Origin of the sequence: Acinetobacter sp. YH01022, from assembly GCF_013420235.1 — a bacterium.
Taxonomy (GTDB): Bacteria; Pseudomonadota; Gammaproteobacteria; order Pseudomonadales; family Moraxellaceae; genus Acinetobacter.
On sequence record NZ_VOYP01000001.1, the window covers coordinates 1 to 57,671 of the forward strand.

Annotated in this window: 53 protein-coding genes, 1 other RNA gene and 1 pseudogene (1 of these 55 running past the window's edge); 28 read left to right on the top strand and 27 right to left on the bottom strand. The window is 41.5% G+C overall.

The genetic code is table 11. From position 1 onward, the window contains the following. Positions 1–482: pseudogene (locus FTT87_RS00005) on the top strand (IS4-like element ISAbe18 family transposase); the annotation flags it as partial. 573 nt (positions 483–1,055) lie between these two features. Here FTT87_RS00005 and FTT87_RS00010 read toward each other — a convergent pair. The 4 genes from FTT87_RS00010 to FTT87_RS00025 form a co-directional block, all read right to left on the bottom strand. Next, positions 1,056–1,919, bottom strand: a complete 864-nt coding sequence (locus tag FTT87_RS00010; RefSeq protein ID WP_180081289.1) for a DMT family transporter — start codon at positions 1,917–1,919, stop codon at positions 1,056–1,058. 97 nt (positions 1,920–2,016) lie between these two features. Next, positions 2,017–3,054 (bottom strand): class II fructose-bisphosphate aldolase, encoded by a 1,038-nt coding sequence (fba, locus tag FTT87_RS00015; RefSeq protein ID WP_086196371.1) that lies wholly within the window; start codon positions 3,052–3,054, stop codon positions 2,017–2,019. 122 nt (positions 3,055–3,176) lie between these two features. Next, positions 3,177–3,449, bottom strand: coding sequence for a hypothetical protein (locus tag FTT87_RS00020; protein WP_086196372.1), 273 nt, complete (start codon positions 3,447–3,449; stop codon positions 3,177–3,179). Positions 3,450–3,595: 146 nt separating this feature from the next. Beyond that, a complete protein-coding gene (locus FTT87_RS00025) occupies positions 3,596–4,783 on the bottom strand; it encodes a phosphoglycerate kinase (protein WP_180043601.1) in 1,188 nt (395 codons plus the stop codon). Positions 4,784–4,924: 141 nt separating this feature from the next. Here FTT87_RS00025 and FTT87_RS00030 point away from each other — a divergent pair, with 141 nt between their 5' ends. The 3 genes from FTT87_RS00030 to FTT87_RS00040 all read left to right on the top strand — a co-directional run bounded on the left by FTT87_RS00030 (position 4,925) and on the right by FTT87_RS00040 (position 7,317). Continuing rightward, entirely contained in the window at positions 4,925–5,308 is a 384-nt protein-coding gene (locus FTT87_RS00030; protein WP_086196374.1) for a DUF2237 family protein, read from the top strand. Then, positions 5,308–5,901 carry a nucleoside triphosphate pyrophosphatase gene (locus FTT87_RS00035; protein ID WP_180043599.1) on the top strand — a complete coding sequence of 198 codons (594 nt, stop codon included), beginning with the start codon at positions 5,308–5,310 and terminating at the stop codon, positions 5,899–5,901. Before FTT87_RS00030 ends, FTT87_RS00035 begins: the two co-directional genes overlap by 1 nt. 246 nt (positions 5,902–6,147) lie before the next feature. Further along, complete coding sequence (locus tag FTT87_RS00040; RefSeq protein ID WP_180043597.1) at positions 6,148–7,317, top strand: cupin domain-containing protein; 1,170 nt, start codon at positions 6,148–6,150, stop codon at positions 7,315–7,317. A gap of 175 nt (positions 7,318–7,492) precedes the next feature. Here FTT87_RS00040 and FTT87_RS00045 read toward each other — a convergent pair whose 3' ends face one another. The 5 genes from FTT87_RS00045 to FTT87_RS00065 form a co-directional block, all read right to left on the bottom strand. Beyond that, the gene (locus tag FTT87_RS00045) at positions 7,493–9,376 is read right to left on the bottom strand and encodes an ATP-binding protein (RefSeq protein ID WP_180043595.1); all 1,884 of its coding nucleotides are present in this window, start codon (positions 9,374–9,376) and stop codon (positions 7,493–7,495) included. Then, positions 9,373–10,056, bottom strand: a complete 684-nt coding sequence (locus FTT87_RS00050; protein ID WP_180081291.1) for a response regulator transcription factor — start codon at positions 10,054–10,056, stop codon at positions 9,373–9,375. The genes FTT87_RS00045 and FTT87_RS00050 overlap by 4 nt, the downstream gene beginning before the upstream one ends. A 309-nt stretch (positions 10,057–10,365) precedes the next feature. Next, entirely contained in the window at positions 10,366–11,145 is a 780-nt protein-coding gene (locus FTT87_RS00055; protein ID WP_180043593.1) for a glutathione S-transferase N-terminal domain-containing protein, read from the bottom strand. 22 nt (positions 11,146–11,167) lie between these two features. Continuing rightward, on the bottom strand, positions 11,168–11,680 hold the full coding sequence (rraA, locus tag FTT87_RS00060; protein WP_086196380.1) for a ribonuclease E activity regulator RraA: 513 nt from the start codon (positions 11,678–11,680) through the stop codon (positions 11,168–11,170). A gap of 3 nt (positions 11,681–11,683) precedes the next feature. After that, entirely contained in the window at positions 11,684–12,358 is a 675-nt protein-coding gene (locus FTT87_RS00065; RefSeq protein ID WP_180043591.1) for an NAD(P)H-binding protein, read from the bottom strand. Between the two features lie 214 nt (positions 12,359–12,572). Here FTT87_RS00065 and rpsT point away from each other — a divergent pair, with 214 nt between their 5' ends. Next, on the top strand, positions 12,573–12,839 hold the full coding sequence (rpsT, locus tag FTT87_RS00070) for a 30S ribosomal protein S20 (RefSeq protein ID WP_039622003.1): 267 nt from the start codon (positions 12,573–12,575) through the stop codon (positions 12,837–12,839). A 181-nt stretch (positions 12,840–13,020) separates the two neighbouring features. Here the strand turns inward: rpsT and FTT87_RS00075 are convergent, their stop codons facing one another. Both FTT87_RS00075 and FTT87_RS00080 read right to left on the bottom strand, forming a co-directional pair. Next, positions 13,021–13,764, bottom strand: coding sequence for a histidine phosphatase family protein (locus tag FTT87_RS00075; protein WP_086196462.1), 744 nt, complete (start codon positions 13,762–13,764; stop codon positions 13,021–13,023). Between the two features lie 58 nt (positions 13,765–13,822). After that, positions 13,823–14,677 carry a 3'(2'),5'-bisphosphate nucleotidase CysQ gene (locus FTT87_RS00080; protein WP_180043589.1) on the bottom strand — a complete coding sequence of 285 codons (855 nt, stop codon included), beginning with the start codon at positions 14,675–14,677 and terminating at the stop codon, positions 13,823–13,825. A 13-nt stretch (positions 14,678–14,690) separates the two neighbouring features. Between FTT87_RS00080 and FTT87_RS00085 the strand changes: the two genes are divergently transcribed. From FTT87_RS00085 to FTT87_RS00100, 4 genes are all read left to right on the top strand, one after another. Continuing rightward, positions 14,691–15,377: an HAD-IA family hydrolase gene (locus FTT87_RS00085; protein WP_180174140.1), complete on the top strand. Its 687-nt coding sequence runs from the start codon at positions 14,691–14,693 to the stop codon at positions 15,375–15,377. After that, the gene (locus FTT87_RS00090; RefSeq protein ID WP_180043585.1) at positions 15,370–15,807 is read left to right on the top strand and encodes an RNA-binding S4 domain-containing protein; all 438 of its coding nucleotides are present in this window, start codon (positions 15,370–15,372) and stop codon (positions 15,805–15,807) included. The genes FTT87_RS00085 and FTT87_RS00090 overlap by 8 nt, the downstream gene beginning before the upstream one ends. Before the next feature lie 156 nt (positions 15,808–15,963). After that, positions 15,964–17,007, top strand: coding sequence for a recombinase RecA (gene recA / locus FTT87_RS00095; RefSeq protein WP_180043583.1), 1,044 nt, complete (start codon positions 15,964–15,966; stop codon positions 17,005–17,007). Positions 17,008–17,080: 73 nt separating this feature from the next. Then, positions 17,081–17,680, top strand: coding sequence for a regulatory protein RecX (locus FTT87_RS00100; protein ID WP_180043581.1), 600 nt, complete (start codon positions 17,081–17,083; stop codon positions 17,678–17,680). 41 nt (positions 17,681–17,721) lie between these two features. Here FTT87_RS00100 and ffs read toward each other — a convergent pair. Next, positions 17,722–17,818, bottom strand: an RNA gene (gene ffs, locus FTT87_RS00105) — signal recognition particle sRNA small type. Between the two features lie 295 nt (positions 17,819–18,113). Between ffs and FTT87_RS00110 the strand changes: the two genes are divergently transcribed. Next, positions 18,114–18,974: a YbgF trimerization domain-containing protein gene (locus tag FTT87_RS00110; protein ID WP_180081293.1), complete on the top strand. Its 861-nt coding sequence runs from the start codon at positions 18,114–18,116 to the stop codon at positions 18,972–18,974. 52 nt (positions 18,975–19,026) lie between these two features. Here FTT87_RS00110 and lpxA read toward each other — a convergent pair whose 3' ends face one another. From lpxA to rimO, 12 genes are all read right to left on the bottom strand, one after another. Next, the gene (lpxA, locus tag FTT87_RS00115) at positions 19,027–19,815 is read right to left on the bottom strand and encodes an acyl-ACP--UDP-N-acetylglucosamine O-acyltransferase (protein ID WP_086196388.1); all 789 of its coding nucleotides are present in this window, start codon (positions 19,813–19,815) and stop codon (positions 19,027–19,029) included. Further along, positions 19,812–20,297: a 3-hydroxyacyl-ACP dehydratase FabZ gene (gene fabZ, locus FTT87_RS00120; protein WP_171263214.1), complete on the bottom strand. Its 486-nt coding sequence runs from the start codon at positions 20,295–20,297 to the stop codon at positions 19,812–19,814. Before fabZ ends, lpxA begins: the two co-directional genes overlap by 4 nt. Before the next feature lie 5 nt (positions 20,298–20,302). Then, on the bottom strand, positions 20,303–21,370 hold the full coding sequence (lpxD, locus tag FTT87_RS00125; protein ID WP_180081295.1) for a UDP-3-O-(3-hydroxymyristoyl)glucosamine N-acyltransferase: 1,068 nt from the start codon (positions 21,368–21,370) through the stop codon (positions 20,303–20,305). A 3-nt stretch (positions 21,371–21,373) separates the two neighbouring features. Further along, the gene (locus FTT87_RS00130; protein WP_180081297.1) at positions 21,374–21,871 is read right to left on the bottom strand and encodes an OmpH family outer membrane protein; all 498 of its coding nucleotides are present in this window, start codon (positions 21,869–21,871) and stop codon (positions 21,374–21,376) included. Between the two features lie 35 nt (positions 21,872–21,906). Beyond that, positions 21,907–24,366 (bottom strand): outer membrane protein assembly factor BamA, encoded by a 2,460-nt coding sequence (gene bamA, locus FTT87_RS00135; RefSeq protein WP_180081299.1) that lies wholly within the window; start codon positions 24,364–24,366, stop codon positions 21,907–21,909. A 41-nt stretch (positions 24,367–24,407) separates the two neighbouring features. Then, a complete protein-coding gene (gene rseP, locus FTT87_RS00140; protein WP_180043570.1) occupies positions 24,408–25,763 on the bottom strand; it encodes an RIP metalloprotease RseP in 1,356 nt (451 codons plus the stop codon). Between the two features lie 3 nt (positions 25,764–25,766). Continuing rightward, positions 25,767–26,963, bottom strand: coding sequence for a 1-deoxy-D-xylulose-5-phosphate reductoisomerase (ispC, locus tag FTT87_RS00145; RefSeq protein ID WP_180043568.1), 1,197 nt, complete (start codon positions 26,961–26,963; stop codon positions 25,767–25,769). After that, entirely contained in the window at positions 26,964–27,788 is an 825-nt protein-coding gene (locus tag FTT87_RS00150) for a CDP-archaeol synthase (protein ID WP_086196394.1), read from the bottom strand. Positions 27,789–27,791: 3 nt separating this feature from the next. Then, positions 27,792–28,544, bottom strand: coding sequence for a polyprenyl diphosphate synthase (gene uppS, locus FTT87_RS00155; RefSeq protein WP_086196395.1), 753 nt, complete (start codon positions 28,542–28,544; stop codon positions 27,792–27,794). Between the two features lie 6 nt (positions 28,545–28,550). Next, a complete protein-coding gene (gene frr / locus FTT87_RS00160; protein WP_092819386.1) occupies positions 28,551–29,105 on the bottom strand; it encodes a ribosome recycling factor in 555 nt (184 codons plus the stop codon). 78 nt (positions 29,106–29,183) lie between these two features. Further along, on the bottom strand, positions 29,184–29,912 hold the full coding sequence (gene pyrH, locus FTT87_RS00165; protein ID WP_086196397.1) for a UMP kinase: 729 nt from the start codon (positions 29,910–29,912) through the stop codon (positions 29,184–29,186). 58 nt (positions 29,913–29,970) lie between these two features. Next, positions 29,971–31,314, bottom strand: a complete 1,344-nt coding sequence (rimO, locus tag FTT87_RS00170; protein ID WP_180043566.1) for a 30S ribosomal protein S12 methylthiotransferase RimO — start codon at positions 31,312–31,314, stop codon at positions 29,971–29,973. A 360-nt stretch (positions 31,315–31,674) separates the two neighbouring features. On the opposite strand from rimO, the gene glnL reads away from it, so the two are divergent. Beyond that, the gene (gene glnL / locus FTT87_RS00175; protein ID WP_086196399.1) at positions 31,675–32,784 is read left to right on the top strand and encodes a nitrogen regulation protein NR(II); all 1,110 of its coding nucleotides are present in this window, start codon (positions 31,675–31,677) and stop codon (positions 32,782–32,784) included. After that, the gene (glnG, locus tag FTT87_RS00180; RefSeq protein ID WP_086196400.1) at positions 32,771–34,249 is read left to right on the top strand and encodes a nitrogen regulation protein NR(I); all 1,479 of its coding nucleotides are present in this window, start codon (positions 32,771–32,773) and stop codon (positions 34,247–34,249) included. Before glnL ends, glnG begins: the two co-directional genes overlap by 14 nt. Positions 34,250–34,316: 67 nt before the next feature. On the opposite strand, the gene FTT87_RS00185 is transcribed toward glnG, so the two are convergent. The 3 genes from FTT87_RS00185 to mnmG form a co-directional block, all read right to left on the bottom strand. Then, positions 34,317–34,643 (bottom strand): hypothetical protein, encoded by a 327-nt coding sequence (locus FTT87_RS00185; protein ID WP_086196401.1) that lies wholly within the window; start codon positions 34,641–34,643, stop codon positions 34,317–34,319. Between the two features lie 122 nt (positions 34,644–34,765). Then, the gene (gene mhpT / locus FTT87_RS00190; RefSeq protein ID WP_180043618.1) at positions 34,766–35,971 is read right to left on the bottom strand and encodes a 3-(3-hydroxy-phenyl)propionate transporter MhpT; all 1,206 of its coding nucleotides are present in this window, start codon (positions 35,969–35,971) and stop codon (positions 34,766–34,768) included. Positions 35,972–36,289: 318 nt separating this feature from the next. Further along, positions 36,290–38,170: a tRNA uridine-5-carboxymethylaminomethyl(34) synthesis enzyme MnmG gene (gene mnmG / locus FTT87_RS00195; protein WP_180043620.1), complete on the bottom strand. Its 1,881-nt coding sequence runs from the start codon at positions 38,168–38,170 to the stop codon at positions 36,290–36,292. A 254-nt stretch (positions 38,171–38,424) separates the two neighbouring features. Here mnmG and FTT87_RS00200 point away from each other — a divergent pair, with 254 nt between their 5' ends. The 16 genes from FTT87_RS00200 to FTT87_RS00275 form a co-directional block, all read left to right on the top strand. Beyond that, positions 38,425–38,862: a hypothetical protein gene (locus FTT87_RS00200; protein WP_180043622.1), complete on the top strand. Its 438-nt coding sequence runs from the start codon at positions 38,425–38,427 to the stop codon at positions 38,860–38,862. A 137-nt stretch (positions 38,863–38,999) separates the two neighbouring features. After that, entirely contained in the window at positions 39,000–39,875 is an 876-nt protein-coding gene (locus tag FTT87_RS00205) for a bile acid:sodium symporter family protein (protein WP_180043624.1), read from the top strand. A gap of 132 nt (positions 39,876–40,007) precedes the next feature. Continuing rightward, entirely contained in the window at positions 40,008–40,925 is a 918-nt protein-coding gene (gene prmA, locus FTT87_RS00210) for a 50S ribosomal protein L11 methyltransferase (protein ID WP_180043639.1), read from the top strand. Positions 40,926–40,928: 3 nt separating this feature from the next. Next, entirely contained in the window at positions 40,929–41,804 is an 876-nt protein-coding gene (locus FTT87_RS00215) for a DUF3426 domain-containing protein (protein ID WP_180043641.1), read from the top strand. 390 nt (positions 41,805–42,194) lie between these two features. Then, a complete protein-coding gene (fis, locus tag FTT87_RS00220) occupies positions 42,195–42,464 on the top strand; it encodes a DNA-binding transcriptional regulator Fis (protein WP_001086304.1) in 270 nt (89 codons plus the stop codon). Positions 42,465–42,552: 88 nt separating this feature from the next. Further along, positions 42,553–44,127 carry a bifunctional phosphoribosylaminoimidazolecarboxamide formyltransferase/IMP cyclohydrolase gene (purH, locus tag FTT87_RS00225; protein WP_180043643.1) on the top strand — a complete coding sequence of 525 codons (1,575 nt, stop codon included), beginning with the start codon at positions 42,553–42,555 and terminating at the stop codon, positions 44,125–44,127. A gap of 130 nt (positions 44,128–44,257) precedes the next feature. Further along, positions 44,258–45,541 (top strand): phosphoribosylamine--glycine ligase, encoded by a 1,284-nt coding sequence (purD, locus tag FTT87_RS00230; protein ID WP_180043645.1) that lies wholly within the window; start codon positions 44,258–44,260, stop codon positions 45,539–45,541. 85 nt (positions 45,542–45,626) lie between these two features. Next, positions 45,627–46,463: a TIGR02391 family protein gene (locus FTT87_RS00235; RefSeq protein ID WP_180043647.1), complete on the top strand. Its 837-nt coding sequence runs from the start codon at positions 45,627–45,629 to the stop codon at positions 46,461–46,463. Between the two features lie 439 nt (positions 46,464–46,902). Beyond that, on the top strand, positions 46,903–47,775 hold the full coding sequence (locus FTT87_RS00240; RefSeq protein WP_086195120.1) for a MetQ/NlpA family ABC transporter substrate-binding protein: 873 nt from the start codon (positions 46,903–46,905) through the stop codon (positions 47,773–47,775). Between the two features lie 73 nt (positions 47,776–47,848). Further along, the gene (locus FTT87_RS00245) at positions 47,849–48,874 is read left to right on the top strand and encodes a methionine ABC transporter ATP-binding protein (protein ID WP_180043649.1); all 1,026 of its coding nucleotides are present in this window, start codon (positions 47,849–47,851) and stop codon (positions 48,872–48,874) included. Continuing rightward, a complete protein-coding gene (locus FTT87_RS00250) occupies positions 48,871–49,566 on the top strand; it encodes a methionine ABC transporter permease (protein WP_086195118.1) in 696 nt (231 codons plus the stop codon). Before FTT87_RS00245 ends, FTT87_RS00250 begins: the two co-directional genes overlap by 4 nt. 242 nt (positions 49,567–49,808) lie before the next feature. Further along, entirely contained in the window at positions 49,809–53,378 is a 3,570-nt protein-coding gene (gene dnaE, locus FTT87_RS00255) for a DNA polymerase III subunit alpha (RefSeq protein ID WP_086195117.1), read from the top strand. A gap of 33 nt (positions 53,379–53,411) precedes the next feature. Then, positions 53,412–54,269 carry an RNA methyltransferase gene (locus tag FTT87_RS00260; RefSeq protein WP_086195116.1) on the top strand — a complete coding sequence of 286 codons (858 nt, stop codon included), beginning with the start codon at positions 53,412–53,414 and terminating at the stop codon, positions 54,267–54,269. Further along, on the top strand, positions 54,262–55,071 hold the full coding sequence (gene cysE / locus FTT87_RS00265) for a serine O-acetyltransferase (RefSeq protein WP_086195115.1): 810 nt from the start codon (positions 54,262–54,264) through the stop codon (positions 55,069–55,071). Before FTT87_RS00260 ends, cysE begins: the two co-directional genes overlap by 8 nt. 111 nt (positions 55,072–55,182) lie before the next feature. Beyond that, positions 55,183–56,097 (top strand): ABUW_2363 family tetratricopeptide repeat lipoprotein, encoded by a 915-nt coding sequence (locus tag FTT87_RS00270; RefSeq protein ID WP_180043651.1) that lies wholly within the window; start codon positions 55,183–55,185, stop codon positions 56,095–56,097. Between the two features lie 131 nt (positions 56,098–56,228). Next, a protein-coding gene (locus FTT87_RS00275) for an alpha/beta fold hydrolase (RefSeq protein ID WP_180043653.1) crosses the window boundary here: on the top strand, positions 56,229–57,671 show its 5' portion. It continues 567 nt past the right edge of the window; 1,443 of the gene's 2,010 nt are visible here — the first part of the coding sequence; its start codon is at positions 56,229–56,231; its stop codon lies beyond the right edge, outside the window.

Here is a 57,671-nt window from a genome sequence, read left to right on the forward strand (position 1 = left end):
AGCAACATCCAGTGCTTGAATCCAAAGGTATTCTAAAAGATGAAACCATTCAGCTGAATAGCGCACATGCCCTAAAAAGAAAAGCCCCAGTGTTAAGAAGAATTGAATATAGAGATCAGCAAAGTGGAAAGCACTTTAGCTTTCTCAGCAATAACTTTCATTTAGCCGCCTCCACCATTGCGGCGATTTATAAAGATCGTTGGAAAGTTGAGCTGTTCTTTAAGGCGATTAAGCAGAATCTCAAATTAAAAGCGTTTCTAGGCCGCAGCAGGAACGCAATTCAGACACAAATCTGGATTGCGATGATCGCCTATTTATTGGTGAGTTTCGCTCAACATTTAGGGAAAACAGGTTGGACAGTTCAACGTTTACTCAGAATAATTCAAGTGAATTTGTTTGAAAGAAGAACTTTAAAAGCTTTATTTTCACCCGATAAAATACCCATAAAACAAGAGGAAGCTCAAATGAGCTTCCTCTTGTGAAAAATTGTGGGACAGCAATGGCGAATATGCCCCTTTCATGTCATTTCAGGACTTATTTTTGTAACAGGACTCAGGTATATTGGCAAAAAAATAAACGGTAGTCCCTACTATGCTTCCAGCTATCAAAATGCCGATAAAATTTGAATGTCGCTCTTGCCAAACGGTTTACATGCAGAAATATAGCGCAGATGCTATTTTGACGTCTTACCCTAAATGTCCACATTGTCAGCAACCCGGTCAACTTCAGGGCACGATTGAAATGCAGGATCTATTCAAACATCCTATTATTATGGCTAACTACTATTGGAAAGATACATTACAACGCTTTCAACGCTCATAATTGAGCAAATGTCCTTATACTATAAAGCTTGAACACTAAAAATACAGCGCATTTAAATGCGCTGTATTTTTAATTGCAATTCTTGCATTGCCAGCAATATTATCTTCAGCTTTATCAACAAGAAAATCATCACTATTCTGCCCGCCCTGTCTGCCATCAAAATGGCTTATTATTGGGTTTGGCAGAAAAGGAAGATTTTCTGCAACATCCTTTCATTTTTGTATCGAGCTATATCAGACAGACATTGCATAGGCTAAGCAAATAACACTGGCCAAACCTAAAGCAAGACCGCATGCAGTTGCAGGTTTTAATTTTTCTTTAAACAGAATTAAGCCACTTAAAGCTCCCAGCAGCACCACAAGAATGTTCATGCCTGCAAACACAATTGCAGGTGTGTCTTTTAATAATATGTGTGCCTTGACATACAGGGCTATATTGGCAAAATTTAAAACTCCCAGCCCCAATCCAGCCAGAATATTTCGACTACTGCCTGCTGTTTTCGTGGTCATGCCAATATAAGCCAACGACAAGATGAAGGCACAGATAAACATCAAGTTTAGTGCTACAGCAAACTGCACTCCCAAGCCAGTGGTGTACTTGAGCAATACATCAATCAGCGCATAGCCACACCAGACCAATGCCAGATAAAGCAAGCCTTGCTTTGAAAATGGCTGCCCTTGCGCTGCTGCTTGATGTGAAAATAAAATACTGAGTACGGCGGAAATCCCTAATCCGATTCCGATTATTTTTAAGGTATTAAACTGTTCCTGAAAAATAAAGAATGCTGCCAACAGAGACAAAACCACCGATAAACGCTGGGCAATTTCCGTTTTGATAATACCGGCATATTGCAGTGATTTCGCCAAGCACAGGAAAATACTCGGTAGTAATACACCCAGCGCCACAATCAGCCACCACGGCGTATCGATAACTGATATGTGCTGTAAATCGGGCTTAAACCATAAAAAACAGAGTACACTTGCAGAGGCATAGTTCCAGACAATCATCTGCAAGGCATCAAAACCATTAGCCTTGCATAATTTAAACAACATTGAGATGACGACACTACAGCATGCTGCAGCCAATATAAGTTCCATCTTTTGCCTTATTTTCCCTATTTATCATGCTTTAGGAATGAGATACAGAAAAGCCCACAATAGATGTGGGCTTTTGATTATAGATAATCTTTAACGATTATTTATAACGATTCACCATTTTCTCTAAAGAAATTGGACGAATCTTGTCTGCATGACCTGCAGTACCAAATGCTGTATAACGATCTACACAAATTTGTTTCATTGCAACAATAGTTTCTGCAAAGAATTTACGTGGATCGAATTCGCTTGGTTTTTCCGCCATCATGCGGCGCATTGCACCAGTCGATGCCAAACGCAAGTCCGTGTCGATATTGATTTTACGAACACCGTGTTTGATTGCTTCAACCAGTTGTTCAACAGGCACACCATAAGTTTCCTTGATGTCGCCGCCAAATTCATTGATTACAGCCAACCATTCTTGAGGTACAGAACTTGAACCGTGCATGACAAGATGGGTATTTGGTAATGCCGCATGAATTTCTTTAATACGGTCAATTGCCAAGATGTCGCCTGTAGGTGGACGCGTGAATTTGTATGCACCATGTGAAGTACCTACGGCAATCGCCAAGGCATCTACATCGGTATCAGCAACAAACGAACGTGCTTCTTCAACTGAAGTAAGCAGTTGAGAATGGTCAAGCACACCTTCTGCACCTACGCCATCTTCTTCACCCGCCATACCTGTTTCAAGGCTACCCAGGCAACCAATTTCACCTTCAACTGAAACGCCACAGGCATGTGCCATTTGAACAGTACGGCGAGTCACGTCTACGTTGTATTCATATGAAGTTGGTGTTTTACCATCTTCACCCAAAGAACCATCCATCATTACTGATGAGAAGCCCAACTGGATAGAACGCTGACATACGTCAGGGCTGGTACCGTGGTCTTGATGCATTACCACTGGAATGTGTGGCCATTCTTCAATTGCAGCTAAAATCAGGTGACGTAAGAATGGAGCACCTGCATATTTACGAGCACCCGCAGATGCCTGCACAATGACAGGTGAATTTGTTTCGTCTGCGGCCAACATAATTGCACGCATTTGTTCTAAGTTGTTTACATTGAACGCTGGTACGCCGTAGTTGTGTTCTGCAGCGTGATCCAAGAGCTGGCGCATCGAGATTAGAGCCATAATATCCTCCCAGGTGATGCGCCATATTCTACATGCTGAATCATTTCAATTCAGCAACAAAACACACTATTTCAAAAAAAATCCCTGCTTATGCAGGGACTTTTAAATAAAAAACTACAAACTTATTGAGCAGTTGCTGTAGAGGCAGCATCATCTGTAGCGGCAGTCGCTTCATCTGCTGGTGCATTTGCCACTTCAGCAGGTACATCAGTATTTTTTTCATCCAGGACAGGCTTATCCAGTGCATCAATCGCTTTTTGCTGTTCTGGAGTCGTTTGCTCCTCTACTGCTGCTGAAGCGGCAGTTTCAGTTTTAGGTGCTTCATCTTTCTTGGCACAGGCAGTCAAAGCCAAAGGTAAAATCACAAGTGCTGCAAGTGTTAATTTCAGGTTCATCACATTTTCCTACGACAGGAGATTTAATGACCGGAATTTTATTGCAGATATATTGCATTTTTATGACCAAAAAATGAATCACTCAAATGAAAAGGCATGAAAAAAGGCTGACCGAAGTCAACCTTTGATACTTTTAAAAGAATGTATTAAGCGCGTTCTAAAAGCACAGCAACCGCTGGAAGGGTTTTGCCCTCAACAAATTCAAGGAATGCACCACCACCCGTAGAGATATAACCGATCTTGTCTGCAACGTCGTATTTATCAATCGCAGCTAAAGTATCGCCACCACCTGCAATAGAGAAACCATCAGATTCTGCAATTGCTAAAGAGAGTGCTTTCGTACCTTCACCGAACTGATCTACTTCAAATACGCCAACAGGACCATTCCAGAGAATCGTTTTTGATGTTTTCAGGATTTCAGCAAATGCTTTCGCAGTTTCTGGACCCACATCCAAAATCATGTCGTTGTCTGCAACATCTTCCACTTTTTTTACTACAGCTTTAGCCGCAGCCAATGAACCGAGGAAATCATCAAAGTTAATTTCAGCAGCATCTGCAACCACAACGTCAGTTGGAAGCGGTACAGAAACTTTTGCTGCGATCGCTTTTGCAGTATCGATCAAATCATTTTCGCAAAGTGATTTACCCACGTTGTAACCAGCCGCAGCCAGGAAGGTATTGGCAATACCGCCACCTACGATAATTTGATCGCAAATATCTGAAAGTGAAGTGAGTACATCAAGCTTAGTTGATACTTTAGAACCCGCAACAATCGCAACCATTGGTTTTTCAGGGGTTTTAAGTGCACGACCCAAAGCATCCAATTCTGCTGCAAGTAAAGGACCCGCAGCCGCTACTTTTGCAAAACGCGCCACGCCTTCAGTTGACGCTTCTGCACGGTGTGCAGTACCAAATGCATCCATCACAAATACATCGCAAAGCGCAGCATATTTTTGTGCAAGTTCAGGGTTGTTTTTCTTTTCCCCAACATTGAAACGGCAGTTTTCAAGAAGTACCACTTGACCAGCTGCAACTTCAACACCATCTAAATAATCAGTGAAAAGTTTGACTTCCTGGCCCAAAGCTTCAGTTAAGTACGCTGCAACTGGCGCCAAAGATTGTTCAGGTTTTGGCTCACCTTCAACTGGACGACCAAGGTGTGAATAAACCATGACTGCTGCACCTTTTTCCAAAGCCGCTTTAATGGTTGGCAATGCTGCGCGTAAACGTGCATCACTGGTAATTACACCGTTTTTAACAGGAACGTTTAAATCTTCACGAATTAGTACACGCTTACCTGCCAAATCCAGGTCAGTCATACGCTGAAAGTTCATGTATAGCTCACTTTATAGATATAAAAAACGCCCCGATTTTAAATGATTATGTAGAAAAAGGTTAGCATCTTTTGCAGAAAAGCTGTCGAAAGGCAAAGTTTTGATTATTATAGTCAAAAGCCACATCATGATTTAGAGCTTATGTCTATTCACCCAGATCCAAATATCAATCGTTTAAATGTTTTAGGCGAACCCTTGGCAAGCTGTTGCTACTCTCCTATTACCGGTTATTTTCGTAACGGCTTTTGTCATACGGCGACCACAGATCTAGGTCAGCATACGATGTGTGCACAAATGACCGCTGAGTTTCTTAATTTTTCGCAAAAAGTAGGTAATGACCTGATCACACCTCTTCCAGAAGTCGATTTCCCAGGTCTAGAACCGGGTGATTTCTGGTGCATTTGTGTAACCCGTTGGGTTGAAGCATATCAGGCTGGTATTGCTCCGCCTATTAAAATACAAGCTTGCCATCAAGCTGTGCTCTCATATGTTCCGCTTGATGTGCTCATGGAATATGCAGTGTAATGAATACTCCCAACATTATTTTGGCTTCAAGCAGTCAAACCCGTAAAGAGCTGATGAATCGTCTCCGTATCGACTATCAGAGCTTGGTACCAGATATCGATGAATCCCCACGGGGCGAAGACCATGCAGATGAACTGGCGAAACGGCTGGCTTTTGAAAAGGCCAACGTTATTGCCGAACAATATCCCGATGCTATTGTGATTGGTTCCGATCAGGTGGCGTGGCGTGAAGGGGCACCCGATATTTTTATTGGCAAACCGTTAACTGTGGAAAAAGCCATCAAACAGTTACAGGCCAATTCGGACAAAATCGTTTATTTCAGTACCGCCCTCAGCGTACAGCAAAAATCGACGGGATTTGAACAGACTCTGGTTGAACATTATAAAGTGAAATTCCGCAAACTGGGTTTGTCCGAAATTGAACGTTATATTGAAGTCGATCAACCTTTAATGTGTGCAGGCAGTTTTAAGTGTGAAAGTCTCGGCATTAGTCTGTTTGAACAGATGACCGGGCAAGATCAAACCACTTTGATGGGTATGCCGATGATTCAGCTTTGTCATATCCTGCGTCAGTTGAATGTGTTAGTACCCTAGCTCAAATTCTGCTTAAGCCAATCCTTCCATGTTGAATGGTTGGCTTATTTGAGGGTTCCACCCTCCTTGTTCAAGCTTTTCCTGTCCATGATTCATGGCTAGCATTGCGCTATTATCAATTTCAAAACTTCCCACACTACTTCACTCCCATAACGCAGACTAAGGAATCTCCCCCAACTGATTTACAACTTGCTCTCACCTGCAACTCCATAGACAATAAGCATAAATTTATAGGTGCTTTATCTTATGTCCCAGCCTCTAGACGTGCTTGGCGGAATTACCGCCGAACAATTCCTTGCCGAATACTGGCAAAAAAAACCATTACTGGTTCGTAACGCTCTCCCTGAAATTGCAGGCCTTTTAGAACCTCATGATGTTATGGAACTGGCGCTAGATGAAAATGTCACTGCCCGCTTAATCAAGCAAAAAGATAAAGACCCAAATCAATGGTCAGTGAAGTCTTCACCTTTGATTAAAGCAGACTTTCAGAAGATGCCTAAGCTTTGGACTCTACTGGTTCAGGCCGTAGACCATTATTCATTTGATCTCGCTGAACTGTGGAAGAAATTTCCCTTCATTCCGCTGTGGCGTCGTGATGACATCATGGTGTCTTATGCGCCTAAAGGTGGATCTGTCGGCAAGCACTTCGATTTTTATGACGTGTTCCTGGTACAAGGTTATGGTCATCGCCGCTGGCAATTGGGACAAATGTGTGATGCAGATACTGACTTCGTTGCAGGACAACCTTTAAAATTACTTCCTGACATGGACGTGAATTTTGATGAGGTGCTTGCTCCCGGTGATCTACTATATGTACCGCCTGGTTTATCACACTACGGCGTAGCGGAAGATGACTGCCTGACTTTTTCTTTCGGTTTCCGCATGCCGAACGTGGCAGAAATGATGGATCGCGTCAGTGACAAATTCGCAGACGATCAGTTGCTTAAAAATCCATTAAAAGACATTCTGCGTGACAAGATCAGCCCGATTGGTCAAATTACCCAAAATGAGCTGGAGTATTTAAAAACTGAACTTTTGGCACAATTGCAAAATCCAGCTGTACTTGAGGATGCCCTGATGAGCCTGATGTCAGAAGCGAAATATCCGGAAAATATTCCAGAGGCGGAAGCCATTGGTACAGGTGATCTGGAAGAAGCTTTGGATCAGGGCTATTCACTCATGCTCGAGCCGGCATCTCGCCTGCTTTATACTGAAGCTGAAGGTGAGTTGCTATTTTGGGCAAATGGTGAAGGCATTTGTATCTCCGAAGTTTTTGCCCCAATTTTAAAACAATTGGCTGACGGCGGTTCGGTATTACTCGATGACAATTTATATGATCCAGATATTCTCGAAGACATTGTGAATTTGCTCAATGAATCTATTCTGATGCTGTTGCCTGCAGAAGATGAAGAATAAATAAAGCTACAAAATGGGGAAAATAATATTTTCCCCATTTTTATATTTTAAAAAATTTATATTTATTTCTTCTCAAGATCAGCAGAAAAAATAATTCACTCATTTTAATTTCTTCCAATTTTATAAAATGATGAAATAGCAACCGACATTTAAAAAGCAAAAAAAATTTAATTGCTTATTTCAGCTGAACAATCGCCTGAATGATGGTGCAACCCGGTTCAGAAGATAATTTAAACTCGCCGCCCATACGCTCCAAACGCATTTTCATACTGCGCATGCCAATACTTAATCCCTGTTGCACTACACTATCTGCATCAAAACCGACACCGTCATCTTCTATACTCAAAATAAACTGGTTTTCTCGAATATAGACCATCGCTATTTTTACCTGCCTGGCCTGACTATGTTTAATAATATTGATCAGGCTTTCTTCCAGTACCCGAATCAAGGTGAGACACTGTAAAGCACTCGGCACGGCTTGCCATTCCTGCGGAAAAATCCATTTAGAACGAATATCCAGTTCATCCATAAGCTGACTAAAACGATGCCTAACGGGTGCCACCCACAGTATGGGATTAACTGGAATTTTATTATCTGCAGATGAACCACTATCGATAATTTGCCTAAGGTCATCTCTTAGTAATTTAAGCATCGATAAAAATTGCTTGTTGGAAATATCATGCGTACTTTGATCCACTAAAATCATCGAGCGAACCAATGATGCGCCCAAACCATCATGTAAATCATGGGATAAATTGATTCTTTCTTGTAGCTTGACATTTTTAAGCTCTAATTGATGTTTTTCATTCAAACTGGAGCTTAAATCATTACTGACCTGCTGAACTTTCATTTCTAGCTGGGCATTAAATGTTTCAATTTTTTTAACATTACGTGCCAATCTTGAACCTAATATAATTACCATAAAAAAGGTGATAATCGGTCCGGTATAGGGAGATAATGGTCGAACATCCTTTACAACCACCTCTCCCGATAATAATAAAAGGTCGAATATCATAAAAATGACAATAGCGCTTAGGCAAATGGCTAAAAAGATATAATCTGTTCTTTTAGATTGAATTGCGTAATAACAGGCATATAGATAACCGATAATAAACAGTCCAACATAGATTAAAAATATCAGCGCAAAAACCCAATAAGCTGACTGCTGCGGGGTTAGAAAAATACCTGCAATAATCAGTCCCGTAATTCCCCAAACAACTGTCTCAACTTTAATAAAGCGCTTTTGGATAAACCTGAATGAATAAATACAGAAACTTACAACATAAAGAATAAAAAAAGCCAAATTGGCCTGTGCTGCAATTAGTGTATTTGGATAGGGAAATGTTTCTGTAGTCAACATATTGGAAATAAATAGCACCCATAACAAGGAACTTAAGGCAAACCATCCAAAAGTAGTTTCTTTTCGCCGCGATAACCAGATAACAAAACAGATCACCCCAAACGTAATGGATAAAATAAGATTAATTTGAAATAAAGTTCTGCGATTCCATATCTGACTTTGATATGACTCGTAATTGTTTTGTACATTATTAAAAGCAATCTGACCAATACCCGAAGACTGGAAAGCAAAGCCATTCACATAAATTAAAATTTCATTTTCGCCGCTGTTTAATCCCGATATTGGTAAAATCCAGTAACGCGGCATATTCCAGCTTTTTGACAGTGGTTCTTGTAAATGCTTATCTCTCCAGAGTAAATCACCATTCAAAAAGACTGCGCCGGCAGAATTAATATAATCAATTGAAAAAGCAATCGGCTCGGCAAGTCTAGCCTGATTCTGACAGGACCAGCTCCATTGAATTTTGTACCACGCTGCTCCGTTATAATTTTTCCAGCGTTTTTGCCACTGATCGGGTAAATTTACAGACTCCCAGCCCTGTCGGGGTAAAACTGTGACTGAACTGGTTTTGACAGTATCAATAGAATGAATGTGTACTGCACATTGTGCATTAATATTTTCAATTATTTCGGCAGAACTGACTTGACTCAGCAGGCTAAGAACAAGAATAAAAAAATAATGCACAATCAATGACTTCATAGAATCCCTAAGGATCTTGCTGCACTCACGGCCTTTGTTCTTTTGGTCACCGACAATTTACGGTATATGTGCTTGATATGACTTTCAACAGTATATTTAGAAACAAACAATTGTTCAGCGATTTCCCGGTTACTCATTCCTTGAGCGACCAGATTTAGAATCTCAGTTTCCCGGCTGGTTAACAGCTCCATATCTGCATCTATGATTTTCTGATCAGCTACTGCCGGTATAACCGCAGCTGATATCTGTTTCAAAATTTCTTGAGCAATAAAAGGGTCTATCGGCGCACCGCCACGTAAAATGCTACGAATGGATAACTTAACTTCAACATCATCACGTTCTTTCAGAACATAACCTGTCGCGCCTGCCTTGATTGCTGAAAATAAACTTTCCTGAGTACTCCAAGCCGATATCACCAAGATCATGGCATTGCTATCCTGTGCATGAAGCTTTTCAATCAGCTCTATGCCGTTACCGTCAGGCAGTCCCAAATCAACCAAAGCCAAAGAAACAGGTTGCTGCTCTATTTCTACAAAAGCCTGTTGCAAGTTTTTAGCAAAAATCAGCATATCTTTGCTATAGCCCAGTTCTGCCAATATCTTTTTTAATCGTTCTTGAATCAGCCCTTCATCTTCAACAATTAAAACTGGAACGGGTAAAATCGTTGCTAATTCTGACACACAGCACCCCCTATTATAACCGCCTACTATAGCGAAAAATACAAGCTAAACAATATCCCTAAAATCAGGTAATTTAATAACTTTTATATTAATAAACGATCAATTTTATTTACTATTACATTGTAATCAGCCAGTGTTAAGACCATAAAATACAAATTTTAAAGTTTCAATCGATGATTTAGCCATCAGTTATCCATTCAATATTCTGACTATCATACCAGGGTATAACTTACTTTAGTTTTTGCTTAAATTAATCAGATATAGGCCAAAAAAAACCGCTGTTTTAGCAGTTTCTTACTTCGGATGAGATTAGTGACCATATTGCTGGTTTAAGTATTTCACAATCTGTGCAGACTCAAACATTTTCACTCCGGTATTTGGATCAATTAAATAAGGAACCTGAATATCTCGCCCCATAATTTCAACGGTCTTTTCACGTTTACCACCCGCTAAGGGTTGATATTTTCCAGGTTTTAAACGCAATATTGCCGGCCCCATATCCTGCCAGCGCTCTTTAGCCACGTTATGATAAATATAAGGTAGCTCAAGCTCAGTTAACATTGCTCGTACCACACGGGTAAAAGGACTGGCTTCAAAACCCCATAACTCCAAAAGTTGCTCTGGTGCTGCACGATCTTTAATTTTCCGGTTAATCCAGACGCCGCATGCACCATTCACGATGGTGCCAGCTAAAGCCACGACAGGGATTTTGGGATAATGGGCAAATTTTTTCGGTGTGGTTCCCGTTCGGCCATAATGTTTAAATAAATGATTAATAATGGCTTGTGATTCATATATTTCTGTACCGGTATTTTCATCTACGAAAAATGGAAACTGTTTTTTTCCACCTTTTTCTTTGACAATTTTCCGGTATTTCTGGCCACCCTTAGGGCAAGGATAAACCTCATAATCCAGATTTAACAAGGTTAAAACCTCACGCACACGGCGACAAAATGGCGAACCCTCAAACTCATAAAGTTTCAGTGATTTTTCAGGCTGCTTGGGAAAAGCTGTACCGCTCACACCTCGTCCGCCTTCAGTCAAAGATGAAGCCAGCGCTTGTATCACTTTAATTTGATGATTCACCATTTTTATCCTTGTATCTCTGTCTTTATAAATCGACTAATTTTTCTTTTGCCACCACAATGCCGTTGTTATCGGCATAGATATAATCGCCAGAACTGACGCTTACACCACCAAAATACAAAGTTAAATCCACTTCGCCTATGCCTTTGCGATTACTTTTTTGCGGAATTGCAGCCAACGCATGTACACCCAGGTCCAGTTCGGCAATCGCATCGACATCACGTACACACCCGTAAATAATTACCCCATTCCAGTGATTTTTCACCGCTGATTCAGCAATCATATCGCCCATCAAGGCACAGCGCATAGATGCTCCACCATCCACCACAAGCACTTTACCAGTACCATCGGTTGCGAGCAGTTCTTTGACACGTGAATTATCTTCAAAACACTTTACAGTGACTGCCTGACCACCAAAACTTTTACGTGCACCATAGCTTTTAAAGAATTTTCCATCCATTGATGGGGTGACCACCTGAATTTCTTTTTCTGGATTGTCATCAAGTAAGTCACAGGTTACGAATGCTGGATTAGACACTTTTTATTTCCCTCGTTTGAAATTTTGTATGCGTAAATTATCATAAATTTCAAACTTTTCAGTCTGAGTTTGTGCAGCCTCGACCATAGTATGAGCTACTTGTACTGCTGTCACGGGCTTATATTTAAATGTATCAGGAACCCAATGCGAGAATTTTTGATACAATTTTTGCGCCATATCTTCTAAGGTGCGTTGTTCTGGTCGTTCACCGATTAATAGTGATGGGCGCAGAACAGATACATATTCCAGATTTAAGCCTTGGATATGCTGTTCCAGTTCACCTTTGACTTTATTGTAAAAAATTCTGGATTGTGCGTTTGCGCCCATGGTACTAATTAATAAATAGTGGGTCTGGGTCGATTCAAATAAATCAGCAAAATGTGCATTGATTTCATAATCAATATTATAAAAATTCTGTTTTGAACCGGCTTTTTTTAGTGTCGTGCCTAAACAGCTGAAGGCATGACTATAACCATTTACATCTTCATCGTTCAGTAACAGAAAATCCTGCAAGATAAATTGTTGTACTTTTTCCAGACTTTTAATCTGCTGATCTTCATGCCGAACCACAGCCGTTATTTTCTCACAGCTTTCAAGCTCATTGAGCTGTTTCAGCAATTCACGTCCCACTAGACCTGTTGCACCAATCACAATTACACTTTTAATTGATTTAGTCATTTTTTAATCGATCTCTATAGGTTTTACTAACGTAACAGTTTTTTTATACTTTTTATGCATCTAAAATGTTGCTGAATCAAGTCAAGACTTGACTTAACGCCATAGTTTAATCACAATATGGCACTTGTTTACGGGCTGGTGATAATTCTTCTGATGAAGGTTTTCAGTTGTAATTTCAGCCCGCCCAGACCAATCTAATTCAAGGAGTGCACGAGTGGCAAACTCTGCTCAAGCTAAAAAACGTGCTCGTCAAAACGTTAAAGCACGTAAACACAACGCAAGCTTACGTTCTATGGTTCGTACTTATCTTAAACGTACAGTAGCTGCAATCGCTGCTGGTGATTATGCTGCTGCTACAGAAGCATACAAAACTGCGGTTCCTGTAATTGACCGTATGGCTGATAAAGGTATCATCCATAAAAACAAAGCTGCTCGTCATAAGAGCCGTTTAAATGCACAAGTTAAAGCTTTAGCTAACTAAGTTGTTGCATTAAAAAAAGCCCTTTTAGGGCTTTTTTTACGTCTATAAAAAATTATTAGGTCTAAAAATAGCACCTTATAAAAACATAAGGCACTTCAAAACTTTTATTAAAAATTGTTTTTTAGGGTTACTTTATTCAGAAAGTAGTATCAAGATGACATTTTTTAAGAGCAATACTGTTTTATTTTATTTTTTCCAGGTTCTGAAACTCGCGAATCGACAACTCGTTCACTTGACCACGCCAAATCCATTTCAGTTTGGATTCTAAAAACACATCACCTTCAAACCAGACAAACAGGCCTTCCATCATTTTTGGCCAGTCTTCATGGCTAACGGTATTACGCCCAGAAATCACCGCAATAATGGCTGCCAAAATAGTATCGTGACTTACAGCCAGACTTAAACCAAAATGATCTTGCGGATGAGTGTTATAAATCAGCTCCAGCACATCGACTACACCAGTAATCGGATGTTTCATTCCAGGCAAGGCATTATTGACAAAACTGTTAATAAAACCCAAAGCACCTTGTTTCTGAAAATAAGGCCCCGCCTGTTTAATATCAAGCACAAAACTTCCCGGCTCAACCAGTAAACCTTGCTGGACAATTTCAATATGATGGGTATTTTGTACCAGCGTACTCGAATCGGCACCCTGTATCATTAAAGCAGCAGTATCGACACAGCGTTGAATCGGACTTGAAATACAGTGCTGGATGCTACGATCCGTATTATCAATTAAATAGTTACCCCATGCCTGGGCAAGCTCACGGCCTTGTTCAGTTAACTGCAAATCATAGCCTGCCAAACCCTGCCCTGTAACGACCTCGCGAATAGAATGGCGGGTAAACAGAGTGACAGGTGTTTTAGCATCAGGCAATAAATCAATCGCCTTCAGCATACTTATAGGGAGTAAATCTAACGCCATGAAGCAGCCAAAATTAAACATGGGTACATAGCATACTATAGCATGTTAATGCATCAGCTCAATGTATGTTCGCCATAAGTCCTAGGGCCTGGAATGCCAAATTTTTCATCTCGATATTACGAAATGCGATAAAACCACCATTCAGTAAACTCTCGCGCTGATTATATACAAAGGGTCTGCCTTTAAAATCTACCAGCCCGCCACCGATGCGTTCAATCAGGCATTGCCCTGCACTGGTATCCCACTCACTGGTCGGATGAAAGCGTGGGTAAATATCCACTTTACCTTCCAGCATCATGCAGAACTTATAGGCACTGCCCGCCCTAAACTCTACAATATCCACCTGCTGTTTCAGGATGTCCAGATATTCAGCATATTTAGGTTTGTTCTGACTACTTTGACTTAAACCGACCTGAACAGTTTCAGATGGCAGATCATCAACATATTGCAGCCATTGCCCCGTTGCAATTTCTAATTTTAAAGGCAGGCCATGTTTGGGACAAAAATATATCGTTTGTTCACCAGGGATGGCTAATACAGCGAAGGTGGTATGCACCCCCTCAACCAGACTCAAATTAATGGTAAATTCAGGACGTTTATGCAGAAATTCCTTGGTACCATCCAAAGGGTCAAGCAACCAGAATTTTTGCCATTGCTCACGCTCGGTATATTCACCTTCTTCAGACAACAACGAGATGTTCGGAAAAATTTTGTGTAATGCGGTCGTGATAAACTCATTAACCCGATAATCTGCCTGGGTTACGGGTGATTGATCATTTTTGTGCTCAACATCAAAAGTTTCACCTGCACAATAGGCTTGATATTCTGCTCGCAAAATTTCACATGCCTGTGTCACAATGGGAACTAACTGTAAAATCAGAGCATCTTGCGGTGCCGTAGTTGCATTAAACATAGATTACCTTCATATGCCGAATTCCTCAGAAAAACCCACCATCATCTTTGACATGGATGGTACGCTTCTCGATCTTGCTTATGATGATTTCATCTGGAATCATCAACTCCCTATTTGCTATGCAGAAAAGCATAACTGTACACTCGAACAAAGTACCCAAGCGCTATTTCAGTTTTACCAGCAATACAATCATACCTTAAATTGGTATTCCACACGCTTCTGGAGTGCAAAAGTAGGGGTTGATACATTGGCGCTGCAACAGGAATTTCAACACAAGGTAACTTTACGTCCAGGATGTATTGAACTGCTGGAATATCTTAAAGCTCATGGCTATGCCTGCTGGATTGCAACCAATGCCGATTGTGAAGGCCTGAAATTCAAACTTGAACAGACCCGGATTGCACATTACTTTGATGTCATAATCAGTAGTGAAGTGATTGGTTACGCCAAAGAAAACATCGAATTTTGGCAGAAACTCCATTCACTGCACCCCTTTCAGGTCGAACATACCTATTTTATTGATGACACTGAAAAAGTACTCAAAGGTGCAGAAAAATTTGGTATCCAGCATTTAATTACCATTGCCCAGCCCTCATCTCAAAAAGAAGTTAGGACCGAAAGTTCCTATCCCATTTTACAAGAGCTGACCGATTTAATGGTGATTTTAAAACAAGCTGAGGATCTGAAAAAATATGCCTAATTCTTCTCAACAGAACAATGTTGAAAGTATGCGTGTTGACAAATGGTTGTGGGCAGCACGTTTTTTTAAAACACGTTCAATATCCAAAGCTGCCATTGAAGGCGGTAAAGTTCATCATAACGGTGAACGGGTTAAAGTTTCCAAAGAAGTTCGTGTCGGTATGGAACTCACCATCCAGCAGGGTTTTGACCGTAAAACCGTTGTCATCAAGGCCTTATCCGCCGTTCGCGGTGCAGCACCGATTGCCCAGCAACTTTATGAAGAAACCGAAGTGAGTGTTGCAAGACGAGAGTTGATTGCCACCCAAAGAAAGTTGCATAATCTAGCCCGACCTGAACATCGGCCGAGTAAAAAAGATCGAAGACAAATCAGTAAATTCAAACAAGATAATGATCAGCAGTTCGATCAGCACTGGTCATATCATGATTAGAAGCTGTTGATATTTAAGCGTCACATTCTGTCGCATTCGACTGAATTGATATAGTACATAAGGAATGAATCTGTCACTATACTTGGGTGGAACACGTTTGAAAGCAACACATCCACTTAAGTGAATATTTTTGTGACATCGTTTTGAGGTTGTGAGATGGATGATAATAAAAGCAAGGCGCTGAATGCTGCCCTAAGCCAAATTGAAAAACAGTTTGGTAAAAATACAGTAATGCGCCTTGGTGATAATACTGTACAGGCCGTTGAAGCGGTCTCTACAGGCTCTTTAACCCTGGATATTGCTCTGGGTATTGGTGGTTTACCTAAAGGTCGTATCGTTGAAATTTACGGCCCTGAATCTTCAGGTAAAACCACCATGACTTTGCAAGCCATTGCAGAATGTCAAAAAGCGGGCGGTACATGTGCCTTCATTGATGCCGAACATGCTCTTGATCCGCAATATGCCCGCAAGTTAGGCGTAGACATCGACAATCTTTTGGTGTCACAACCGGACAATGGTGAACAGGCACTTGAAATTGCCGACATGCTGGTACGTTCTGGCGCCATTGACCTGATCGTGGTCGACTCCGTTGCAGCTCTAACCCCACGTGCGGAAATTGAAGGTGAAATGGGCGACTCGCACATGGGTCTGCAAGCCCGTTTAATGAGCCAGGCACTCCGTAAAATTACCGGTAATGCAAAACGCTCTAACTGTATGGTGATCTTCATTAACCAGATCCGTATGAAGATTGGCGTGATGTTTGGTAGCCCTGAAACCACAACGGGTGGTAATGCGCTTAAATTCTACGCTTCCGTACGCCTGGATATCCGCCGTATCGGTCAGGTGAAAGAAGGTGATGAAATCATCGGTTCGGAAACCCGCGTAAAAGTCGTGAAGAACAAGATGGCGCCTCCATTTAAAGAAGCGGTATTCCAGATTCTGTATGGTAAAGGTGTCAACCATTTAGGCGAATTGATTGACCTCGCCGTACAGCAAGAGATCATCCAAAAAGCTGGCGCATGGTATTCTTATCAGGGCGATAAAATTGGCCAAGGTAAAAACAACGTGATTCGCCATCTGGAAGAAAATCCACAAATTGCAGTGGAAGTGGAAAAACTGATTCGTGAACAGCTTCTCACCACAGGTACAACACCGGTAGAAGACAAGGATGAAGCTGAACCAGACTTTTTAGATGCTTAATTTCCAGCATAATAAAAGTTAAACTGTAAAACGCCCTACGGGGCGTTTTATATTTGATGTGATATAGACCCTTATGAGCAATCCCAAATTTCCTAATATGCTGGATTACGCAGCACTCAAGCAACAATTTGATGAGCCGCCTGGAGAATTGTCGACCTGTTCGATTCCGCCTAAAGAATCCGATGCTTTACACTTTGAAACTGACACCCAGCCCAAGCCTCAAGGCTTGACGGGCACACGCTTACGTTCCTACGCTTTTGCAGTATTGACACGTAAGGAATACTCAAAAGCGGATCTGATCGAGAAACTTGCACTTTATGCCGTGGATCGTGATGAAGTGCTAAAACTGGTGGATGAACTGGCGAGTGAAAATTATCAGAGTGATCAACGTGTAGCTGAAATGATGCTGTCAAGCCAGAAACGTAAAGGTAAAGGTCCAAACCGCATCAAGATGGCATTAAAATCAAAAAAAATTGATAGCAGTCTAATTCAAGATGAATTAAAAGAAACAGACTGGAATGAACAAGCCTATCAACTGAAAGTAAAAAAATTCGGTCTTGATGTCGAAAAAGAGCCAAAACTGAAAGCCAAACAAATACGCTTTTTGATGTATCGTGGATTTGAAATGGATGCGATTATGAAAGCGATTAGCCGAAGAGCAGAAGAAATATAAATAGCGGGAAGAAATAAAAATTATTATAAAACTGGTGGCAACCCTACCAGCAAGCCTTCGGCACATCATATTTCCACTACCGTTGCTACCTTCCGGTCCTGGCGGGGTTCGTGGAGTACAATTGCGAAGTAACCGGCAGGGCTACCATTGCAAGAACAGAGTATAGAGATTTTTAACTAACTTGCAAGTATTCCAAGCTGTTTTCCCGCAACATTACTTTTATTTGATTATTAAAAAAACAATATTGATTAAAAACAGCATTTTTGGATATTTTTTATCAGCACAATCAATTACTTTAAAACTATGACAAGATTGTAAACACATATTGCATTTCACGGGCCGGACGTTTTTAATGTCGTCATGTCTTTTAAATGGTCACACTTTAAAACCTCAGGTTTAGAAAGTACCAAAGAATACAAAATGGATGTTTTTTATGATGCTCAAACAGCATGCTTTATGTGTACTCACCTTGTTGGGTTCCACTTCACTTTATGCCAATGTCCCGATTGAATCACGCGGCTTGAGTCAAAATAACAGTATTGACCTCAGTGCTAACAATGTTGCCATTAATTCAGGTGCAACTGTTGCCAATGTGCCAACCAACCTAAATTGGCAAATCATACAAAAAAACCAGCAATTAGAAAATGACATTCGTGCATTACGCGGCAAAATTGAAGAACAGGACAACGAAATTGAAAAACTTAAACATGAACTGACCAATCGCTATACTGACCTAGACCAACGTCTGGAACTTCTGCAACAGAAAGTAGACCCAGAAAGTGCAGCTCCAGAGGAGGATAACCAACAGGATACTTCTCCCAGCAGCTCAAACAGCCAAGCCACAGTAGCATCTCATACATCCGCTAAAGAAGTGGCTCCAGCAACAGCCAAGCAAGCAGTTCCCGCCAATGCTCAGCCCTCTTCAACTGAACTTGATAAAGCAGCCTATACTGTAGCGCTGGATGCTTATAAACAAGGCGGTGCAAAAAAAGCCATTGCTCCTATGCAAAACTTTATCAAGAACAATCCCAATAGTATCTACATTAGTAATGCCTATTTCTGGCTGGCTGAATTTAATCTGGCCGTGGAACCGACCAATTATGCAGAAGCTAAAAAGAACTATAATATCGTGGTCAATCAATACCCCAATTCTGCCAAGGCATCACGTTCCCTATATCAACTCTACAATATAGCCAAAGATGTCGATCACAATATGACTCTCGCCAACCAGTTAAAAATAAAACTACAAAAAAATTATCCCAAATCTGAAGAAGCTGGATATCTGAAGAAATAAAAGACAAAAAAAGACACCTTAATAGGTGTCTTTTTTATAGCAGTATATTCGATTAACGAACAATACCACGCTTGGATTGCTCTAATGAATCAATCAATAACTGTACTTCAGGAGCTTCAGGCAACAGGTCGGTACGAATCTGCTGTATGGCCTGCTCAGTGGTTAAAGCTTCTTTATAAATCAATTTAAAGGCTTGACGTAAGGCCTGGATCACATCTTTAGACCAACCCTTACGACGCATACCTTCAACATTCATGGCAAAGGCATGCGCTGGATTACCTGAAACCATAACATAAGCAGGTACATCTTTTAAGATTAACGAAGCACCACCGATCATGCTGTAAGAATCAATTTTGCAGAATTGATGAATACCTGAGTTTCCACCCACAACCACATAATCGCCAACCTGAACATGTCCGGCAACACCAACATTATTGGCAAAAATATTATGATCGCCCACCACACAGTCATGTGCAATATGTGTATTGACCATCAATAAATTATGACTACCGATTTTGGTAAGACCTTGATCTTGAACCGTACCACGATGCAAGCTGCAATGCTCACGAATAGAGTTATGATCACCAATTTCAAGCCAGGTCTCTTCGCCAGCATATTTTAAATCCTGACAAACTTCACCCACACTCGCGAACTGGAATATTTCGTTGTTTTTCCCAATACGAGTATAACCACCAACCACTACATGTGCATGTAGCTTGGTGCCCTCACCAATGGTGACCTGTGGCCCAATAATACAATAAGGGCCAATTTGTACATCTGCAGCAATGACTGCAGATGAGTCTATAATGGCGGTTGGGTGAATTAAATCGTTATTACTCATGCCTGCTCTATTTTCTGATGCGAAACCGTAATTTCCGCGGTTGTTGCTACAACGCCATCCACTGTGGCGATACAATTATATTTGTAAATTCCACGTTTGTGCATAACCAATTCTGATTTTAATACCAATTGGTCACCAGCAACGACCTGTTTTTTAAAACGGACTTTTTCAACACCCGCAAAAAGGAACAATGATCCTGGACCAGGTTTTTCATTATTCATGATAAAACCAAGTATACCAGAGACTTGAGCTAATGCCTCAACAATCAAAACGCCTGGCATAATCGGGTAGCCCGGGAAGTGCCCCTGTAAAAACTCTTCATTGATTGAAACATTCTTATAGCCCACAATGCCATTGTCAGTCACATCTACAATGCGATCGACCAATAAGAATGGATAGCGGTGAGGTAAATATTCACGAATTTGTTGAATGTGCATTGGCAATTCAGGTTTCGTAAATGCAGGAGTATTCGACTCAGTCATCATATCTATTTACGCTTAAAAGTTGATTCAAGGGACTCGATTTGAGCCTGTATATGATCAAGCCGTTTAAGTAACTGGGTCAATGGCACATCTGCTAATTGTTTAAAGCGTACTGCAGCCCGTTTCCAGTGCAAACTTTCCAGCATTGGTGTACCAGAAGAATAGCTCCCTGCCTCAGAAATACTTTTTGTGACCATTGACATACCGGTAATTGTGACATTGTCGGCAATATTAATGTGACCTACCACCCCCACTGCTCCAGCCAGTACACAGTTTTTGCCAATTGTTGTGCTACCTGCTATACCACATTTCGCAGCAAGTGCTGTATTTGCACCAATTTTTACGTTATGGGCAATTTGCACAAGGTTATCAATAATGACACCATCTTCCAGAATAGTATCATCGAGTGCACCACGGTCAATGCTGCAATTTGATCCAATTCTGACGTCATTTCCGATTTTAACTGAACCCAATTGTGCAATACGATGCCATTTACCTTGGTAAGGAGCAAAACCAAAGCCTTCTCCCCCAATCACGGTATTGGCATGAATACGGACACGATCCCCAATTTTTGTGTCACCCGTTAATGTGACATGTGAATCGATAAAGCATTGCTGACCAATTTCGACATCATCATCAATTTTAACGTGTGACTGAATGACGGTGTCATCACCCACCACACAATGCTCACCAATAACAACATAATGTCCAATATAGGCACTATCGGCAATTATGGCAGAAGGATGAATTTGTGCTGTACTTTCTATCCCCTGATGCCGATTTTTCTTTTCAAATACATGCGTCAGAATGGCAAAAGCCAGATAAGGATTATCGACTACAATAAAATTATTGTGTGTATCTAACTGATTTTTTAGAGAGGAAGTAACGATCAACGCACCCGCTTTTGAAGCGCGTGCCTGATCCAGATATTTATCAGCATTTACAAATGCAATATGTTTCGCTTGAGCTGCATCCAAGCTGGCCAATCCTTCTAATATTAAATCAGATTGACCTACGTACTCACCCTGTACCAGATGGGCAAGATCTTCTAAGCGAAATTGTCTAGGATTCATTGATTACTTAATAACGTTAACCTTTTGAATCATTTTATCAGTTAAATCATATTTAGAGTCATAAGCAAGTGCGGAATTTTTATTCAAAACAATATCCAAGTTATTTTCTTTACGTAATTGTTCTGCCACTTGCTTGACTCGAGCTCCTAAAGTTTTGTTCATCATCTGAATCGTAGACTGAACGGTTGACTGTACACTTTGCTGCAGCGTATTAAACTCTTTTAGCTGAGTCTGAAATTGCACAGACATTTTTTGCTTTTCAGCATCAGATAAATTAGGCGTTTGCTGAGCGCGTTGCTGTAGAGCTTCCAGTTCTTTAGCCAACTGTTCCAGTTTAGTGGTTTTCGGCTTAACTTTTTGCTGCAAAGAAACATTCTGCTCTTTTAAATAAGTGCTATTTTCTACCACTTTTTCCAGATCAACCACCCCATAACCAGCGGCATGTACCATCGACATACTCGCCAAACCAACAAAAACCAGGCTCATTAATATTTTCTTCATACACATATCCTCTTTAAACCCATTGAGGGTCGCACTTAGAAAGTACGACCAATCTCAAACTGGATATTTTTAGTCTTATCACCGTCTTTTTCATTTAACGGGTAAGCATAACTGAGAGATAACGGTCCAATCATGGTAATCCAGGTAAAACCAGCACCTACGCTATAACGCATATTTCCAGCATCAAAACCAAACTTATCATTACAAGCCTGTTTATCTGCTTCAGAAAAAAGAACATTACATTGTGTATCAAATACCTGTGCACCTTCAGCAAACAGTACTGGACGAACCTGACGCGTCCAATCGCCTTTAAACGGTAATGGTAAAGCCAGTTCGGTACCAAATTGCACCAAAGCATTACCGCCCACTTGTTCTGGATCTGGATCTGGATCACCTGTATTGCTATAGGTTACACCCGGATACTTTGGTCCCAAAGTACTGTTGTCATAGCCACGTACTGAACCAAAGCCACCAGCATAGAAGTTTTTATAGAATGGCAAGTCGTTACCATAACCCAACTTACCATAACCACGCAGTACAAAACCCTTACCTAAAGGCTGGAAGGCTTGCGCATCATAGGTGATTTTTTGATATTCCACATCACTACCTGGTAATGCAATTTCTGCGTTAACGCGATGTGACATACCATTGGTTGGGAATACTGGACGGTTTAACGTATTATATGACCAGCCCAAATTTAAATTATAAGTGAGGAAATCACCTTTGTATTCGACACCTAATGGCTGTGTCTCACTTGTACAAGCACCTGTTATAGGATCTGTTGCTAAACAATAAGTACGTGTCCCTGTTGTCTTACCGTCATTCGCCAATAAATAATCCCGTACATAAGTAGATACATACGGACCAGTAGTAACATCCGTCTGGTCAATATTTAAACCTGCACTCACACTCTGGTTTTCATCAATTGGATAACCGAAGTTGATACCACCACCAAAGCTGTCCGTTACATAGTTATTGACGTTATAGTTATTATCCAGCTTGGTTTTACGATAGTACATGTTATAACCGCGACGTACACCATCAATAGTGAAGTACGGATCGGTTACGCTTAAATTATAATAGTCTTGTGTTTCTGAACGTGACAAGTCAATTGATACCGCATTACCTGTACCCAGGAAGTTGGTTTGACTTAAACCGGCCTGGAAGGTCACACCACCACTTTGCGAGAACCCGACTGCCAGTGTACTGGTACCTGAATGCTGTTCCTCAACATTCACGTTCAGATCCACCTGGTCAGGTACATTCGGAATACGTGCCGGTTTAATCTCAACTGTTTTAAAGAAACCTGTACGTTCGAGACGAACTTTAGATAAATCAATTTTTTCATTGCTGGCTAATGCACCTTCCATCTGGCGCATTTCACGACGTAATACTTCATCGGCAGTTTTGGTATTACCGGTAAAATTAATACGACGTACAGTAACTTGCTGACCTGGATTAATATAATAATTTAAATCAACTAGTTTGGTTTCTTTATTAATTTCAGGAACGACATTCACTTCAGCATAGTAATAACCGGCATTACCATACTTACGCAGTAAAAGCTGCTTGACTGCATTGACTTTTTCTTGAGAATAAATCTCGCCATCTTTATAAATTTGCAGTGCTTTTAATTCTTCAGGTTTATAAAGTGCGTCACCCAAGAACTTGCTTTGACCGAATTTAAATTGCTCGCCTTCTTCTACCGCAACTTCGACAAAGATATTTTTTTTATCTTCACTCAAGTTCAAACTTGAGTTGGTGATATTGAAATTGATATAACCCTTGTTTAAATATAAAGCACGTAAAGCTTCAAGGCTGGCAGCCATCTTTTCACGTGCATAGCGATCGTTACGGGTAACAATCGAACTCCATGTACTTTCTTTAACAGCAAAAGCCTGCTTGATATCGCTTTCTTTAAAAACGGTATTGCCAATAATATTGATATCAACAACTTTAGCTGCCTTACCTTCAACAAAGTCAACGGTTAAATCAACACGGTTATTCGGTTTGGCAGTCGTGATTACCTTAACATCGGCATCATAACGACCTTGCTGCATATACTGCTGTTCAAGTTCAGTTTCAATGGTTTGCAAAGCAGATTTTTTCAAAACCTCGCCTTCTGCAATCCCCATTTTTTTCAGCCCTTCTTCCAGGGCTTCTTTGGGAATCAGTTTATTTCCCTTAAACTCAACCTTGGAAATAACCGGGCGTTCTACCACGCTAAAAACAAGCGTATCTGCTTGTTGAGATGCCTTGATATCATCAAACAGGCCAGTGGCATACAAGGCACGAATCGCATTTGCAATGGTCGCATCATTAACCCGATCGCCAGCATTGACAGGCAACACTCCATAAACATTTTCTGGCGTTAAGCGAACAAGTCCATCAATTTTGATATCGCGAACAATGAATTCATCTGCTGCATATACTTGTTGTACTGCTGCCATTGCACTAACGAGTGCCAAAGGCATAAATAAATGTGTGTGCTGCATGCCAGTCTTTTCCGATGTTAATTTATTACATATTTACGTTGTTATAAACGCATGAAGTCATTGAATAGTGCAAGGAGCATCATGCTACCGAGCAGTACCATACCAATTTTTAAACCAAACAATTGTATTTGTTCAGAAACAGGTTTACCACGAATTAGCTCAATAACATAGTAAACCAAGTGTCCACCATCAAGCATTGGTATAGGCAATAAATTTAAAATACCTAAACTCACGCTCATTAAGGCCATAAATGAGATAAAGGTTTGCCAACCCATTTCCGCACTTTGCCCTGCTACCTTGGCAATGGTGATCGGTCCAGATAAATTATCCAGCCCAATTAAACCACGAACCATCTTAACCATCGAGTTCAAAATCATACCTGAAATTTGGCCCGTTTTATCAATAGCCATCACCAGTGCTTCAGTCGGACTATATTGAATGGTTTGCTTATATTCTTCGGGAATGGTTATTTTTCCAGGGGTACTTTGTACACCAAGCATACCTGAAACATTACCCATGCTGTCACGCTTGGCTTGTGGCATCACCTGTAAATGTAGCAGTTGATTTTGACGTAATACATCTATTTTTAATAATTTTTCTGGAGAAGCCTGAACAACTTGAACAACATCGAACCAGTCATTCATTTTCACACCATCAATGGCCACAATTTTGTCGCCTTCTTTCATCCCCTGACGAATAGCTGCACCACCTTCACTCAGCTTGCTGACCACGGGAGCAATATATGGACGGTATGGCATAAAGCCCAAACTGTCCAATGCAGACTGGTCTTGATTTTTTAAGAAGTTCTGGATAGGCAAGTAAAAGGTTTGTAACTGACCGTGACGGTCTGCCTGAATTTCAATAGAACCGGTTTCACCAACACGATCCACCAAAGCAAAATTTAACTTTTCCCAAGTTGTGACTTGCGTTCCATCGACTGTTGTAATTTTGTCACCAACCTGCATTTGAGCTGTAGCTGCCGGGGTATTTGGCAACACTTTACCCACACGGGTGTTCAATTGTTCTTGCGATGGAATAAACAAAACCCAGAACAATAAGACGGCAAAAACCAGATTGATTAACGGCCCGGCAGCAACAATTGCGATCCGTTTCCAGGGATGCTGACGGTTGAATGCCTTAGGTAAATCCTCTTCAGCAACGCTGCCTTCCCGTTCATCCAGCATTTTGACATAGCCACCTAACGGTAATGCTGAAAGCTGATATTGAATGCCCGATTTTTTAGAGGTCCACTTGACTAAGGTCGGCCCAAAGCCAATCGAATAAACTAAAACTTTAACACCCAGTTTACGCGCAACAATATAATGTCCAAACTCATGAATCGCAATGAGCGGTCCAAGAAGTAAAATTGCTGCCACAATCATAAACAAGGCACTCATTTTTTAGCTTCCTTTATTGATGACAATTTGCTGGGCAGCAGATCGAGCCATTCGATCGACTTGTAAAATACGCTCAATCGACTCTGCAGCGCCCCCTTCAACCTGATTTAAAGTCTGTTCGACTACCTGAGGAATTTCTGTAAAGCCAATGGCACTTTTCAAAAAGGCAGCAACAGCAATCTCATTGGCAGCATTTAGAATTGCAGGAGCTAAACCACCGCTCTGCATGGCTTGACGTGCAAGCTTTAATGCCGGAAAACGCAGTGTATCAGGTTCCTGAAAATCGAGTTGCTGATTGACAAAAAGGTCGAGTGCAGGCACATGGGTTTGAATACGCTCTGGCCATGCAAGTGCATGCGCGATTGGCGTACACATATCAGGATTGCCCATTTGTGCCAAAGTCGACCCATCCACATATTGAACCATAGAATGAATGATACTCTGTGGATGTACCACCACTGTTACAAACTGTTCTGAAATTGCAAAGAGATGGCAGGCTTCGATCAGCTCCAGTCCTTTATTCATTAAAGTTGCCGAATCAACTGAAATTTTCTGACCCATAGACCAGTTAGGATGCTTGCATGCCTGTGCAGGAGTCACATTTAGCAGTTGCTCCCGACTATGGTTTAAAAATGGACCACCCGATGCGGTGAGCAGAATGCGCGACACCCCCTGTTTAGGTTGCCCATTGCGCTCTGCCTGAAAATAACCGGCAGGCAAACATTGAAAAATCGCATTATGCTCAGAATCGACTGGAAGCAATTCAGCCTGATAATCACGTGCTGCCTGCATCATAAGATCACCCGACATCACCAGTGCTTCTTTGTTGGCCAGCAAGACACGCTTACCGGCTTTAACTGCAGCCAAGGTCGGCAATAAGCCCGCAGCACCTACAATAGCTGCCATAACCACATCGACATCTGCATGTTCAGCAACAGCAATCAAACCCGCTTCATCAGTCAGAATTTCAATATCTGTTAAAGAATGATCATGAAAATATTGCTGTAATTCTTTAACACGACTAGAAGGAACGACCACGACTTTTGGCCGATATTGTTTGCATATTGCAACGAGTTCTAAAATTCTGCTATGCGCCGTGACTGCAAAAACAGAATACTTTTCAGGATGCTGTTGCAGAATTTTTAAGGTACTTTGACCAATTGAACCCGTTACACCTAATATACAAACAGATTGTGACATCTATAAATCTACACCAATAAGTTTCAAAACATACATGCCTGCAGCAAAAATTGGAGCAGCAGCAAGCAATGAATCAATACGGTCAAGCACCCCACCATGTCCTGGCAGAATACGACCCGAGTCTTTAATTCCAGCACGACGTTTAATCATGGATTCAAACAGGTCGCCCAGAACCGAACTAAATACGGTAATCACAGATAAAATTAAAAACAAGATATGCTGTGCCAGAGTTAAATCCAAATAAAGGATTTCTACCGCTACCACAATCAGCATGGCAGTAAAAATACCACCATATAAACCCTCTACTGATTTATTTGGACTAACATCTGGAGCAAGTTTTTTCTTGCCCAGTTTACGCCCAACAAAATAAGCACCGCTATCTGCACCCCATACCAGTAAAAACAGGTACATGAGCCACCATGGCGAGCTATGCCATACAGAGAAAATTGCGGTGACTGCAGCAGAAACTAAAATAAATCCGATAATCTTTAAGCTGGAATTGTACCATCCATCATAGTTTGGATACGATTTAACCCAAAAAATACTGCAGATCCAGCAAATAATGGAAGCTGCCCAAAGTAGCAGAGCAATATCATTAAAATATAATGCTAAAGTTGCTAAAGCGGCAGTAGCAAATCCATAAACCCAAGCTAAGGGCTTAATAAGATTTTTATTCTTTCTTGGCATAAGCTTAAACCACTCATACCCTGCAACCCCTGCTGCAACAATCATCAGCATAAACATTGGATACTGAGACTGTGTAGCAAACATACAACTCAGTACAACTGCTACCAATACCAATGCGGTTATAATCCGCTCTAACATTTATTAATTCTCAAGTTTCTCTTGTTGGATTTGCTCTGAAGTTTTACCAAAACGACGTTCACGTCCAGCAAAGACCGCGAATGCATCATCTAATTCTTCTACAGTAAATTCAGGCCACAAGGTTGGGGTAAAATATAGCTCAGCATACGCAGCTTGCCAAAGTAAAAAATTTGACAAACGATAATCACCCCCTGTACGAATGAGTAAATCTACAGCAGGCAAATCGGCCATGCAGACATGTTGCCCAAAAAGCTCCACGTCAATATCTTCAACCGCAACTTTTTTCGCCAGCACATCTGCTGCAATCTGTTTTGCAGCCTGAGCCATATCCCACATACCACCATAACTGATAGCAATGGTTAAAGTCATGCTGTCGAACTTAGCAGTCCTTTGTTCGGCTTGCAACATTAACTCGCGCAAACGGTCGGACAAACGTGAACGGTCACCAATAAAACGTAAGGCAATATTGAATTTTTCCATCCGTGGCAATTGCTCATGAATAGTTTCTTCCAACAGTAGCATGAGCAAATCAACCTCAAACTGAGGGCGATTCCAGTTTTCACTGGAAAATGCAAAAACGGTTAGCGCTTGAATATGATTTTTTCTACAATGTTCAACAATCGGATCCAGGACATTTTTCCCTTCACGATGTCCAGCCCCTTTTTGCATTTGCTTTTTTTTTGCAAAACGATTGTTGCCATCCATGATGATGGCAACATGTTTTGGAAGAAGCATATTATCTTCTGATACGGTCATTCAATCTTAGACCTTCATCAATTCAGCTTCTTTAGCAGCCAGACGTTTTTCAACTTCAGCAACAAATTTATCAGTGATTTTCTGAATGTCATCACCTGCACGACGCTCATCATCTTCAGAAATTTCTTTTTCTTTCAATAATGCCTTGATGTCACCCAACACATCACGACGAATGTTACGAATGGCAACTTTGGCATTTTCAGCCTCATTACGTGCAACTTTCTGCATGTCACGACGTGTTTCTTCAGTCAGTGCCGCCATCGGTACACGAATCGCGTCAGCCGTAATTGGGTTCAAGCCCAAGTCTGATTCACGGATCGCTTTATCAATTGCAGAGACCATTGAACGTTCAAATGGCTGAACAAGCAATGTACGCGAGTCTTCAACCCCCACGTTCGCCACCTGGTTTAATGGCACATCCGAGCCATAGTAAGGAACCATAACACCGTTCAGGATGGATGGATGCGCGCGTCCTGTACGAACCTTGGCAAAACCATGCTCCAAAGACTCAAGCGTCTTGTTCATACGGTCTTCAGCGTCTTTTTTAAGATCGTTAATCATGTGATCTTCCTTACTTAATTCTAAGAGATGTAATAACTAAATAGCGTGTAGTATAAAGAGCTTTCAGGCTCACGTACATTAATTCGTAACGTGAGTACCCTCTTTTTCACCCATCACCACTGAAAGCAATGAACCAGCTTTGTTCATATCGAATACTTGAAGTGGCACGTTATGGTCACGACATAGGCAAATCGCGGTTAAATCCATCACACCTAATTTTTCATCAAGTACCTGATCGAAAGTCAGTGCTTCGTATTTCACAGCATCATCGTATTTGCTTGGGTCTTTATTATAAACACCATCCACTTTAGTTGCTTTTAGGATCAGGTTGGCTTCAATTTCGATACCACGTAAGCAGGCTGCTGTATCGGTAGTAAAGAACGGATTACCTGTACCGGCAACAAATACACAGACTTCGCCTTGAGTTAAATGACGAATCGCATCACGACTTGAATAAGATTCAACCACAGCACCAATTGGAAGTGCTGACATTAAGCGGGTTTTAATGTTACGGCGCACTAAAGCATCGCGTAATGCCAGACCATTCATTACCGTAGCCAACATACCCATCTGGTCACCAGTGACACGGCCAACCAGACCATCTTTTTGCAATTGGCTACCGCGGTACAGGTTACCACCGCCCACTACGATACCCACTTGTACGCCTAAACCGACCAAGTGCGCAATCGCCAGGGACATTTGATCAAGCACAGTGGCGTCAATACCCATATCTTTGTTTCCGGCAAGTGCTTCACCAGAAAGTTTCAATAAAATACGTGCATAACGGGGCTTTTTTGAGTCCAACATCAGGAAATCTCCAAATCTTCCAATATCTAAAATTTTATTCGTCTATTTTTATGACAGATCAAGCTGATTTAATGCGAATCAACTTTGCATATAAGTCATATTCATCGGCATCAGTAATTTCCACTTCCAGCAAATCACCCGCTTTAATCTGACTTTTATCAATATCTTCTACAAAGACATTACCATCAATTTCAGGCGCATCGGCATAAGAACGCGCAACCGCAACCGGGAATTCATCTTCCAGATCATCGACCAGCACAGTCATGGTTTGGCCAATACGTTTTTGCAGTTTGGCTGCAGAAATTTCCTGCTGCACTTGCATGAAACGTTCATAACGGTCTTGCTTGATTTCTTCCGGTACATGGCCTGGCAAATCGTTGGCAGTTGCACCTTCAACGGGTGAGTAAGTAAAGCAACCTACGCGATCAAGCTGAGCTTCTTTGAGCCATTCCAATAGCATTTGGAAGTCTTCTTCTGTTTCGCCAGGGAAACCCACCACAAAAGTTGAACGAATCACAAGATCCGGACATTTTTCACGCCACAATTTTAAACGCTCTAATGTATTTTCACTGTGCGCTGGACGTTTCATCAGTTTCAGAATTTTAGGGCTGGCATGCTGGAATGGAATATCCAGATAAGGTAGGATTTTACCTTGTGCCATCAAATCAATGACTGCATCCACATGCGGATATGGATAGACATAATGTAAACGTACCCAGATGCCTAATTGACCCAATGCTTCACACATATCGTAAAACTTGGTTTTAACCGGCTGGCCATTCCAGAAATCCAGTTTGTACTTGGTATCTACACCATAAGCGGAAGTATCCTGAGAAATCACCAGGACTTCTTTCACACCTGCACGCTTGAGTGCTGCTGCTTCTTCAAGTACAGAACCGACCGGACGTGATACCAGGTCACCGCGCATGCTTGGAATAATGCAGAAGGTACAACGATGGTTACAGCCTTCTGATATTTTTAGATAGGCATAATGTTTAGGGGTTAAACGAATACCCTGCTCCGGAACAAGGTCAATAAACGGATTATGTTTTGGTGGTTCAGGCACGTACTGGTGTACGGCTTCCATCACTTCTTGATATGCTGCAGCACCCGTCACTTTAAGGACATTGGGGTGCATCTGGCGAATTTTTTCTTCATCTTTACCCAAGCAGCCAGTCACAATCACACGACCATTTGCACTCATGGCTTCGCCAATTGCATCTAAAGATTCTTGTACTGCAGATTCAATAAAACCACAGGTATTAACAACTACTAAATCAGCACCATCGTAATCCGATGCTACATCATAACCTTCAGTCTTCAACTGAGTTAAAATTCGTTCGGAATCTACCAATGCCTTAGGACAACCTAAAGAAACAAAACCGACTTTGGGGGATTTCATGAATCTGCGCTCCACTATAATGCGCGTATTGTATGTCTTTTCCAATCATAAAAACAGGTGGAATCCCGACTCTTTGTATTACGCACCAAAATACGGCTATATTTTTAGCAAATAATTCAAACGCACCATTTTGGTTCACTAATAATTATATTTCTATTACTATGAAATTGGAATTCTGTTATCAAAAACAAAAAAGCACAGTTTTATAGCGGCAAAATTTATATTTACCCCCATGCTCAAAGTTGGCGTGCATTTTGCTTTATTTCGACCACGTTTAACTCGTTGAATGTCCCATAACAGGGAGAAATGAAAAGAAGTGCAGATGCCATTGCGCTATTTTAATACAGGATGCTTTCGCAAATGGATCAACCCGTCGCTATCGACTATCGCCTTTTAGTGGATAATTTAACCACTGCAGTTTTATTGGTCGACAGTAACCTGAATATTTTTTATTTGAATTCTTCTTGCGAATCCTTGTTCGACATCAGTTTACTGCGGGCGGCGGGACAGCCGGTGTTAAATTTGCTGCATATGCCGGATGATGAGTTCAATACTGAAGAAGCCTTGCTCAATACCTTTACAACCGGCCAACCCTATACCCGTCGCGAAGCCACCATTAGTGTCAATTTTAAAGATATTCATGTCGATTACACCGTATCTCTGATTAATTCACAGAAACCCTATCATCCGCTCCTCTTGATTGAGCTGAATCAAATTGACCGGATGCTGAAAATATCCAAAGAAGAAAACCTGATTCAGCAGCATCAGGTAGCACGACAACTGATTCGTGGTGTCGCCCATGAAATCAAAAACCCCTTAGGCGGCATTCGTGGTGCTACCCAATTACTGGCGCGCAGCCTGAATGACCCGCAATACAAAGAATTTACCGACATTATTATTAGTGAAGTAGACCGTTTGCGCAATCTGGCCGACACCATGCTCGGCTCCCGCCAGTTACCAAGTTATGAACTGGTCAATGTGCATGAGCCTCTGGAACGTGTACGTTCACTGATTACCAACCAGACCAAAAAGAAAATCAAAATTACCCGCGACTACGATCTGTCCTTGCCTGAAGTAATGGCAGATCGCGACCAGCTGATTCAGGTCATGCTCAATATCAGTGTCAATGCCGTACAGGCCATGATGGAAAACAGGGAATTCTTTGTTGATCATCAACCGGAACTGATTTTAAGAACCCGGATTCAGCGCCTGGTCACCATTAATGGGGTATTAAAACGTTCTGCAGTCCGTATTGATATTGAAGACAACGGTCCCGGCGTTCCGGAAGAAATTTTAGAATCGGTATTTTATCCACTGGTCACAGGACGTGCTAAAGGCACCGGACTGGGCCTGAGCATTGCACAGAATATTATGCACCAACATAACGGAATGATTGAATGCCAATCTATTCCAGGAAAAACAGTATTTAGCTTATATTTACCTTGGGAGTCTAACCATGTCGCGAAATAAAATATGGGTCATTGATGATGATCGTGCCATGCGCTGGGTTTTGGAAAAAACCTTCAAAGAAGAAGGCTTTGACGTGACCAGTTTTGAAGAGGCACAGTCTGCACTGGATCAGCTCAGCATAGATGCACCTGATGTTATTTTAACTGACATTCGTATGCCTGGCATCGATGGTCTGACTTTCCTGGGCAAAGTCAAAGGCACCCATCCTGATTTACCGGTTATTATCATGACCGCGCATTCAGATCTGGAATCTGCCGTATCCAGCTATCAAACCGGTGCTTTTGAATATCTGCCAAAACCCTTTGATATTGATGAAGCGCTGGCACTGGTCAACCGTGCCATCCTGCATATTGCCAAATTACAGCAGCAGGAATCTGCCAAAGTCACCCCGGCCATTCAATCGACTGAAATTATTGGTGAATCTCCTGCCATGCAGGAAGTGTTTCGCGCGATTGGCCGTTTATCCCAGTCACACATTACCGTATTGATCAATGGTGAATCGGGAACTGGTAAAGAGCTGGTCGCGCATGCGTTACACCGCCATTCTCCACGCAGCAGCAAACCTTTTATTGCTTTAAATATGGCAGCCATTCCTAAAGACCTGATTGAAACCGAACTTTTCGGTCATGAAAAAGGTGCTTTTACTGGTGCCAACTCACAGCGCCAAGGCCGTTTCGAGCAAGCCAATGGTGGCACCCTGTTTCTAGATGAAATTGGTGACATGCCATTTGAAACCCAAACCCGTTTACTGCGTGTTCTGGCAGATGGCGAGTTCTATCGTGTCGGTGGACATATCCCGGTTAAGGTCGATGTACGTATTGTTGCAGCAACCCATCAGGATCTGGAAAAACTGGTGCATGACGGACGCTTCCGTGAAGACTTGTATCACCGTCTAAATGTGATCCGTATTCATATTCCAAAACTGGCCCATCGTCGCGAAGACATTCCTATGCTGGCGCAGCACTTCTTGGCTCGCGCGGGTAAAGAATTGGGTGTCAATCCTAAAATCTTGCGCCCTGAAACCCAGGAATATATGCAACAGCTACCCTGGCAAGGCAACGTGCGTCAGTTAGAAAATACCTGTCGCTGGCTGACTGTCATGATTACCGGACGTGAAGTTTATCCTGAAGACCTGCCTTCAGAACTGAAACAGATTCCAATTCAGCGCTCAGCCGAAGATACACAACCACACAACACCTTTGACCGTATTTCCCTACATCATTGGGATGAGTTATTGGGTCAATGGGCCATCCAGAAACTGAAAAATGGTGAAATGAAGATTCTGGACATTGCCACACCAATGTTTGAACGCACGCTAATTACTGCCGCTTTGCAGCAAACCCGCGGGCGTAAACGTCATGCAGCTGAATTACTGGGCTGGGGACGCAATACCCTGACCCGAAAATTGAAAGAGCTGGGTATGGATACTGCCGATGATGATGTAGAAGAAGAAATCGAAAGCTAAACTTTTCTATCCATAAAAAAGCGCCTAAAGGCGCTTTTTTATTATTGTATTTTCACCTAGTAAATACTTACGCAGTAAAACCCACATAACGAAAATAGCCTTCAGCCCCCAGATCAGATTTAAAAATCAGATAATCGGGATACGTAGCTTGGATAATTTCGGCCCACATATTCACCTGGTCATCATGGGCATGCAGATCATCTACAGAGCGCAGCATGGTGTGTTCGAATTCATCCGTGATATATTCAAAGCCAATATCCATAGCGATAAACAAGACATGTTCACAGGGTTGTATATATTGTTCTTCAGCCCAATTGATCACGTGCTGCTGACAGTGTGGACATTGGATATTATCTGTGGCTTGAATATCGAGTTCGATCAGTTGATAGCTCATAACATTTTAAATTCAGTTTTCTATCCGGCTATATTAACAAACTCAAGTAAAGTGAATGCTTAAAATACTTAATAAAAAAAGGGAATCCTCAAGATTCCCCCTTTTTTCATAGCCTTATGCTTTTATTTATGTGCTGCTTTATAATGTGAGAGTGCAGTCACCGCTACTGCCGAGATAGCCACAGCAGGTAAACTGGCCATTAAAATCCCTGTTGTTCCCAAGCCGATCGCTAAAATTTTTCCTGTCAGTAACGGCCCAGTCATTGCACCTAATCGACCCAAAGAAATCGCACTACCCACGCCTGTGACTTTACCTGTACCCGAATAGAAAATCGGTGAAATGCCATACAGAATCGATTGTCCGCCTGTCGAGAAAATCCCGCCCATAAAGCCTGCCAAAACAAGTACTGGAATAGAGCTAGAGGTAAATAACAGTACAAGGGCAATAAATAAACCACTATAGATAATCACCGCCATTTGCCACAGTTTTAAACGGTCCAGCAAATAACCCAAAGCCAGAGTACCAATTACAGCACCTACCTGGAATACCAGCATCACCATAAAAGCCTGTGGTTTTTCCAAACCTTGTTCCATAAGCAAATTAGGTAACCAGCTAATCAAAATATAATTGATCATCAGGGTAAAGAAAAAACCCACCCAAAGCGGCATGGTATATTTATATTGCTGGTTTTTAAATAGCACCTCAACCATACCCGGAACAGCTTCATCTGCAGCTTGCTCAACAGCGATTTTCTTAGGCTTGTCTTTAAGAATAATCGCCATGAATGGCAGCAGAACTAAAGGGGTTAAGCCACCAATCAAAAATAGAGTATGCCAAGAAATATCTTTAAATAAGATAGCCAGGCCTGCAACAAAAATTGCGCCTACCGGTAATCCGCAATACATTAAGCTGTTCAGCTTGCCGCGATTGGCTTCAGTCGCCTCATCACCCACCACAGAAATCATGGTTGGCATCGCAGCACCCAAGCCTAAGCCGGTAAAAAAGCGCGCTGCATATAAAATTTCCATACTCGGCGCGATCGCAGTAAGCGACATAAATAGGCCGAAAATTGCAATTGAAAGCATTAAAACTTTCTTCTGACCCAAAAAGTCGGCAACACGTCCACCAAAGAACGCACCAAACAACATACCAAAAACACCCAAACTAAATACATAGCCCATTTGCACCTGGTCTAGAGCAAATGTTTCAGCAATTCCTTTTGCGGCAATACCGGGAGCCTGAAGATCAAAACCTTCAAAAAATGCGACCCAAAAACACAAAAATACTGTTAAGAATTTCTGCATTTTACCTGTTTGTATTTGTGCCATGATTGAACTCCGTCCATATTAAGCAAATTAGCCCACAGCAATTTGCTTCACTATTTTCAGATCAATCTGTTGAAATAAATACCACTACAATGGTCGGGTTTAATGTGCGCTACCTCAAAGAAAATCATTCAAATTAGACATAAAAGATTAAACAAATAGACATAATAGATCTTAATTTTATTTATTATTTCATATTTTCAAATACTTATAATTTTGGTAGTTATTTATGATCAAACCATAGTCAAAAGTAATAGTTTAAAATTAAATGATAAAAAGCCCGCATAGTGCGGGCTTTTTATCAACTTGACTCACATTGTATTAAGCAGTTTTTTTCGCCTGATTGTTCTTACGAATGGTAATCATCACAAGCTGAACAGCTGCAGGCGTTACACCCGGAATACGACCTGCTTGAGCAAGCGTTTCAGGACGAACATCTTTCAATTTAAGCGTAATTTCACGCGATAAACCTGAAACTACATCATAATCAAAGTCTGCTGGAATACGAGTTTCTTCCAGACGCTTCATTTGCGCCACATCTTCTTGCTGACGGTTGATATAACCTTCGTATTTCACTGCAATTTCAATTTGCTCACCGACAAAGGCAGAAACTTCTGAACCCGTGAGTTCTGCAATTTGAGCGAAGCTAATGTTAGGACGTTTCAACAAATCAATAGCAGAACATTCTTTAGACAGATCTGCACCGGTCATTTCAACGAATTTTTTACCCATCGGGTTGTTTGGCGCAGCCCAAAGGTGTTGTAAACGACCTTTTTCTGTTTCTACCGCTTCCATTTTTTCACAGTAAGATTCCCAGCGCGCATCATCCACCAGACCCATTTCACGACCAATTGGCGTTAAACGCTGATCCGCATTGTCTTCGCGCAGCATCAAACGGTATTCGGCACGTGAAGTAAACATGCGGTACGGTTCTTTGGTACCAAGTGTAATCAGGTCATCTACAAGCACACCCATGTATGCTTCATCACGTTTAGGTGTCCATTGCTCCTGATCCCATGCACGGCGTGCCGCATTCAAACCTGCCAACAAACCTTGCGCACCTGCTTCTTCATAACCGGTTGTACCATTAATTTGACCTGCAAAGTACAGGTTATTGATGGCTTTAGTTTCCAATGAGAATTTCAAGGCTTGCGGGTTAAAATAGTCATATTCAATGGCATAACCCGGACGAAGAATATGTGCATTCTCCATACCACGAATTGAGCGCACCAATTCAAACTGCACATCAAATGGAAGCGATGTTGAAATACCGTTTGGATAAAGCTCATGGGTATCCAGGCCTTCTGGCTCAAGGAATACCTGGTGCGAATCTTTATCGGCAAATTTGTGAATTTTATCTTCAATCGATGGGCAGTAACGTGGACCTACGCCTTCAATCACACCGGTATACATTGGTGAACGGTCAAGTCCTCCACGAATGATGTCATGCGTGCGTTCATTGGTATGCGTAATATAGCAGTTGATCTGTTCCGGATGCATGGATGCATCACCCATGAATGACATGGTCGGAGACGGGAAATCCCCCGGCTGCGGAGTCATGACAGAAAAATCTACTGAACGTGCATCAATACGCGGTGGCGTACCTGTTTTTAAACGACCTACAGGCAAGTTTAATTCACGTAAGCGTGCAGCCAATGCAATAGATGGAGGATCACCGGCACGACCACCAGAGGCATTATTCAAGCCGATGTGAATCACACCACCCAAGAAAGTACCGGTCGTCAACACGACAGTTTTAGCATCAAAGCGGATGCCCATTTGGGTCACAACACCTTTAACGGTATCGCCTTCAACAATCAGGTCATCTGCCGCTTGCTGGAAAATATCCAGATTCGCCTGATTTTCCAGAGTATGACGAATTGCAGCTTTAAAACGTACACGGTCAGCCTGGGCACGTGTTGCACGTACTGCAGCACCTTTACGTGAATTCAGGATACGGAACTGAATACCACCTTTATCGGCAGCCAATGCCATTGCACCGCCCAAAGCATCAATTTCACGAACCAGATGTGATTTACCAATACCACCAATGGCCGGGTTACAGCTCATCTGCCCTAAAGTCTCAATGTTGTGAGTCAAGAGCAGAGTCTGTCGACCCATACGCGCTGCAGCAAGGGCTGCTTCGGTACCTGCGTGACCGCCACCGATAACAATGACATCGTAAACTTTAGGATAATGCATAATGGTTTGAGAGATAAAAAATGATGACGGAGTATTATATCAAAACTGAACAAAATAAGTTGACAAAATGAGTCGAATTTCTTGAAGAAGATTGAAGAGATTTTTAACCTTTTAATGTTGCAATGTAATTCCGCTTTTCAGACTCGCTATAGAAATGAAACATTTAAGTAAATTTTTTTACTTGATTAGCATTGTTTAAATTTGATTACTTTTTAATCTATAGATTGAATACATTACGAACAAAGGTATAAAAGATGAATAAGAATATTTTCCTCTCATCCATACTCTGTGGTTTATGTCTTGCGCCATTTGCAGCTTCAGCAAATGATAAGGTCGAAAAGGTATATGATACTCAAAGGTACCAAAAGGCGTGTAAAGGTAAAAGTCAGGGTGCACAGGTGAGTTTTGCATATCGAGGTATTATCTGGAATGGTACCTGTGAACCTCAATTCTTTCCTTCAGTAAAAAATTCGTCCATCGCAGGAGATGAACCTGAGTTAACCAGTGCATGTAGCGGAGATACCGGTGCAACAACTGTAAATATCAACGGGACTGAAGTTAAAGGTAAATGTACTTTAGGTTTTATGGCTCCTCGTCCTTCTTCTCAACCCCAAATGCAGATGCAGCATGCTCAACCAGAAATGCAAACCCAGCCTCAAATGCAGCCAAAACCTGAGATGCAACCACAATAATCACCATAAAATGTTAATTTTATTAAAATTATTAACGGGTAAAATACCTAGGTTTTACCCGTTTCATATATTGCTTATTTAAAAATCTTGTTTAAACTCTACGGATATCAAAGGATAAAAACAATAAAGGATATTCAATGGATTCAGGTCTCTTTACCCTTTTTTTACCTCTTATACTTGCTTTTATGATGATTGGTTTAGGGCTTGAACTCACAGTTAAAGATTTTCTTCGTATCCGTCATCACCCTAAAGCTATTTTTTTAGCTTTATTTTCGCAACAAGTCATTTTGGTTGGCGTGGCATTTTTTATCTGTATTTTATTTAAGCCTTCTCCACTTTTAGCGATTGGCTTAATGTTGCTTGCCGCTTCTCCTGGTGGCCCTACAGCAAATTTGATTAGCTATATTTTCAAGGGAGATGTGGCGTTAAACCTCACCCTTACAGCCCTTAATTCTATTATCTGTACCTTTACCCTGCCGTTTATTGTCAATTTATCCATGCATTATTTTTTAGGTGAGTCGCAAAGTGTTGCCATGCCTATTGAAAAAATAACCCAAGTCTTTTTAATTATTTTTGTTCCGGTTTGTTTGGGTATGTTGATTCGTTCACTTACCCCCAACACTGCATTGCAACTCAACAAACCCATGCGATTATGTTCAGTAATTTTTTTATTTTCGATTTTCTTGTATGCCCTTTATAAAGAACGATTCAATGTCACCGAATACTTTTCCGAGATTGGGGTTGCCATCGCGCTGTTTTGCCTCATCAGTTTTTTAGTGGGTTATCTAGTTCCACATTTATCTGGAATTTCCGACAAACAGGCACGCGCATGTACATTTGAAGTAGGAATTCACAACACAGGCATGGCGCTTACTATTGCACTTTCCGTGTTATCAAATACCACCATTGCCATTCCCGCAGGAATTTACACTATTTTTATGTATATTTTTGCCACATTATTCGGCATGTTATTAAATAAATTCGCAGCTCATCCAGCGGCTATAACGCCCTGATTTCGCTTCTGTAAATAAAGAGTGCAAACTGCTTCTTTTGCTTTTTCAAGATAGTTTTCATCAATATATAGTGGTTTCAGCCTGAGTTCCGTTACAATGGCATTTTTAAAAACACAAATTTAGGTTATCTCCGTGAAGTGGTTACAAATTCATATTACTGTTGAGCAGGCTCAAGTCGATTTTACTGAAACATTATTAAGTTCATTGGGTGCAGTGAGCGTAACTTTAGACGATGCTGAAAATCAGGACTTGCTTGAACCACTTCCAGGTGAAACGCCTCTGTGGAATAAAGTCATTGTAACCGGTATCTATGCGCAGGAAGATGATGAAGAAATTGATGTAGATGCCCTCATTACCTTTATTACTGCACAGATGCCTGAAGCACCATTACGTTACGAGTTTCTTGAAGACCAAGAATGGGAACGTACCTGGATGGATACCTATGAGCCTATTCAAATTGGCGAGAAATACTGGATTGTACCTGAATGGATGGAAGCTCCTGAAGCCGATGCAGTAAATATCAAGCTTGACCCAGGTCTGGCTTTTGGTACCGGTAACCATGCCTCAACTTTCCTTTGCCTGCAATGGCTCGGCAAAGTCGATCTCAAAGATAAAATTGTCATCGATTATGGTTGTGGTTCAGGCATTTTAGGGGTTGCCGCTTTATTACTGGGCGCAAAAAAAGTCTATGCTACCGATATTGACCCACAAGCTGTACTGGCAACCAAACAAAATGCAGAATTGAATGGTGTACTTGAAAATCTGTATGTTGGACTACCTGAAGAGTTCAATAAAGAGCTGAAAAATCAGAAAGCAGATGTGTTTGTTGCCAACATTCTGGCAGGTCCCTTAATGGAGCTTGCGCCTGAATTCGCAACTTTGGTTAAATCTGAGGGGGAGTTCGCACTTGCCGGCATATTAGAAGAGCAAGTTGCTGATGTTTCTAGTGTTTATTCTGAATTTTTTGATATACTGCAAGTCGAAAAACGTGACGAACATTGGTGTCGAATTTCGGGTAAACGCAAAAATACCCCTGCTAATCATGAATAGACTATGAGCGAAAAACAAACCTGCTGCCCCAACTGTTTTACCAAGTACAAAGTCTCTGTGGCTCAACTTACAGTTGCTCGCGGCATGGTTTGTTGTGCCAAATGCTCAACCAACTTTAATGCATTGAGTCATCTGGTCGTAGAGAAAGAAGAGGCTTTTTCTCTCCCTCAAGCAACTCCCTCTTTAGATCCAGCCAAACAAACTTCTTTATCCAATGCATTCATTAAAGAACAGTTCATTACAGAACAGAAACCGGTAAAACATTTATTGGATATTTTCGATCATAAAGTTGAAAACTCGAATATCGATTTAAAAACTTATCTCAATAACTTGAATTATTTTAGTACAGAACCGATTGGCAACTACCCCACACTAAACTGGTCAGAAAAAGCTGAACAAGAGAAAAAATATGGTGCGCGGCATTATGTTTTATGGGGAACAATCAACTTATGTTTAGTCAGCTTGCTTGTTTTTCAGTTTTTCTGGTTTAATCCGAAAATTTTAAACAATAGCCCAGTATTCAGTGCTTTGTTTAATACAGCATGTCAGGCACTTAAATGTTCGGTTATGGAAGAAAATTATCGACTACTCTCTACCAACAAGTTAAAGGTTAAACAAATTTCCAAACAAGAAACCCAGTTTAGCGGAGAACTAATTAACTATCATACTCAAAGCCTGGCTCTTCCAATGATCAGGGTGGATCTGAAAGCAAATGGGGAAACCATCTCGACCTATTCCTTTAAGCCTTCTGAATATCTGATTACGAGTCTGCAAGGAATTCAACGAATTCCCCAGAATAGTCCTTTTAAATTCAAATTTAGCGTTCCTATGCCACGCAAAAGCTTTGACACTTATAGTTTAGAAATAATTCGCCCGTAACATTGAAAAAAACTATTAAAAAATACAAAAAAATGTAAAAAAAATGTAGTTTTCTTGCTCACTTTTTCTTAGACAATGCTATCATACGCGCCACGAAAGCTTAGTGCTGCAAACTCCTCGAAAATTTTTACAACAAAATTGTCTAACTGAAATGCGCTTTATTAAATATAGCGTATTGAGTAGATTTTTTTGTTTTGATTTTGGGTGGTAACAAATATTAATCTATTGTTACGCTTAAATTTCGATCAAAAACGTCGAGTTGTGGCAAGCTAAATGATCAAGTTTTAGAACTTCCGTTTTAGGATCTAAAACGGGGTTCATTGAATTTCTATAGACCACTTTTATATATCTCTTTACCCAAGTGATATTTGATTTTTCGGATTAATTCGCATGAATAGCAAGTCTCCTATTTTTACTGCACAATCTGATGTCGCTCTTCGTATTCACGTAGATCGCGCAGTTCGCCATTACTTTGCACAATTGCAAGGCGAGCAACCCTCTCAGGTGTATGACATGGTGCTGGCAGAAATGGAGAAACCTCTTTTATCTGTTGTTTTAGAATACACTCGCGGCAACCAAACCCGCGCTGCTGAAATTCTAGGCCTTAACCGTGGTACTTTGCGCAAAAAGTTAAAAGCTCACGGTTTAATGAGTGAATAAGTGATAAAATGCTTGCGGTTTCCGCAGGCATTTTTTTTGGCCTGCTATTTAGCTTTTTGATTTAATTCTTGATAACTGTGACGACATCATGACTATTAAACGTGCTTTAATCTCTGTTTCTGACAAAACCGGCATTGTCGAATTTGCACAAGACCTTGCTGCTCTTGGGGTAGAAATTTTATCTACTGGCGGTACTTACAAACTTTTAAAAGACAACAATATCGCTGTAGTTGAAGTTTCAGAGCACACCGGTTTCCCAGAGATGATGGACGGACGTGTAAAAACACTTCACCCGAAAATCCATGGTGGTATCCTCGCTCGTCGTGGTCTAGACGAAGCTGTAATGGCTGAACACAACATCGATGCCATCGATCTGGTTGTGGTGAACCTTTACCCATTTGCTGCAACTGTAGCAAAACCAAACTGTTCACTGGCTGATGCAATTGAAAACATCGACATCGGTGGTCCTACTATGGTTCGTGCAGCTGCGAAAAACCATGCATCTGTAGGTATTGTTGTAAATGCTGCTGACTATGCGACTGTAGTTGCCGAGCTTAAAGCTGAAGGTGCATTGTCTTATGCAACTCGCTTCGACTTAGCGGTGAAAGCATTTGAACACACTGCACAATATGACGGCATGATCGCTTCTTACTTAGGCGCTCGCGTAGGTAAAGAAGAAGGTCAAGCAGACAAATTTGCACGTACTTTCAATACTCAATTGAATAAAGCCCAAGACCTTCGTTACGGTGAAAACCCACATCAAGCTGCTGCTTTCTATGTAGAAGCTAATGCAACAGAAGCTTCTGTTTCAACTTCGAAACAGCTGCAAGGTAAAGAACTTTCTTACAACAACATTGCAGATACAGATGCAGCACTTGAATGTGTGAAATCATTTGCGAAGCCTGCTTGTGTGATTGTAAAACATGCGAACCCGTGTGGCGTTGCAGTATCGCTTGACGGTATTAAAGCTGCTTATGATCTTGCTTATGCAACTGACCCTGAATCTGCATTCGGTGGCATCATTGCATTCAACCGTGAATTAGACGTTGCAACTGCGCAAGCGATTGTTGACCGTCAATTCGTTGAAGTGATCATTGCGCCAAGCGTAGCTGAAGGCGTACTTGAAATCACTGGTGCGAAGAAAAACGTCCGTGTTCTTGTATGTGGTGAATTGCCAGCAATTGATGAGCGTAAAGCACAGCTTGACTACAAACGTGTAAACGGTGGTTTACTGGTTCAAGATCAAGACTTGGGTATGATCACCAAAGATGATCTTAAAGTTGTGACTAAACGTGCACCGACTGAGCAAGAAATCGATGACATGATCTTCGCCTGGAAAGTTGCGAAATATGTAAAATCTAACGCGATTGTTTATGCGAAAAACCGTCAAACCATTGGTGTCGGCGCAGGTCAAATGAGCCGTGTAAACTCTGCTCGTATTGCTGCGATCAAAGCTGAACATGCTGGCTTAGTGGTTGAAGGTGCTGTCATGGCGTCTGATGCATTCTTCCCATTCCGTGATGGTATTGATAATGCTGCTAAAGCAGGTATTAAATGCATTATCCAACCGGGTGGTTCTATGCGTGATGAAGAAACAATTGCTGCTGCTGACGAAGCTGGTATTGCAATGGTCTTCACTGGCATGCGTCACTTCCGTCACTAAGTGATTGGATATTAATGTAATGACAAAGTCATCTACATTTAGACAAATAGATTTCTAATCTTGCATAAAGTCCTCTCCTATTTTTAGGTTGAGGACTTTATGTCATTTTCGATTCATGGAGTATGAACCGATGAATATTTTAGTTTTGGGTAATGGCGGTCGTGAACATGCTTTGGCATGGAAAATCGCGCAAGATGACAAAGTCGCAAAAGTATTTGTAGCACCGGGTAATGCAGGTACTGCAACAGAAAATAAATGCGAAAATGTTGCGTTAAATATTTTAGACAATGCTGCAATTATCGACTTTGCTAAAAACAATGCAGTTGATCTAATTGTCGTTGGTCCTGAAGCACCACTGGTAAATGGTGTAGTCGATGCTTGCCGCGCGGCTGAGCTTAAAATCTGGGGTCCAACTCAATTTGCTGCACAGCTTGAAGGCTCTAAAGCATTCGCCAAGCACTTCTTAAAACGTCACAACATTCCTACTGCTTTCTATGACGTATTTACTGAAGTAGATGCAGCCAAAGCATTTGTTGAGAAAAATGGTGCGCCAATCGTAATCAAGGCCGATGGTCTTGCTGCGGGTAAAGGCGTAATCGTTGCCATGACCAATCAAGAAGCATTTGATGCCATTGATGACATGCTGGCTGGCAACAAATTTGGTGATGCTGGTTCTCGCGTTGTGATCGAAGAGTTCCTTGCAGGTGAAGAAGCATCTTTCATTTGTATGATTGATGGCGACAACATCTTGCCAATGGCAACATCGCAAGATCACAAACGTATCTTTGAAGGTGACCAAGGTCCAAACACTGGTGGTATGGGTGCTTACTCTCCTGCTCCTGTTGTGACTGCTGACGTTTTTGAAAAAGTCATGAAAGAAGTCATGCGTCCAACCGTTGATGGCATGAAAGCTGATGGTCATGTCTATACAGGTTTCTTGTATGCAGGCTTAATGATTGATGAACAAGGTCAACCTAAAGTGATCGAATTCAACTGTCGTTTTGGTGATCCTGAAACCCAGCCTATCATGATGCGTTTAAAATCATCTTTAGTGGATCTGGTTGAAGCAGGTATTGCAGGTAGCTTACCTGCGGACGCTGAATGGGATGAACGTAAGACTGTCGGTATCGTACTGGCATCTAAAGGTTATCCGGAAACTTCAAGCAATGGTGATGTAATTTCAGGCTTAAACACTGAAATGGTAGATACAAAAGTATTCCATGCAGGTACAAAAGCCAATGAAAAAGGTGAAATTGTGACTGCTGGTGGTCGTGTGCTTTGCGTAACTGCACTCGGCAATACCATCGGTGAAGCACAAGCCAAAGCTTTGGAACTTTGCCAAAAAGTGACTTTTGATGGTGTTCAATACCGTAAGGATATTGGTTACCGCGCAATTGCACGCGAAAATGCTTGATTGATTTAATTCAGCAAAAAAACCCGCCTAGTGCGGGTTTTTTTAATGTATATTAATTTTATTCTATAAAATCATTTACTTAAAAATGCTCAGTACTCTATTTACTCAAGGTTCAGAAAAAATACAATATTTAGGTACTTGCTATACACAAGATTGTTTAGAAGCTTTAGGATTTATACTTCAAACACAACAAAATATAGAAAAAGCTATCCTTCTATCAAATAAACAATATCATGCATTCTTAATTATTTCTGAAAGAAATACTTACGTAGTCCGATCAGGATTTACATCCGGTTATATGGGTGAGGGTCCAAAAGGTCTAGCATCTTCGCTTCAACTTCTCCTGAAACATCAAATAGACATTGAAGAAGTTAATATTTCCGAAAAACTAATGAAGAAAGTTAATAAAGCATTAATTTTAGAGTCGGATGTAAAACACATATTAGAAAGTAAATTTGTTCGCCCTTTACGTATTCATGAATATATTTATACAATCTATGAAACATTAGAATATCAACAAATCAATGATCGACATTATCCAATTGAGCTTAGCTATCACCTTATCGACCCTCGTATTTTTGATTTAGCTTTAAAATTTAAGGAAGAGCCTAACAATGCAATTATGACAGCATATGCCAGACTTGAAGACATACTTAGACACAAAACCAAGACAGATTTATTTTCTTCAAATCTGCTCAAGACTGCATTCATTTCTGATAAACATAAATCAATGTACAAGTGGAATGTAGATAATGAAGAGGTATCAAATGCTATAGGACGCTTGTTCACTCACATTTTTACAGCATATAGAAAGGAACGCGCCCACGGAGAAATCAATAAACACTACAAAATGCAAATACGCGAATTTATGCTAATTAATGAACTTTATCTTTTAGAGAATGAATCAATACCAAACAATTAGTATTTTTATCAATATCCATTTTTTAGCTTTGTATTTTCAAAAAATTTATATAGAAACAAAATTCTTTAATTATCGGTTTTACTCATTTCAATAAATTTAATCTATTGTTTTATGAATTAATTTATAAAAACGTCTCACTTTTTTATGCAAAATTAAGCTAAATATCAGATTTATAATCACTATTATGCATAAAAAAAAATTGTTATGATGTATCCAATTTTTAGGAATAAGTCATCATGAAAATTGTTTGATTACAGCAATTTGCTTTTTTCAAACAAAAAACATCTCTCCATGATGCTACCGATATCCAATTGCGTTGATGAATGGGACATTTTAAAGTTATCTGCATCAATCAGTTGATCTGATTCACACTTGATTTAATCTCTCCAATGACATATTCGTAAATTTATCGCCAAATTAAATTTACTAGGACATATACATGAAAAAGCTCCTTGGTCTTGTTTTAGGTCTTTCAGTTGGCTTGTCTGGCTGTGGTAAGCAAGAAGCGCCTGCAAATAATGCAGCTCAAACAAAAGACGCGAATGGTCTGCAAACGGTCACTATGGCGTCTACAGGTTCGGATGCAGAAGTTTGGCGTTATATTGCCACACTTCCGGAAACCAAAACTGCTGGTATTAAGCTTGAAGTGAAAAACTTCACTGACTATGTGTCTATGAACACAGCAGTAGCCAATAAAGAAATTGATGTGAATGCCTTCCAGTCTTATGCCTACCTGGTTGCTTTTAACGAATCCAATAAAGACAAGATTGCTCCGCTTTCTACCACTTACCTGGAACCAATGGGTATTTATTCAAGTAAAGTGAAGAAACTTGATGAATTCAAAACAGGTGCAACGATTGCCATTCCTAACGATGGTGCAAATGAATCACGTGCATTATTGTTACTTCAATCTGCCGGTTTGGTTAAATTAAAAACTAATTTTGACAACGTAAAAGGCACCCCTGCCGATGTTGTTGAAAACAACAAAAAAATTGTGATCAAACCAATTCAGATGGCAACTGCTGTACGTGTAAAAGACGAAGTCGATGCCATTGTTTTGGGTAATACTTTGGCAATGGAAGGTGGCTTAAATGTGCTGAAAGACTCTATTTATTATGAGCCAATCGACCAAAGCACCAAAATGAATGTCAATATTCTTGCTGTTGCAGAAGGTCGTCAAAATGACCCAGTATTGCAAAAAGTAGGTGCACTTTACCACTCTGAAGCCGTGAAAAAATTTGTGCAACAGAAATTTGGCGGTACCAAAGTTGACGTAAATAAACCGATTAGCTATCTCACTGACTCGAAATAGTAATATAATTGGTTTATCTAAACAGGCAAAGTTTCTTTGCCTGTTTTTCTTTTTATAGATAGTTTTTGACCATATGATTGAATTTAAAAATATTTCAAAACATTATCAGCTTAAAGGTCAAACAATTCGTGCCTTGGATCAAATTAATTTACAGATTCCAGATGGCAGTATTTTTGGCATTATTGGCTATAGTGGTGCGGGTAAAAGTACCTTAATCCGCCTGATTAATTTGCTGGAACGACCAAATGATGGTCAAGTCATCATTAATCAAAAAGATTTTACCGCATTGGATGCACGTTCATTACGTCAGGAACGTGCCAACATCGGGATGATCTTTCAGCATTTTAATTTGTTGCAGAGTAAAACTGTCGCAGCCAATATTGAAATGCCAATGAAACTGTTGGGCTGGAGCAAAGCCGAGCGTGAAAAACGTTTAGCGGAATTGCTCGAGTTTATCGATCTTAAGCATAAGAAAGATGCTTATCCGGATGAACTGTCTGGCGGTCAAAAACAGCGTGTCGGTATTGCCCGTGCCCTCGCCAATCATCCTAAAATTTTACTCTGTGATGAAGCGACTTCGGCACTGGATCCGCAAACCACCAAATCTGTTTTAGATTTGCTTAAAAAGATTAATAAAGAACAAGGCATTACCATTGTTATGGTGACCCATGAAATGGATGTGATTGAATCTGTTTGTGATTATGTTGCGGTAATGGAACAGGGTAAAGTGATCGAAACCGGTTCGACGCTGGAAATTTTCAGTCAGCCACAGCATCCAACCACGAAGAATTTTATTCAGACCGTTTTGCAGCAGCAACTTCCTTTTAATATTCTACAAAACCTGGAAAATCAAAATCATAACAGCATTTATAGCCTGCAATTTTTGGGTACATCTGCACAAGAAACCGTAGTACAGGCAGCCATTAAACAGTTTGATATCAGCTTGAATATTCTGTTTGCCAATATGACTGAAATTAACGGTTCAGTGATAGGACAAATGTTTGTCCAGCTGCTAGGTGATCCTGTGGTGATTGAGCAAGCTGTTGCATTTTTCCAGCAAAATGGGGTCAAAGTTGAACAGTCTGGAGTCAGCGCATGAGAGATTTAATTGTTCAATGGCTGACTGAAATCACGGCGCCTTACTGGAAAAGCTCACTTTCGATTGACCAGTTTGTAACCGCGCTGCAAGAAACCTTGCACATGGTGTTCTTTGCCATGCTGTTTGGTTGTATCTGGGGCTTTATCCAGGCCATCATTTTGCTGGTGACCCGTCCGGCAGGCATTTTGCCAAACCGGGTGATTTATCATGGCTTAAACCCGATTGTAAATGCGCTACGTTCCTTACCCTTTATTATCCTGCTGATTGCCTTTATTCCACTGACTAAATTACTCGTGGGCACATCAATTGGTACATGGGCGGCAATTGTGCCGTTGACCATTTATATTGGTCCTTATATGGGTCGATTGATTGAAACTTCATTGCTTGAAGTAAATGAAGGTATTATCGAATCAGCGCAAGCCATGGGTGCTTCGCCCCTGCAAATTATTTTCAAGTTCATTTTGCCTGAAGCACGCAGTTCACTGATTTTAAACCTTACTACGGCAACCATTAGCCTGATTGGTGCAACGGCGATGGCTGGTGCGGTCGGTGCCGGTGGTATTGGCGATCTGGCCATTTCCTACGGTTACCAGCGTTTTGATACCAGTGTAGTCATTTTGACCGTGATTGTGCTGTTATTGCTGGTGCAATTTGTACAGACCTTTGGTGAATGGCTGTCACGATTAAGATAAAATACCATTATTGAATGCCCTCTCGATTGAGGGCTTTTTTATATTCAGAATTAAGTTTAAGTACCGCTTCACTTCCAATCAATATTAGGAGGACTCAAATTCGTTTAGCCTACTGATATGATTTTAATCACCTATTCATCACACTTAAAAAGTCAATTTTGAACTTGAATTAGCTAAATAATAATCCATGACTTTTCCTAGAGCATGCTAAACTATCCAGTGGTTTTTGCAGGGACTCATTTATGCACTTTGTTCATCTTGGTATACATACAGAATTTTCCATTACAGAATCTATCGTACGTATATCTGATCTAATTAAAGCTGCTGCAAATGATGAAATGCCAGCACTGGCCATTACCGACCTGTCCAACCTGCATGCTGCGGTAAAATTCTATAAAAAATGTCTGGATAAAGGCATTAAACCTATTTTAGGTTCAGAAATCCGCCTGAATGATGCTGAACATCGTGTGACATTATTGTCCATGACCAATAAAGGCTGGCGCAGTCTGACCGAACTGGTTTCTCAAGGTTTTATTTCAGGTCAGCAACTCGATATTCCTTGTGTACAAAAAGACTGGATTTTAGATCAGCATCAAGACCTGATTGTGCTATTGGGCATGCAATCTGATGTTGGCAAAATGCTGATCACATCAAATCCAGATAAAGCTGAACCCCTCCTTCAAGAATGGATTGAAAAATTCGGCAATCGGGTTTATTTAGCTTTGACCCGTACCAACCGTCCTGATGAAGATGCCTTTATTGAAGAAGCTGTCAAACTTGCAAAAAAATACAATATAGGCGTGGTCGCCCATAACGACGTACACTTCATTACACGTGATGATTTTGAAGCACATGAAGCCCGGGTCTGTATTGCCGATGGTTATGTATTGGGTGATAACCGCCGTCCTAAAACCTATAGCCCTGAACAGTACTTTAAAACTGCTGTAGAAATGACGGAACTATTTTCAGATATTCCAACAGCCATTGAAAATACCTACCACATTGCCAAGCGTTGTAATGTGACTTTACGCTTAGGTTTTAATGACTTACCGGACTACCCAATTCCGGAAGGTCATACCATTGATACCTACTTTGCACATTTATCCGAACAAGGTCTGGAAGAACGACTTAACTTCCTATATCCACCTGAAAAGCGCGGTGAAGACTGGCCGGAAATCCGTAAACCTTATGACGAGCGTTTAGCCTTCGAAGTAAAGATTATTCTCGACATGGGTTTCCCCGGTTACTTCCTGATCGTGATGGACTTTATTCAATGGTCCAAAGGTAACGGTGTACCTGTCGGCCCGGGCCGTGGTTCAGGTGCCGGTTCACTGGTGGCGTATAGCTTAAAAATTACCGATCTGGATCCACTGCGTTATGACCTGCTGTTCGAACGTTTCTTGAACCCGGAACGTGTGTCGATGCCCGACTTTGACGTCGATTTCTGTATTGCCGGTCGTGACCGCGTAATTGACTATGTGGCACGTACTTATGGCCGAGATGCGGTATCACAGATTGCCACTTTCGGGACCATGGCGGCCAAAGGTGCAATTCGGGACGTGGCACGTGTTTTAGGTAAATCCTATGGTCTGGCGGACCGTATTTCCAAAATGATTCCAACCAAGCCCTTGGGTTTGAGTCTGGAAGAATCGCTGGAAGCTGAGCCGCAGCTCAAGGATATTGTCACCAATCCGTCCAACCCGGACAATGACGATGCCGCTGAAATCTGGGAAATGGCACTCAAACTTGAAGGCATTACCCGTAATACCGGTAAACATGCCGGTGGTGTGGTGATTGCACCGACCAAGCTGACCGACTACTCAGCTGTAATGTGTGATGCCGACGGAACTAACCGTGTTGCCCAGTTCGATAAGGACGATGTCGAAGCAGCTGGTCTGGTCAAGTTCGACTTCTTGGGTTTACGTAACTTAACCGTAATTGAAGATGCGATTAAGCATATCAATGCGCGTCCAGATGTCACAGAACCGGTCAATATTTCCTATATTCCACTGGATGATAAACCGGCCTACGAAATCTTTGCCAACGCCAACACCACTGCGGTATTCCAGTTTGAATCCGTGGGCATGAAAAAAATGCTCAAGGAAGCACGTCCAAGCAAATTCGAAGAAATTATTGCCTTCGTGTCTTTGTACCGTCCGGGTCCAATGGACCTGATTCCTGACTTTATTCATCGTATGCATGGCGGTGAGTTTGAATACCTGCACCCATTACTGGAAAAAGTTCTGGAACCGACCTACGGGATTATGGTGTATCAGGAACAGGTGATGCAGGCTGCACAGTTCTGTGCCGGTTATAGTCTGGGCGGTGCGGATTTACTGCGCCGTGCCATGGGTAAGAAAAAACCTGAGGAAATGGTCAAGCAGCGCCAGATCTTTATTAAAGGTGCTGCTGAAAAAGATATTGATGAAGCGACCGCCAACCATATCTTCGACTATATGGAAAAATTTGCCGGTTATGGTTTCAACAAATCACATGCTGCCGCCTATGCCCTGGTTGCTTATCAGACCGCATGGCTAAAAGCACATTATCCTGCAGAGTTTATGTCTGCGGTAATGACCTCGGAAATGCAGAACACCGACAACATCGTGTTCCTGATTGATGACTGCCGTATTAATGGTCTGGAAGTTCTTCCGCCATCTATCAATATGTCCTTATATAATTTCCATGCCAGCAGTCCGAATACCATTGTCTATGGTTTAGGTGCAATTAAAGGCGTGGGTGAAGCTGCAATGCAGTCGGTGATTGATTCACGCATACAGGATGGTCCTTATAAAGATTTGTTTGATTTCTGCCACCGAGTCGATCTGAAAAAAATCAATAAACGTACCCTTGAAGCACTCATCCGTGCAGGTGCGATGGACTGTTTGGGCATTGAACGTGCTGACCTCATGGCGCAACTTCCTGAAGCGGTTCAAGCCGCAGAACAGGCACGTTCAAACCGTGAATCTGGCATCATGGATTTATTCGGTGAAGTTGAGGAAGTTCAGCGCAAACCAGCCAAACCGGTCAAACCGTGGTCAGATGAAGTTCGCCTCAAAGGTGAAAAAGACACTTTGGGACTGTATTTAACCGGACATCCGATTGATGTGTATCGTCCAGAACTTAAATCCTTTATTCCTGCACGTATTAATGAGCTCACCCCTACACGCCGTGGTGTGACTACCGTATTTGCCGGGCTGGTGGTCGATGTCGCCAACTTCCCGAACCGCATGATGGTTACTCTGGATGATGGCACTGCACGTATAGAAGTCTCGGCCAATCACGAACGTTTCCAACGCTTTAAAGACATTATTCAAAATGAAAAAGTGGTGGTGATTGAAGGAGAAATTTATGAACGTGAAGGTTTTGACCGTCCTATGGGACGCCTGACCAAAGCCTTTAGCCTGAATGAAATTCGTCAGAAACGTGCCAACAGTATTCAAATCAAGCTGAACGCGGAACATCTCAACCCTTCACTCAGTCAGGATTTACGCAAAATCTTAATGCCATTCTGTAATGTCGATATGTGCAATCATATCCCGATGCAATTACACATTGATTATTCCTATGCCTCTGCTGATATCAACCTGGGCCTGAATTGGAAGGTGGCTCCACTGGATGAGTTACTGACGAAATTACGTGACTATTTTGGTAAAGACGTAATTCATATTGAATATCAGGTCAAATCCAAGGCGGCCAAAGCTGTGAGTTACGAGCAGGCCATGCCTGCGAATGTCCCGCCGCCTCCAGCCAATGTGAGCATGGATGAAGCGATGGATATGTATCAGGCTGAAGCCACTCAATATTCTTAATTTTTAAATATTTAAATTCAAATCGGACACCTTATGAGTCAAGTTGACAATGCTGTGGTTTCCGCACATCTCTCTCATGTGCGTATTGTCATGGTCAATACTACCTTGCCTGCCAATATCGGCAGCGCCTTACGTGCCATGAAAACCATGGGCCTATCCAGACTGGTACTGGTAGAGCCTAAAATCTATCCGCATCCTGATATTGATGCACTGGCCGCAGGCGCAACCGATCTGATTGAACAGATTGAAATTGTGCCGACTTTGCAAGAAGCGATTAAGGATTGTCATCTGGTCTTTGGTACCAGTGCACGTAACCGCACCATTCCCTGGCCTTTACTCGATGCCCGCCCTGCTGCAGAAAAATCATTGCAAGCTGTGGTACAGAACAAACAGGAAATTGCGATTGTATTTGGTCGTGAAGATCGCGGTCTGACCAATGAAGAACTGGCGATGGCCAATTATCATGTCACCATTCCGGTCAATAGCGATTATGGCGTACTGAATGTTGCTCAGGCCATTCAGGTCATTTGCTATGAAATGCGTATGGCTGCCATGGCATTGACTGAACAGGCGGAAGACCCTAAAGCCACCATGCATGTCACCGATGACATTGACATGCAGTGGGATGAGCCTTTGGTAACGCATGAACAGATGGAACAGTTTTACCCACATATTGAAAAAATGCTGGCCGAAATTGAATTTATGGACCCGAAAAACCCACGATTATTGCCTTTACGCTTGCGTCGTTTATTTGGACGTATACAATTAGATCGTATGGAATATCATTTACTGCGTGGCATCTTTAGCCGTGTACAGGCATTGAACAATGGTACATGGAAAAAATCTACAGACAAAACAACCGATTCTTCAGAGGATCAATCCAATGCTTAAACAGCTCAAAGAAGACATCCAAGCTGTATTCGCGCGCGATCCTGCAGCACGAAACACTTTAGAAGTTCTCACTACCTATCCCGGCATTCATGCACTGATCATGCACCGTATTGCCCATGAACTTTGGCAAAAAGAGTGTAAAGGCTCTGCTCGCCTGCTGTCTTCTTTTAGCCGTTTTGCCACCGGCATTGAAATCCATCCGGGTGCCAAAATCGGGCGCCGTTTCTTTATCGATCATGGCATGGGTGTAGTAATTGGTGAAACGGCTGAAATTGGAGATGATGTCACGCTCTATCACGGCGTCACTTTGGGCGGTACCACCTGGAACAAGGGCAAACGTCATCCTACGCTGGAAGATGGCGTGGTGGTTGGTGCAGGTGCCAAAATTCTGGGCCCTTTTACCGTGGGTAAAAATGCCAAAGTCGGTTCCAATGCCGTCGTAACCAAGGCTGTTCCACCGAATACGACTGCTGTAGGAAACCCGGCACGCTTTATTACCAAAGATAAACCTAAAGATGCAGAAGAAGCCCGCCGTCGTGATTATGCAGAAAGTATTGGCTTTCAGCCTTATGCAGCTACACAGGACCAGTCTGACCCGATTCTGGATGGCATGCGCGTACTGCTGGACCGGATTCAGCTTAATGAAAAACGTATGAATACCCTATGTCAGCGTTTATCAGTGATTGATCCTTCATTTAAAAAGCAGCAGCAGAATGAACAACCTTTTAGTGCAGAAGAATTAAAAATTATGGAGGACGTTCGCCGTGAATGCGAAGCGCAAAGCAGTCAATCCAAAGCCTGAACGGCTGTCCTGAATATTAACAAGCCCTGACTTGTATGTTCCTGAAAGTTTTTTTAGACTGAGGAACATACCTACTAATTAATTTTAAAATTAAATGAACGGATGACACCTATGACCCTTAAGCCTTTGGCATGTACATTGATTGCTGTTTCTTTACTCTCAGCCTGTAGCTCGACACCAACAAAAGATAAAAATTCCAATGCACCGATCGTTTTCACTGAACCTGAATTGACTGCTCCGTTTTATGCACTAAATCCATTTAACTATGATGCCCCACCTCCATTTGAAATTGCCTTACAAAAAGCTGCTGCACAGCCGGTAACCAAAATGGAAGTCACACTGCCGGGTGATCCAAAGAAAAAAGTGATGCTTGATGTCAACAAGCTGATTATTCCTACCGTAAACAGCAAGCAACGTAATGTAAAATATGCGGTTGTGGCGGGTGACAATGAAGTAGATATCACCGAAGTTGATGACTTCTTGCAGCTGGTAGAAGGCAAAGCACGCCATTATCCGCCTCGTTTTACTGAACGTCAGGAACGTAAAGGCTTTGAAGCCAAACTGAAACAAGTGACTCAACAGCTCGATACCCTGGCATCTAAAGAAAATGCCTCTTTTGATGTGTTGATTCGTGCATTTAAAGCCAGTGTTATGGCACGTAACCTGGACTTAGGTTCAGTCTATACCACCAAGTCTTTAACTTATGCACAGCGCATTTTAAAAATTAACAAAGAAGATGCTGAAGCAAACTTCTGGTTCGGTTTTGGCTTATCTGAAGGTGGTGGTCAACGTGAAGCTATTCCTTATTTAGACAAGGCCATGAAGGCAGGTGTGCAGGAAGCCTATTTATCTGCGGCAAACAATTACATTGCCATGGAACAAAAGAAAAATGCGATTCAGGTCTTGAAAAATTACAAAGTGAAATATCCGCAAGAAGCTGAAGTGGCTGACCGTTTAATTGCAGAAATTGAAAAGCAAGGTCGCTGGAATGTATGGCAAGTACTTAATCCGGCTAAAACGTCTTAATTTTTCTTTGTCCATTCACCTTTCAGATAGACCGTTCAAAACGGTCTATTTTTATATGTACGAATTGAAAATTAGAAGAATCATCGTATGATGAACAAAACTCAAATAAATACTGAACGTAGACATACTTTATGCCAAAACAAATATATCAGCTTTTATTTGCCTCGCTGCTGAGTAGTTATCTGCTTACAGGTTGTCAAATTGTCAGCGTCAAAAGCCAGGGCATTAATGTCACCATTGCCAATGAACGTGAAAGTATCCTTACCCGAAATAAATTGAGTGAAGCCAGTTTAAATGTGCTGTCCATGACCGGTCGTGAAGCTAAAATCTGTTCCGACCAACCCGACCAGTGTATTCAGGAACTGCAACAGATTCCGCAAATTCAGGACGAACAGCTGCTCTCTACCTCCAGCGAAATTTACCTGGCCAAAGCATTGGAATTTGAAAATTCTTCTGACTGTAAAACCAGTACTTTAGCCAGTACCCGATCTGAAGAAAAACAGAAACAGCAACAAGAAACCTATGATCAATGTCTGGATCAGCAACTGTATATGCTGGATAAAAGTATCCGCTACAGCTATGCCTACATGTTTAAGACCAAACGACAGCCCAAAGACCGCATTTTTGACAACCGGCAGGTGCAAATACGTGACTTTTATAATTTAGCACTGGCTAAACTGGTAACTGCTTATGCCTTGCGTCATAAACCTACTGTAGTTGAGCCACAGGTCAAGGTGGGTAAAAGTATTTATCAGATCAACTTTGATTACTATCCACAGCTCAAAAATCAGAAAATCGAGCAGCTGCTTTCCAGTTACAACCTGAATTTTTCAGGCTTACGTTCCATTAACCGTCGCGATGGTTTTGGCTCAGAATTTGTCCTGGTTCTACCGCAGGTCAAGGATGGTATTAGCGAAGGGAAAAATAAATATATTATTAACCCAATAAATTTCAGTTACAAAAACGGGGTCAATCCCAATATTCATCAGGCCCGCTATTTAGCGGCAACCCTGACTGCCCAGCCTAAAGCGGCCAGCAGTGTAGAAGACATTTTAAACAATGCAGAATTTGAAATAAAAGCCTTTGATCCGTACAAATATGATCAGGTCAATATGGCCGGAAAGACCTATCCGCTGGCTGGAAACTTTTCTACGCCTTATGGCTTATGGCTTGCACAAAACAATCTCGGCCGGGCAGCCTATTTAACCCTTATTGACCGTGATGATCATCTCACCATGCCGCATTTATATATGCTGGAACCTTATAATCCGAATAAAAAAGTGATTGTCTTAATCCATGGTCTGGCCAGCAGCCCTGAAGCATGGATTCGTCTGACTAACGATATTATGGGGGACACAGTACTACGGGAAAATTTTCAGGTCTGGCAGGTATTTTATTCAACTAATATGCCGATTATGGAAAGCCGTTTTCAGATTTATGCCCTATTGACTCAGGCCTTTGCCCAGGTCGATGCCAATGCCCCTGCCAAAAAAGATGCGGTACTGGTCGGACATAGTATGGGGGGCATTATTGCCCGGCTTTTGGTCAGTGATGCAGACTTAACCCAAAAAGCC

Coding starts and splice junctions, on each gene's coding strand:
- FTT87_RS00010 (WP_180081289.1), bottom strand. CDS start 1,919: ATGGAACTTATATTGGCTGCAGCATGCTGTAGTGTCGTCATCTCAATG.
- fba (WP_086196371.1), bottom strand. CDS start 3,054: ATGGCTCTAATCTCGATGCGCCAGCTCTTGGATCACGCTGCAGAACAC.
- FTT87_RS00020 (WP_086196372.1), bottom strand. CDS start 3,449: ATGAACCTGAAATTAACACTTGCAGCACTTGTGATTTTACCTTTGGCT.
- FTT87_RS00025 (WP_180043601.1), bottom strand. CDS start 4,783: ATGAACTTTCAGCGTATGACTGACCTGGATTTGGCAGGTAAGCGTGTA.
- FTT87_RS00030 (WP_086196374.1), top strand. CDS start 4,925: ATGTCTATTCACCCAGATCCAAATATCAATCGTTTAAATGTTTTAGGC.
- FTT87_RS00035 (WP_180043599.1), top strand. CDS start 5,308: ATGAATACTCCCAACATTATTTTGGCTTCAAGCAGTCAAACCCGTAAA.
- FTT87_RS00040 (WP_180043597.1), top strand. CDS start 6,148: ATGTCCCAGCCTCTAGACGTGCTTGGCGGAATTACCGCCGAACAATTC.
- FTT87_RS00045 (WP_180043595.1), bottom strand. CDS start 9,376: ATGAAGTCATTGATTGTGCATTATTTTTTTATTCTTGTTCTTAGCCTG.
- FTT87_RS00055 (WP_180043593.1), bottom strand. CDS start 11,145: ATGGTGAATCATCAAATTAAAGTGATACAAGCGCTGGCTTCATCTTTG.
- FTT87_RS00065 (WP_180043591.1), bottom strand. CDS start 12,358: ATGACTAAATCAATTAAAAGTGTAATTGTGATTGGTGCAACAGGTCTA.
- FTT87_RS00075 (WP_086196462.1), bottom strand. CDS start 13,764: ATGGCGTTAGATTTACTCCCTATAAGTATGCTGAAGGCGATTGATTTA.
- FTT87_RS00080 (WP_180043589.1), bottom strand. CDS start 14,677: ATGTTTAATGCAACTACGGCACCGCAAGATGCTCTGATTTTACAGTTA.
- FTT87_RS00085 (WP_180174140.1), top strand. CDS start 14,691: ATGCCGAATTCCTCAGAAAAACCCACCATCATCTTTGACATGGATGGT.
- FTT87_RS00090 (WP_180043585.1), top strand. CDS start 15,370: ATGCCTAATTCTTCTCAACAGAACAATGTTGAAAGTATGCGTGTTGAC.
- recA (WP_180043583.1), top strand. CDS start 15,964: ATGGATGATAATAAAAGCAAGGCGCTGAATGCTGCCCTAAGCCAAATT.
- FTT87_RS00100 (WP_180043581.1), top strand. CDS start 17,081: ATGAGCAATCCCAAATTTCCTAATATGCTGGATTACGCAGCACTCAAG.
- FTT87_RS00110 (WP_180081293.1), top strand. CDS start 18,114: ATGATGCTCAAACAGCATGCTTTATGTGTACTCACCTTGTTGGGTTCC.
- lpxA (WP_086196388.1), bottom strand. CDS start 19,815: ATGAGTAATAACGATTTAATTCACCCAACCGCCATTATAGACTCATCT.
- fabZ (WP_171263214.1), bottom strand. CDS start 20,297: ATGACTGAGTCGAATACTCCTGCATTTACGAAACCTGAATTGCCAATG.
- lpxD (WP_180081295.1), bottom strand. CDS start 21,370: ATGAATCCTAGACAATTTCGCTTAGAAGATCTTGCCCATCTGGTACAG.
- FTT87_RS00130 (WP_180081297.1), bottom strand. CDS start 21,871: ATGAAGAAAATATTAATGAGCCTGGTTTTTGTTGGTTTGGCGAGTATG.
- bamA (WP_180081299.1), bottom strand. CDS start 24,366: ATGCAGCACACACATTTATTTATGCCTTTGGCACTCGTTAGTGCAATG.
- rseP (WP_180043570.1), bottom strand. CDS start 25,763: ATGAGTGCCTTGTTTATGATTGTGGCAGCAATTTTACTTCTTGGACCG.
- ispC (WP_180043568.1), bottom strand. CDS start 26,963: ATGTCACAATCTGTTTGTATATTAGGTGTAACGGGTTCAATTGGTCAA.
- FTT87_RS00150 (WP_086196394.1), bottom strand. CDS start 27,788: ATGTTAGAGCGGATTATAACCGCATTGGTATTGGTAGCAGTTGTACTG.
- uppS (WP_086196395.1), bottom strand. CDS start 28,544: ATGACCGTATCAGAAGATAATATGCTTCTTCCAAAACATGTTGCCATC.
- frr (WP_092819386.1), bottom strand. CDS start 29,105: ATGATTAACGATCTTAAAAAAGACGCTGAAGACCGTATGAACAAGACG.
- pyrH (WP_086196397.1), bottom strand. CDS start 29,912: ATGTTGGACTCAAAAAAGCCCCGTTATGCACGTATTTTATTGAAACTT.
- rimO (WP_180043566.1), bottom strand. CDS start 31,314: ATGAAATCCCCCAAAGTCGGTTTTGTTTCTTTAGGTTGTCCTAAGGCA.
- glnL (WP_086196399.1), top strand. CDS start 31,675: ATGGATCAACCCGTCGCTATCGACTATCGCCTTTTAGTGGATAATTTA.
- glnG (WP_086196400.1), top strand. CDS start 32,771: ATGTCGCGAAATAAAATATGGGTCATTGATGATGATCGTGCCATGCGC.
- FTT87_RS00185 (WP_086196401.1), bottom strand. CDS start 34,643: ATGAGCTATCAACTGATCGAACTCGATATTCAAGCCACAGATAATATC.
- mhpT (WP_180043618.1), bottom strand. CDS start 35,971: ATGGCACAAATACAAACAGGTAAAATGCAGAAATTCTTAACAGTATTT.
- mnmG (WP_180043620.1), bottom strand. CDS start 38,170: ATGCATTATCCTAAAGTTTACGATGTCATTGTTATCGGTGGCGGTCAC.
- FTT87_RS00200 (WP_180043622.1), top strand. CDS start 38,425: ATGAATAAGAATATTTTCCTCTCATCCATACTCTGTGGTTTATGTCTT.
- FTT87_RS00205 (WP_180043624.1), top strand. CDS start 39,000: ATGGATTCAGGTCTCTTTACCCTTTTTTTACCTCTTATACTTGCTTTT.
- FTT87_RS00215 (WP_180043641.1), top strand. CDS start 40,929: ATGAGCGAAAAACAAACCTGCTGCCCCAACTGTTTTACCAAGTACAAA.
- fis (WP_001086304.1), top strand. CDS start 42,195: ATGAATAGCAAGTCTCCTATTTTTACTGCACAATCTGATGTCGCTCTT.
- purH (WP_180043643.1), top strand. CDS start 42,553: ATGACTATTAAACGTGCTTTAATCTCTGTTTCTGACAAAACCGGCATT.
- purD (WP_180043645.1), top strand. CDS start 44,258: ATGAATATTTTAGTTTTGGGTAATGGCGGTCGTGAACATGCTTTGGCA.
- FTT87_RS00235 (WP_180043647.1), top strand. CDS start 45,627: ATGCTCAGTACTCTATTTACTCAAGGTTCAGAAAAAATACAATATTTA.
- FTT87_RS00240 (WP_086195120.1), top strand. CDS start 46,903: ATGAAAAAGCTCCTTGGTCTTGTTTTAGGTCTTTCAGTTGGCTTGTCT.
- FTT87_RS00245 (WP_180043649.1), top strand. CDS start 47,849: ATGATTGAATTTAAAAATATTTCAAAACATTATCAGCTTAAAGGTCAA.
- FTT87_RS00250 (WP_086195118.1), top strand. CDS start 48,871: ATGAGAGATTTAATTGTTCAATGGCTGACTGAAATCACGGCGCCTTAC.
- dnaE (WP_086195117.1), top strand. CDS start 49,809: ATGCACTTTGTTCATCTTGGTATACATACAGAATTTTCCATTACAGAA.
- FTT87_RS00260 (WP_086195116.1), top strand. CDS start 53,412: ATGAGTCAAGTTGACAATGCTGTGGTTTCCGCACATCTCTCTCATGTG.
- cysE (WP_086195115.1), top strand. CDS start 54,262: ATGCTTAAACAGCTCAAAGAAGACATCCAAGCTGTATTCGCGCGCGAT.
- FTT87_RS00270 (WP_180043651.1), top strand. CDS start 55,183: ATGACCCTTAAGCCTTTGGCATGTACATTGATTGCTGTTTCTTTACTC.